Here is a 57545-nt window from a genome sequence, read left to right on the forward strand (position 1 = left end):
GCATGGCATCGGTGCGCTTTATCTGTGGCACGCAGGATATCCATAAGCAGCTGGAGCAGCGGCTGGCTGAATTTCTTGGTATGGAAGATGCGATTCTCTATTCCTCCTGTTTTGACGCTAATGGCGGGCTGTTTGAAACTCTGCTGGGGCCGGAAGATGCGGTGATTTCCGATGCGCTGAATCATGCTTCGATCATTGATGGCGTGCGCCTGTGCAAGGCGCGGCGCTATCGCTATGCCAACAATGATATGGCAGAGCTGCGGGCGCGTCTTGAAGAGGCGCGCGCAGCAGGCGCGCGACATATTCTTATCGCTACGGATGGCGTCTTCTCTATGGACGGCGTTATCGCCAATCTGCGCGGTATTTGCGATCTGGCCGATGAGTTTGATGCCTTAGTGATGGTGGATGATTCGCACGCGGTAGGTTTTGTGGGCGCGGGTGGCCGCGGTACGCATGAATACTGCGAGGTGATGGGGCGCGTCGATATTATTACCGGCACGCTGGGCAAAGCGCTTGGAGGCGCTTCCGGCGGCTATACGGCGGCTAAAAAAGAGGTGGTGGAGTGGTTGCGCCAGCGCTCACGGCCCTATCTGTTTTCTAATTCGCTGGCGCCGGCGATCGTCAGCGCCTCGCTGCGGGTACTGGATATGCTGAGCGACGGCGATGGCCTGCGGCAACGTCTGTGGGATAACGCCCGCTACTTCCGTCAGGCGTTAACCGACGCAGGCTTTACCCTGGCCGGTGCCGATCACGCCATCATTCCGGTGATGCTGGGGGAAGCAAAGGTGGCGCAGGAGTTTGCACGTTTGCTGCAGAACGAAGGCATCTACGTCACCGGATTTTTTTATCCGGTGGTGCCGCAGGGGCAGGCGCGTATTCGTACGCAAATTTCCGCCGGGCATACGCGCCAGCAGCTTGAGCGTGCGGTTGATGCCTTTACGCGCATTGGTAAACAGCTTGGCGTTATCGTCTGAGGAAAGTCGCTATGAAAGCACTGGCAAAACTAAAGGCAGCAGAAGGGATCTGGATGGTAACCGATGCGCCGATCCCGGAGCCCGGCCACAACGACCTGCTGATTAAAATCCGTAAAACCGCTATCTGCGGCACCGATACTCATATTTATAACTGGGATGAATGGTCGCAAAAAACCATTCCGGTACCGATGATTGTCGGCCATGAGTATGTAGGCGAAGTGGTTGCGATTGGGCAGGAGGTTAAAGGCTTCGCCGTTGGCGATCGCGTCTCAGGAGAAGGGCATATCACCTGCGGCCATTGCCGTAACTGCCGCGCTGGGCGCACGCATCTCTGCCGTAATACCGTTGGTGTCGGGGTTAATCGTCAGGGCTGTTTTGCGGAATATCTGGTCATTCCAGCGTTTAACGCTTTTAAGATCCCCGGTAACATCTCCGATGAGCTGGCAGCGATTTTCGATCCCTTTGGCAACGCGGTGCATACTGCGCTTTCCTTTGATTTGGTCGGTGAGGATGTGTTGATTACCGGCGCCGGGCCGATTGGGATTATGGCGGCGGCGGTATGCAGGCACGTTGGCGCGCGTCACGTAGTAATTACCGATGTGAATGAGTATCGTCTGGGGCTGGCGCGTCAGATGGGCGTCACGCGTGCGGTTAACGTAAGCAGTGAATCACTAAAGCAGGTAATGAGCGAGCTGGGCATGACCGAGGGCTTTGATGTCGGGCTGGAGATGTCGGGCGCGCCGCCTGCGTTCCGCACCATGCTGGAGGCAATGAATCACGGCGGGCGCATTGCGCTGCTGGGCATTCCTCCATCGGATATGGCGATCGACTGGAATCAGGTGATATTTAAAGGGCTGTTTATTAAAGGGATCTATGGCCGTGAGATGTTTGAAACCTGGTATAAAATGGCCGCGCTGATCCAGTCTGGACTTGACCTGACACCGATAATTACCCATCGCTATAGCATTGATGAGTTCCAGCAGGGATTTGACGAAATGCGCTCGGGGCGCTCAGGCAAAGTGGTGCTGAGCTGGGATTAATGATGATCGGCTGCCCGCATCAGTACACTACGGGCAGCCGCACGCTTACTGTTTCTTTTCTGCATCGGTCAGGTAACGCACTTTACGCGTATAGTCCTGACCTTTAAACAGCAGCGGCGCATCCGCAGACTGAAGATATTTCTGCCATTCGCTCAGTGGAAAGCCGCCATGCGCGCCAATCACTTCTTTCGGAATAGTGGCTTCCTGACCGCCGATACGCTTGGAGACCGGCCAGTTTACCCAATCTCCTAAATTAACTGTTTTAAAATCAAGTAAATCAAGCAAAAGAGCTAAAGGTAACTGATCTGTAGGTGGCTGCGTATCATCCATTAAATGCCATGTATCTTCAAAAAGTGCTTTCCATAGTGGGCAAAGCCTTTTCCAGGTTTTTCGCGTTGCTACAAGAAAAGCACTATTAACATGATCAACCAGATAAGGACGAATACTATTTTTGTAATAGGTGGGTTTATTACTTACGGAACCGGCCTCTAGTTTAGCTGCCATTTTTCCCTGTCGGAAACTGGAATAAATATGATCATCTTTTGGGCAAATGTTCGGCATTTTTAATAGATTTAAATCCGAATCGATCATCAAAATATTCTCAGAGGCCGCATATAAGGGTGCCTGAATCTTAATTAACCGACTGCGATAGATTTGCTTATAGCGATAACTCTCTTCACGGTCCGGCACCGTCAGCGTGACCACGCGCGTCTTTGGCGGCAAATTGCGGAAAAGCGCGGCGGGCTGATCGCTGACAATGACAATCTCTTCTGCCCGTTCGGCATAGCGTGAAGCAAACAGCGCGCTTAGCTCGGCTTCCTCAATAAAATCTGCGCCGGTACAGGGGATCACAATGGAAGTAACAGGCACCTCGCCCTGCACCTCCGCCTGCGTATAGGGGATATTGTGCCGCGACTGGATATGACGGTATTGAGGATTTAAAAATTCAAACATGAGAAGAAGATTCCTTTGCCACGCTTCGCAACAGGGCTTCGACGCCCGCCACATAATTTTCAATAGCGTAGTGAGATTTAACGTTGGCATTAGCCTGTGAAATCAGCTGCTGGCGCAGGGCGTGATCCTGGCTGAGCGTCTGCATATGCGCACAAAGGCGTGCGGTATCGCCATATTCAAACAGTAGCCCGGTTTGCCCATTATCAACCAGCTCGGCGGTGCCCACCACATTCGAGCCGATTACCGCCGTATTGACCAGCATCGCTTCCAGCACCACGCGCGGCAGGCCTTCACTTTTAGAGGCCAGCACAAAGACATCCATGGCCGCCAGATAATCGAGCGCGTTATTGCGAAAACCGGTAAACGTCACGCGATCGGCAATGCCTTCGCGCGCAGCCAGCTGTTGCAGGCTGTTCAGCTCCGGACCCGTGCCGACTACCACCATATGCCAGTTAACCTGCGGGCAAGCTTGCTGAAAGGTACCCAGCGCCTGCAGAGTATGATGTGTCGCCTTACGGGCAATAAGCGAACCAATACTGCCGAATAAAAAACACTCTTCCGGCAGGCCAAGCCGGGCGCGAACCGTATGACGATCGGGCAGAGGCTGATGGATATCGATGGCGTTGGAGACCGTGAAGCAGCGTGAAGGATCAACGCCGCTGGAGCGCAGGGTTTGGCAGACGCCATGAGAAACGGCAATCACCGCATTGACCCGCTGATTAATCATGCGGACCAGTCGCGGAGTCAGTAGCGGCTCAATACGGCAATGTTGCACCAGAGCAACGGGAATCCCGGCTACCGCCAGGTAACCTTCAACGTTAGTGCTGGGCTGGTTGTTCATATAGAGCGTATCGTACCCGCCCTGCAGCAGCAGCTCACGCAGCCTGAGTGCGTTAGGCTCAACGCGCCAGCGACGATCGATCGTCTCAGCCATGCGCTTTTTCAGCGAACGGCTGAAAAACAGTAGCGCGCGCAGCAGCTCTTTTTGCAGCTTGGCTGAGAGAGGTTGTTTACGCTGCGGAATAAAGATGACCGGAATGCCGATGGCGTTCAGCACCGACTCGATGGTCTCACCCTCGCCGCGCTGATAATTGTAATAAAAACAGCAGGTAATATCGAAACGGTCGCGATCGATACGCTTCAGTAGCTCCAGCATACTGTTGGTGCCGCCGCCCCATTCTCTGCCGTTATCCAGCAACAGGATTTTTTGTCGAGCTTGCGTCATCGCGCCATATCCTTACGCTCACGAAGGAAGAAATGATCAGGGCGGCATTATAAAGATTTCCTGCCGCGCTGACGATGGACAATCTGTCAAAACAGGCTAACGATCTTTTTCACCAGCGGGCTTTGCGCAACGCTCTCGGTAATCACCTCCAGCGCGCGCGTTGCCGGCACCGGCGTTAGCGGCTGCGGCAGGCGGCAGACCGCGACGCCACGGAACGGATTACGCGGCTTCGGCGCGGTTTTCGGCGGCACCGGTACGGGCACAGGATTCGCAGGGGATGACTGCGGCTCATTCAATAGCTGGCTGGGTCGTACCAGCGTCACGTCTGCAGGCAGATTGGGCAGCATCTGTTGTAGAACGCGTACGGTAGAAGGATGGGGATGACCAATCGCGATCGCTGAACCATTGCGCTGCGCCAGATGCACCGCGCGATTAAATTGCTTGCGAATCTCTGCTTCGTTCTGGTTATCATCAAGAAATACGCGGCGCTTAATGACTTTTACACGCGTGCCGGCGGCGGCACGCGTAGCCTGGCTGTTGCCAATGGTCATGCTGTCGAGAAAGTAAAAACTGTAGTGATCCAATACCTGCATGACTTTTTGCATTCCTGACAGGCTGGAGGTCATTTTACTGCCCATATGATTATTCATGCCCACCGCATAGGGCACGTTAGCTACCGCGTTATGAATGATACGAGCAATTTCGTCAGCGCTCATTTCCGGCTGAAGCGTATCCCGCTCCAGCGGCTGCTTGCTGAGCGGGGCCATCGGTAGATGAATCAGCACTTCGTGCCCATGCTGGTGGGCTTTGGTTGCCATCTCACGTGCATGCGGAGCGGTAGGCAATACCGCTACCGAAATAGCGTTCGGCATCTGCAGCACCTGATTTTCCTGCTGGGGACGATAACCAAAATCATCAATCACGATAGCCAACTTACCGGCGCTCGCCGAACAGGCGAACAGCAGGCCGCTTAGCGCCACGGCCATTCTTTTAACTGAAAACAACACTTATCTTCCTAACCACGGGAGTGGGTTGACCGCCTGTCCCTGACGACGGATTTCAAAATAGAGTGACGGCGTACCGCGGCCGCCGCTGGTGCCGACCAGTGCGATCGGCTGTCCGGCTTTTACCTGAGCGCCGGTAGTGACCAGCGCGCTCTGGTTATAGCCATACAGGCTCATGTCGCCCTTGCCATGTTCAACCACCACGACCAGCCCATAACCTTGTAACCAGTCGGCCATTAGCACGCGTCCGTCGGCGATAGCTTTGACTTCGGTACCTTCCGGCGCATCGATCACCAGTCCTTTCCAGCGCAATTCGCCCTGGAGCGCTTCACCGAAGCGATGTTCGATACGACCACGTACCGGCCAGTAGGCCTGGCTACCGGGGCGGCCCAGGCCGCCGGTACGCGACATCAGCGAGCGCTCGCTTTCAGTGGGTTTATAGGTAGAGCCCCTGGCTTTCGCCTGCGCCTGGCGCTTACGCACCTGCTCCGCCTCCCGCGCCTCACGTTCAGCGCGTGCTTTTGCTTCGCGCTCGGCACGGGCGATTTTATCCTGCAGGCGGCTTTCGTTCTGGCGCATCTCTACCAGGTCGGCCTGATCTTTTTCCAGCGCGCTTTCCAGCGTCACGAGCGTCTTTTTCCGTGCAACGCGCGCCTGCTCCAGCCGCGCCTGTTGCGTTTGCTGTTCGCTTAGCAATGCCTTCTGCTGGTTCTGTTTGTTGAGCAAATCTGCTTTTTGCGTGGCCAGATCGCGCCGCGTTTTCTGCAGTTCATCAATATTTTTCTGCCGTGCTTCGTTGAGATAACCGAAGTAAGAAAGGATGCGTTCGCTGCGCTGGCTCTCTTCACCGCTAAGCAGGAGCTGCAGGCCGCTATGCTTGCCCTGACGAAAAGCGGCGTCAAGCTGCTGCGCCAGCAAGTTTTCCTGCTGCGTCTGCTGCTTTTGCAGCTGAGCGATAGAGTGGTTTAGCGCATCGATCTCGTTGTTCAGACGGGTCAGCAATTGCTGAGTTTGCCGCAGTTTACGGCTGGCTTCAGCAATGATTTTTTCCTGGCTTTGCAGCTGATCCAGCAGCTTGCTGCGCTGTTCTTTTTGTAAGCGAACGCTCTTTTCTTTTTCAGCAATGTTTTGCTGAATAGATTTAAGCTGGGATTGATTGTCATCCGCAGCGCTGGCATGCAGCGGCAACAGCAGTACGCCAGCACATAACAGGCTGACGGAGAGCGCGGACAAACGGCTGTGTAACGGCGCGTAACCGGCCATAAAGTTACCTGAAGTCCATGAATGTAAAACTGATGCTTTTTCCCTCATAAGGAGTCGATTATTCCATGATGAATAGCCGCTTGCCAGCGATGGGCCAGGCTTTTGCGTTTCTGTTCGTTTCAAACGCCTTTCTTTTACCGCACGGCAGGCAGCAAAGAATGCAATTCGCTTTATTAAAAGGACATTAGCGGATAATCGCCGCCTCTGCCGCGCCTTTTTACCGTCGGGTTTCAGTATTGTTTGCGCCACGGCAAATTTTTTCCGCTTTATACAACAGAAAACGTCACTCTCACCGCTTCGCGACTGTACATGCGAGGTGGCGTAGGTATACTCAGAAACCTATTTTTCGCTTATTAACCCTGTCGGGAGTTGTTACCCCTCATGCAAGAAATTATGCAATTCGCAAGCAATCACCCCATTCTTTGTCTGGCATGGGTCGTATTGCTGGTTTTAGTGATCGTGACCACGTTTAAGGGCATGTTTTCCAAAGTTAAAACCATCAGCCGCGGCGAAGCGACTCGCCTGATTAACAAGGAAGATGCGGTGGTTGTGGATACCCGCTCCCGCGACGAATTTCGTAAAGGTCATATTTCCGGCGCGCATAATATTCTGGCGGCGGATATTAAAAAGGGCACGTTCAGCGAATTGGAAAAGCATAAAGCTCAGCCCATAATTGTAGTTTGCGCGACGGGAACTTCTGCATTTGAAGCGGCTTCTCAACTGAGCGCTGCAGGTTTCGAGCAGGTAAGCGTACTGAAAGATGGTATTGCTGGCTGGAGCAGTGAAAATCTGCCGCTGGTACGCGGTAAATAACCTTACAAGGTGCTGAATATGGCTAACGTAGAAATTTATACCAAAGCAACCTGTCCTTACTGCCATCGGGCAAAAGCGCTGCTGACGCAGAAAGGCGTCGTTTTCCAGGAAATCCCGATTGACGGTGATGCGGATAAGCGCGAAGAGATGATCAAACGCAGCGGCCGAACCACCGTACCGCAGATTTTTATCGATGCGCAACACATTGGCGGTTGTGACGATCTTTATGCGCTGGACAGCCGCGAAGGTCTTGATCCTTTGCTGAAATAATGGCTTAACTGGCACCACGATGGATTTTTTTAACTAACAGGACTCAACACAATGTCAGAACAAAACACCAGCGAAATGTCATTCCAGATCCAGCGTATTTATACGAAAGATATTTCCTTTGAAGCGCCTAACGCGCCACAGGTTTTCCAGAAAGAGTGGGAGCCGGAAGTTAAACTGGATCTGGATACTGCATCCAGCCAGCTGGCTGAAGGTATTTACGAAGTGGTGCTGCGCGTAACGGTTACGGCATCTGTAGGGACGGAAACGGCGTTCCTGTGCGAAGTGCAGCAGGCGGGTATCTTCACTATTTCTGGTATTGAAGGCACCCAGATGGCACATTGCCTTGGCGCTTACTGTCCGAATATTCTGTTCCCGTACGCCCGTGAGTGCATCACCAGTCTGGTTTCACGCGGCACCTTCCCGCAACTTAACCTCGCGCCGGTTAACTTCGATGCGCTGTTTATGAACTATCTGCAGCAGCAAGAAGAAGGCGGCGAACCTCGTCAGGATGCCTGATGAACAAGCGTAACGCAGCAGTTACCGTGCTTGGTGCCGGATCTTACGGCACCGCACTCGCCATTACCTTAGCCCGCAACGGCCATCAGGTGCTGTTGTGGGGCCATAATCCTCAACATCTCTCCCAGCTGGAAGCCGATCGCTGCAATGTGGCTTTTCTGCCGGACGTGCCTTTTCCCGCCACGCTATCTACCGAGCCTGACCTTGCCCAGGCCGTTGCCGCCAGTCGTGATTTGCTGATTGTGGTGCCGAGTCATGTTTTTGGCGAAGTGCTACAGCAGATCAAACCGTATTTGCGTGCTGACTCGCGTATTGTCTGGGCCACCAAAGGGCTGGAGCGTGAAACCGGACGTTTACTGCAGGATGTGGCGCGCGATATTGTTGGCGATACGCTGCCGCTGGCGGTGATCTCCGGCCCAACTTTCGCGAAAGAGCTGGCGGCGGGTTTACCTACCGCGATTGCGCTGGCCGCGACCGAACCGCAGTTTGCTGACGATCTTCAGTTGCTGCTGCACTGCGGTAAAAGTTTTCGCGTCTACAACAACCCTGACTTTATCGGGGTGCAGCTGGGCGGCGCGGTGAAAAACGTGATCGCTATTGGCGCAGGTATTTCTGACGGTATCGGCTTTGGGGCGAATGCGCGTACCGCTTTGATTACCCGTGGCCTGGCGGAGATGAGTCGTCTTGGCGAAGCGCTGGGCGCCGATCCTACTACTTTTATGGGCATGGCAGGGCTGGGCGATCTGGTGCTGACCTGTACCGATAATCAGTCACGCAATCGCCGGTTCGGCATCATGCTGGGCCAGGGCGTGGATGTCGAGAGTGCGCAGACACAGATTGGACAGGTTGTGGAAGGCTATCGCAACACCAAAGAAGTGCGCGCGCTGGCGGCACGCTATGGTGTCGAAATGCCAATAACCGAGCAAATTTATCAGGTATTGTATTGCGAAAAATCGGCGCGCGAGGCAGCATTGAATCTGCTGGGACGTACCCGCAAGGATGAAAACAGTAGTCGCTGAGGCGGGAGGCCCGGCTGGATACCTGTGGCGTCTCGGGCGAACCGGACGCTATTTTTTTATCGGGAGAGAGCAATGTCGGATGAAGAGTTACAGCTGGTCTGGAATAACATCAAAGCGGAAGGGCGTGCCCTGGCGGATTGTGAACCCATGCTGGCCAGTTTTTTCCATGCGACATTGCTTAAGCATGAGAACCTTGGCGGCGCGCTAAGTTATATGCTGGCTAACAAGCTGGCTAATGCAATTATGCCCGCTATCGCCATTCGTGAGATTGTCGAAGAGGCGTATCGCCATGACCCCTCAATGATCGCTGCGGCGGCACGCGATATTCTGGCAGTACGCCAGCGCGATCCGGCGATAGATAAATATTCGACGCCGCTGCTCTATCTGAAAGGCTTCCATGCGCTGCAGGCTTACCGTATCGGTCACTGGCTGTGGAACGAAGGCCGCCGGGCGCTGGCGGTCTATCTGCAAAATGAAATCTCTGTCTCTTTTGCCGTAGATATCCATCCGGCCGCGCGTATCGGCTGCGGCATTATGCTTGACCATGCGACCGGCATCGTGATTGGCGAAACGGCGGTGGTTGAGAACGATGTCTCTATCCTGCAGTCAGTTACGCTTGGCGGCACGGGTAAAACCAGCGGCGACCGTCATCCTAAAATTCGTGAAGGCGTGATGATTGGCGCCGGTGCGAAAATCCTCGGCAATATCGAAGTCGGACGCGGTGCGAAAATTGGCGCCGGTTCGGTGGTGCTGCAGCCGGTGCCGCCACATACCACCGCCGCCGGCGTGCCGGCGCGCATCGTTGGCAAACCGGCCAGCGATAAGCCATCCATGGATATGGATCAGCATTTTAACGGCACGATCCCCGGCTTTGAGTTTGGCGACGGTATCTGACGTCGCCCTTCGTCGGCGTCAGCTTTTAAGCAGGGCGCCCTGATATTCCAGTTGCCGCCAGGCTTCATATACCACCACTGAAACCGCATTCGACAGGTTCATACTGCGGCTTTGCGCCAGCATGGGAATACGGATTTTTTGCTGTGGGGGGAGTGCATCCAGAATCGTGGCGGGTAAGCCGCGGCTTTCAGGGCCAAACAGCAGGTAATCACCTGATTGATAGCTAACCGCGCTGTGCGCAGGCGTGCCCTTGGTTGTCAGCGCAAACAGGCGCTCTGGCTGTTCGCTGGTGCAGAACGCCTCAAAGCTGGCGTGACGTTTAATCGCGGTAAATTCATGGTAATCAAGCCCGGCGCGGCGCAGGCGCTTGTCATCCCAGGTAAAGCCAAGCGGCTCAATCAGATGCAGCTGGAAGCCGGTATTTGCGCACAGGCGAATGATATTGCCGGTATTAGGTGGAATTTCAGGTTCAAATAAGACGATGTTCAGCATAAGGCCCCCGATAACGAGGGCCGAAGCATAACAAATTAGCGCACAGAGTACAGCGGTAGCCAGATAGTCAAACGCAAGCCGCCGAGCGGGCTGTCATCCGCTTTTACCCAGCCGCGATGCTGCTGGATAGCCGTTTCGACAATCGCCAGGCCCAGCCCGGTGCCGCCGGACTCCCTGTCGCGCGCCTCATCGGTGCGATAGAACGGACGGAATATCTGTTCACGATCTTCCGGGCTGACGCCAGGACCGTCATCATCGACATGCACCGTGATCCCCTGATTATCCACAGAGAAGCTCACTGAAATATGTGAATTTGAGTAGCGCAGCGCATTACGGACAATATTTTCCAGCGCGCTTTCCAGCGCATGGGGGTTGCCATACAGCGGCCATGGGCCTGGCGGGTAGGGCACCTCCAGCTTTTTACCCATCTGCTCCGCTTCAAATTTGGCATCTTCCAGTACGCCATTCCAGAGATGGTTTGCTTTCATCGCTTCGCTGACTAACGCATTTTTATGCTGCGTACGCGACAGCACCAGCAAATCGTTAATCATGCCGTCAAGGCGCTGCGCCTCCAGCTCAATGCGTCCTAACTCTTTGCCTTCGCCATAACGACGACGCATCAGGGCAGTGGCCAGCTGCAGGCGTGTTAAGGGCGTTCGCAGCTCGTGTGAAATATCGGAGAGCAGACGCTGTTGCGCGGTCATCATGCGCTCCAGAGCGCTGACCATCTGATTAAAGCTGGAGCCAGCAGCAAGAAATTCCTGCGGCCCCGCTTCCAGTTCCGGATGCTGACGCAGATTCCCACTTGCTACCTCATCCGCCGCGTGTTTTAACTTACGCGCCGGTTTCGCCAGGCTCCAGGCCAGCCATAGCAGCAAAGGGGAGCTGATCAGCATGGTGACGATCAAGAGCAACAGCGGACGGTCAAACAGCAGATTGATGAAATCCAGCTGGGAGCTGCTGGCCGGGCGCATCAGATAGAGTTGATAATTATCTTCGCCATCGCGTACGGCAAAAGGCCCAACCAGCTCAACGCGGCCATATTTCTTTTTCTGAGGATGATCGGCATTGTCAGATTGGCCGATAAAATTGCGGATAATCTGCATTTCATTATGCTGAGCGCCAATAACGCGGCCTTCGCTGGTAACCAGCAGCAGACGTTGGCCGGGCGGTGCCCATTTATCGATAGCGCGAAACAGCCGACGCCACCACATTAAATCATTAGGCGGATCCTGCATAAGCTCCGCCTCAATGTGCTGCTCAATCATGATGCCCTGTCGCTGCTCGCTTTCCAGCAGCGACGTAAGCTGGCGTGAATCCAGCTTAGGGAGCATTAGCACCAGCATCAGAACCAACGCCAGGGTTAACCAGAAGATGGCAAAGATGCGAGTGGTCAGGCTGCTTATCATGACGCGGAGACCATCAAATATCCACGGCCACGCAGCGTTTTAAACCAGGGGTGACCATCGCGGCGTTCAGGCAGCTTACGACGCAGGTTGGAAATATGCATATCAATGGCGCGATCAAAGGGTGTCAGGCGCTTACCCAGCACTTCCTGACTGAGATGCTCGCGTGAGACTACCTGGCCAAGATGCTGGGCTAACAAATAGAGTAGGGTAAATTCGGTACCGGTCAGATCCAGCGTAACGTTATCAAAGCTGGCTTCCTGACGGCCAGGATTGAGTCGCAGACAGTCGACTTCCAGCGTCGGTGAGCTGTTGTCATGCTGCTGTTGCTGTTCGCTCCAGCTGGAACGACGCAAAATAGCGCGGATACGGGCGACCAGTTCGCGATCGTTAAACGGCTTCGGTAAATAGTCATCGGCACCCAGTTCGAGGCCTAAAACGCGATCCAGTTCGCTGCCGCGCGCGGTCAACATAATCACCGGTGTTTGGTATTGCTGGCGAAGTTCTTTCAACGTATCGATGCCGTTCTTTTTAGGCATCATCACATCAAGTAATAACAGATCAATAGTGTCATCGAGCAGGCTGAGCGCCTGTTCCCCATCTGAGGCGACAACGATATTAAACCCTTCCATTTCAAGCAGTTCTTTAAGCAGCGAAGTTAATTCGCGGTCATCATCAACCAACAGGATTTTATTCATTTTCTTAAGCCCTCCGCAGGCAAAATAGCGTGATCGCCTACCCCATTCCATCGCTTTACGTAGTTTTACACCCCCTGACGCTAGTTTGCAGCTATCTCTGTAGTCTGAACTGCGTTGAATCAAATGATGCAAATGAATGTGGGAGTAAACGATGCGCAAAGTAACCGCCGTCGTCATTGCTTCAGCCTCGGTGGTTTTTAGTTACTCCAGCGCATGGGCAGCAGACGTTACGACGATTGACGGGATGCATCCGCCAGGCGAATCGATGACTGGCAGCATAGCGCAAAATCCGCAAAGCCATATGTTTGATGGCATTAAGCTTTCGGAACAACAGCGTCAGCAGATGCGGGATCTGATGCAGCAGACGCAACATGAGCGCCCTCCCGTAAACGTGAAAGATTTAGAAACTCTGCATAATCTGGTGATTGCAGAAAAGTTTAATGAAACAGCCGTAAAGGCTCAGGCAGAAAAGTTAGCACAGGAACAGGTTGCGCGGCAGGTCGAGATGGCCCGTATCCGCAACCAGATGTATCACCTGCTAACGCCACAGCAACAGGCTGTTTTGCAACAAAAGCATGAGCAACGAATGAGTGAGTTGCGCAGGCTGACGAATCTGCAGCAGGTTCAACCTCTGCATGAAGCGAGTAGTGCCGACAGTAACCAGTAACATAGTATCCCTGTTTTCCTTGCCATAGACACCATCCCTGTCTTCCCCGCCATGATGGCGGGGTTTTTTTTGCCTATAATATCTCCCTTTTCTGCACATCCTTTGCGCGTACCCTGCTGCTTTTTGCGATACTGCTCTTATACTTAGCTTTTACTTTCAGAGGGGTGCGGATGTTAGCTTCCTATGCGCGGCTGGTTAACCGGGCGGCAATGGCTGCAACGGTGCTGGCAGTGCTGCTGTTATTTATCAAGATATTCGCCTGGTGGTATACCGGATCGGTCAGCGTACTGGCGGCTCTGGTGGATTCGCTGGTTGATACCGCCGCCTCTTTGACCAATCTTCTGGTGGTGCGCTATTCATTGCAGCCTGCGGATGCGGAGCATACGTTTGGTCATGGTAAAGCGGAATCGCTGGCGGCACTGGCGCAAAGTATGTTCATTTCCGGCTCTGCCCTGTTTTTGTTCCTGACCGGTATTCAGCATTTGGCTTCTCCGGGCGTGCTACACGCACCGCTGGTAGGCATGGTTGTTACCCTTGTGGCATTGGTTTCAACGCTGCTGCTGGTAGCTTTTCAACGCTGGGTAGTGCGTAAAACGCAAAGCCAGGCGATTCGTGCCGATATGTTGCACTATCAGTCTGACGTATTGATGAACGGAGCCATTTTGCTGGCGCTGGCGCTTAGCTGGTATGGCTTCACCCGTGCTGATGCACTGTTTGCGTTAGGCATCGGCGCATGGATTCTGTTTAGTGCGCTACGTATGGGCTATGATGCCGTACAGTCTTTACTTGATCGCGCATTGCCCGATGCGGAGCGGCAACAGATAGTGCAAATCATCACCAGCTGGCCTGGCGTACAGGGCGCGCACGATTTGCGTACCCGACAATCAGGTCCGACACGCTTTATTCAGGTCCATCTTGAAATAGAGGATAACTTGCCGTTAATTCAGGCACATCGCGTGGCGGAGCAGGTAGAGCAGGCGCTTTTAAAACAGTTTCCTGGTTCGGATATTATCATCCATCAGGATCCCTGTTCTGTTGCCCGCACCGAGCCGCAGGGTTTTTTATAGACAGAAGTGTGGAATAATATCAGCCTGGCTTTTGAACGAGGCGCAAAGCCACATTGTGGAAAAGATTTTACCCGAAACTAGCCTGACCTGAATCAATTCAGCAGCAGGGGTTTGATATACTATTTGCCATTATGAGTCGGTAAGATCGGACACTGAGCGGGCGTCGAACCTTTCCGGCGTAACGAATTCATCATTAAGTATTAAGTCCAGAGGTAGCCATGATCAAGAAAATCGGTGTACTGACAAGCGGCGGCGACGCCCCAGGGATGAACGCAGCTATTCGCGGTGTCGTTCGCTCCGCCCTGAGTGAAGGACTGGAAGTTTGTGGCATTTATGATGGCTATCTCGGCTTGTATGAAGACCGCATGATCAACCTCGACCGCTACAGCGTTTCTGACATGATTAACCGCGGCGGCACCTTTCTGGGCTCTGCGCGTTTTCCTGAGTTCCGTAATGAGGAAACGCGTCAGGTAGCCATTGAGAATATGAAAAAACGCAATATCGATGCGCTGGTGGTGATTGGCGGCGACGGCTCTTACATGGGTGCGAAACGCCTGACTGAAATGGGCTTCCCATGTATTGGTTTACCGGGCACCATCGATAACGACGTGGCCGGTACCGACTACACCATTGGTTATTTCACAGCGCTGGAAACGGTGGTTGAAGCGATTGACCGCCTGCGTGATACCTCTTCTTCACACCAACGTATTTCTATCGTTGAAGTGATGGGCCGTTACTGTGGTGATCTGACGCTGGCAGCGGCGATTGCGGGCGGATGTGAGTTTATCGTACTGCCGGAAATTCCTTATACTCGCGAAGAGCTGGTGCAGGAGATCAAAGCGGGTATCGAGAAAGGTAAAAAGCACGCTATCGTGGCGATTACCGAGCATATCTGCGATATCGATGAGCTGGCGAAATATATCGAAGCGGAAACCAAACGCGAAACGCGCGCGACGGTTCTGGGTCATATCCAGCGCGGCGGTGCGCCGGTCGCCTATGACCGTATTCTGGCTTCACGTATGGGCGCTTATGCGATTGAACTGTTGCTACAGGGCTACGGCGGCCGCTGCGTGGGCATCCAGAATGAAAAGATGGTGCATCACGACATCATCGATGCCATTGAAAACATGAAGCGCCCTTTCAAACGCGACTGGCTGGAAACCGCGAAAAAACTTTATTAATTGTTTTCAGGGTGCTGCGCGCGCAGTGCCCTGTTTTCCCCCTGTTTATATTCCATAAAGTAATAACCTCCTATTTTTAATTCTTTAAAACGCCGTAAGCTTTATGTCACGCTTCCGTTAATAACTTCCGGGGGGGCGTACGATGAATAAGTGGAGTGTAGGGCTGGCCGTTTTACTGGCATCAGCCAGCGTACTGGCAAAAAATATTGAGCTGCTGAACGTATCTTACGATCCGACGCGTGAGCTGTATGAGCAATATAACAAAGCGTTCAGCGCGCACTACAAGCAGCAAACCGGCGATAATATTGTGATCCGCCAGTCGCATGGCGGCTCCGGTAAGCAGGCAACGTCAGTAATCAACGGCATTCGCGCCGATGTGGTAACGCTGGCGCTGGCTTCCGATATTGATGCCATTGCCGGGCGCGGCCGAATTAATAAAGAGTGGATAAAACGGCTACCGGATAATTCTGCGCCTTACACCTCCACCATCGTTTTTCTGGTGCGTAAAGGCAATCCCAAGCAGATCCACGACTGGCCGGATTTGCTGAAACCTGGCGTTGCGGTTATTACCCCTAATCCTAAAACCTCTGGCGGCGCACGCTGGAACTATCTTGCCGCCTGGGGCTACGCGCTGGATCAGAGCAATGACAACCAGGATAAGGCGCTGGAGTTTGTTAAAGCACTGTATAAAAACGTCGAGGTGCAGGATTCCGGTGCTCGCGGGGCAACGAATACTTTTGTTGAACGCGGCATTGGCGATGTGCTGATTGCCTGGGAAAACGAAGCTTATCTGGCGGTGAATAAGCTGGGTAAAGACCAGTTTGACATTGTTACGCCCAGTGAGTCTATCCTTGCCGAGCCGACGGTATCCGTTGTTGATCGCGTGGTTGACGATCGTGATACGCGCAAAGTAGCCAATGACTATCTGAATTATCTCTACTCACCGGAAGGGCAGGCCATTGCCGCGCAAAACTTCTACCGTCCTCGTGATGCCGGGGTGGCAAAGAAATATGCCAGCACCTTTACGCCGCTGAAGCTGTTCACCATTGATGACAAATTCGGCGGCTGGACGCAGGCACAGAAAACGCACTTTGCGGAAGGCGGCACCTACGACCAGGTAATGAAACGCTAGCGCGTTTTCCTCTGATGATTTAGCGTGACAATTCTCGTTAAGCCAACGAGGATTGCCAGCGGTCATCAGGAGAAGTCGCCATGTCAGTCCCTGCAAGCGTTCTGAAAATCGTTACGATTGTTATCGCCTTTCTTGTTATCGCGCTGGCCTTCGCGGCATGGCGTTTTCATCATAACGGCAACGCGCTGTGGCAAATTATTAGCCAGCAGTGCGTGCCGGGCCAGCTACAAAAAAACGATCCCAGCCCCTGCCAGCGTGTTGATATCAAGGCGGGTTACGTCACACTGAAAGATCGTAACGGCTCTCTGCAATATTTATTAATGCCTGTGGCCCGCATCAGCGGTATCGAAAGCCCGGCGCTGCGGGATCCCGCTACGCCTGACTTCTTTGCGCTGGCCTGGCAACAGCGTCATCTGCTGACGATGCGTCACGGCTCTGCCGTTCCCGATAGCGCCATCTCATTAGCCATTAATTCTGAGTATGGCCGTACGCAGAACCAGCTGCATATTCATATCTCCTGCCTGGATCCTGAGGTACGTCAGCAGCTGGACAGGCTAACGCCGCAGCTGAATTCACAGTGGCAGCCGGAAACGTTGCATCAGCATCGCTGGCTGGTTCGCACATTGACGCCAGCCGAGCTGGCGCAGCAGAGCAGTTTTATTCGTCTAATGCAGGAAGTGCCGCAGGCGCAGCAGGAGATGGGGAAATATGGCCTGGCGCTGGCTAGCTTATCCGATGGCAGGCTGGCATTAATGGCAATAAAGCGTGACTGGCTAAAGATGAATCGGGCTTCAGCGGAGGAGTTGCAGGAACATCGCTGTACGATCCTGCATTAAGGTGTAACAGAGAACGGGCGGCAATGCCGCCCGTTAAACATCAGGCTTTTGCGGCGGCAGCAGCCTTGACGATGACGGCAAAGGCGTCAGCTTTCAGTGAAGCACCGCCAACCAGCGCGCCATCGATATCCGGCTGAGCAAACAGCTCTGCGGCATTTTTATCGTTAACGGAACCGCCGTACTGGATAATAACCTGCTCGGCTACTTTCGCATCTTTCTTCGCGATATGTTCACGAATGAACTTATGCACCGCCTGCGCCTGTGCCGGAGTGGCTGATTTGCCGGTGCCAATCGCCCAGATCGGCTCATAGGCAATCACTGCGCCGTTAAAGGCGGCAGCACCCTGGCTTTCCAGCACCGCATCAATTTGACGCGCGCATACTTCTTCGGTTTTACCCGCTTCGTTTTCTGCTTCGGTCTCACCGATGCAGAGTACCGGAGTCAGACCTGCTTCTTTCAGCACGGCGAATTTTTTCGCAATGAACTCATCGCTTTCTTTGTGATAAGTACGGCGTTCTGAATGGCCGATAATGATATAGCGAGCGCCAATATCCTTCAGCATTTCGGCAGAGACTTCACCGGTAAAGGCACCAGACAGGTTAACATCAACGTTCTGGGCACCCAGTACGATCTGGCTGTCGGCCAGCGCCTGCTGCGCCTGATCCAGATACATCACTGGCGGGGCGATGGCAACGCCACAGCCCTGAACGGCGTTCAGTTCTTTACGCAGGCCGTCGATCAGATCGCTGACCATTTTTTTGTTGCCGTTCAGTTTCCAGTTACCCATAACTAATGGATGTCGCATCATATCCTCCACGTGTAACGCAATACCAGTAAAGTACACTGCCCGACGGGCAGCGATGTCTGCCAGACAGTATAGAGATGTTAACCCTGAATGGCTTTGCTTTTCGTCATTTTTGGCACAACCCTTAGGGCACCGTGAGCGAGAGCTTGATTGGCTCTACGGCAAAGGTGAGCCCCTTTTCGCCGTTGTCTGCGACAACAAAGCGTAGCGCGCCTTCGGTCTGCGAATAATAGCGTGCGCCTTTCCCCTTGCTCAGCAGTTCATTCAGCCGTTTGCGGCTATCTTCTGGCGAACGTGTTGGCAAGAAAAAGCGCATCAGCGCCGTCATATACGCCTGCGCTTTTTCCTGCGCTGCTTTTTCATCAGAGCCGGGAATCGGCAGCCAGGTGATCTGGAGCGTTTTTATTTTTCCGGTGCCCGGCTCCAGCGCCGTAGAGGCGTAGAGCGTTTCGCTGATCTTACTGGCCGCACGCGTTAATGGACTTTTGTCCAGTCGACTGTCGATCGCCCGATATTCGCTGAGCGGTAAATCAGGATTTGCCGTATTATACTTTTCCCGAAACTGCGCAATACTCATATCAAATGTTGGCGCACCTGGCAGCAGGTAAGGCGCAGTGGGCAAGTCATTACTACGCGACGATACATCATCGGCATGCGCGGCGGTGACCGTCAATAGTGCCAACAGTATTGGGATGGGCGTCAGCAAAGAGCCTGGCGCTTTCTTCATTTTTTTTGCCCTGTCCAGTAAACTCAGCCCAGATTAGAACGGTTTTTACCCGCCAAAGTCAAAAACTGCGGCAACCCTTTTTAGTTTTCCTCGGGACGAAAGCATGACGCTACAGCAATGGTGTTTTTCTTATCGTGGTCGCCTGGGACGGCGTGACTTCTGGATTTGGCAGATAGTCTGGCTGTTGACCATGACCGCGCTTTTCACGCTGGCGGGAAACGATTTGCTGGATACCCAGATGGCAGCATTCTGCGTGGTCTGCTTGCTATGGCCTGCCAGCGCGGTGCTGGTGAAACGCCTGCACGATCGTAACAAACGCGGCTACTGGGCGCTGTTACTGGTGGTCGCCTGGATCCTGCTGGCGGGTAACTGGGGCGTTTTAGGCGCTGGCTGGCACAGCGGTCTGGGACGTTTTGTGCCTGCGCTAATTCTTGTCGGCATGTTATGCGAATTAGGTCTGCTGAGCGGTTCGGCAGGCGAAAACCGTTATGGTCGGGCCGCGCAGCCGGTTAACTATTTTCGCTGGCGCGGCGTGGAAAAAAGCCCTCACCAGTAATGCTCGCTGGTGATATGGCCGGGTTTACGCCGCAGATGTTTATTCATTGCGCGCGTCTCTTTTAACAGTTGCTGGGTATCGCGCACCATTTGCGGATTACCGCACAGCATAACGTGGCTGCTGTCAGCCTCCATTGGCAGCCCCACCGCACGCTCCAGCTCACCGCTGGCAATCAGCGCCGGGACGCGCCCCGTTAATGAGCCAGGGCTCTCTTCGCGGCTGACGACCGTCTGGATCCGCAGTGTGCCGTTATAGCGCTGCTCCAGCTGCTGCATGAGCGGCAGATAACTTAAATCGGCGGCGTAGCGCGCGGCATGAACCAGTACCAGATTCTGGAAACGCTCCAGGCCTTCACCCTGTTGCAAAATCGAAAGGTAAGGGCCGATAGCGGTGCCGGTTGCCAGCATCCACAGGGTTTGGCATTCGGGGATCTCTTCCAGCACAAAAAAACCGGCGGCTTCTTTCGTCACCATTACCCCATCGCCCGGCTGTAAGGCGTGTAGCCTTGGGCTTAATTTCCCTTCCGGCACATTGACCAGGTAAAATTCTAAAGCGGGATCGGCAGGGGCATTAACATACGAGTAGGCGCGCTGCACCCGCTCGCCTTCAATCTCCAGCGCCAGCTTGGCAAACTGGCCAGCGGTAAAGGGCGTGACGGGAGCATTAACCTTGATGCTGAACAAACTATCCGTCCAGTGTGTAACTTCCGTAACGCTGCCGTTAACCCATTCAGCCATGACTTTTCCTCTCTCCAGTTAGCTCTTTGCCTATCTTCGTCACTCAACGCCGTTTTTTCCAGCCTGCCTGCGCCAGAAAAGCTCTGCGCGACAAAAGGAGGTATCAGTTTGTGCGGCCGTATAGTTAGTTTTACAAAGAAGGGCAATTTCTGCTGACAGAATGGCAAAAAAACTTATCGCTGCGTGATTCCCTTCTGTGAGCAAACTGCTATTTTTGCCGCCATCAAACCTGAAATCCCCATTGATTTGCTACATAACAGTCAAACAGTGGGCTTTTATTCTGTAACTTTCTTCTAAGTAACTATGAAAAAGATAGAAAACGGACATCTGTTACTGATGCTGATTATATTGGTGGCGGTAGGACAAATGGCACAAACCATCTATGTCCCTGCAATGGCCGACATTGCTGCATCTTTTAACATACGCGATGGCGTAATGCAGCGCGTTATGGCCGCCTACCTGATGACCTACGGTAGTTCACAGCTGATTTACGGGCCTCTCTCCGATAGCGTGGGACGTAAACCGGTAATACTGGCGGGCATGGCTATTTTTATGCTGGGCGCGCTGGGCGCATTGCTTGCGCCTTCTATCGACTGGCTGATAGCGGCCAGCGCCCTGCAGGGATTAGGCACCGGCGTCGCAGGCGTGATGGCGCGGACCATGCCGCGTGATTTATATGCCGGCAGCGCGCTACGTCAGGCAAACAGCCTGTTAAATATGGGTATTCTTGTCAGCCCACTGGCAGCGCCAATGCTCGGCGCGATGCTAACGCATCTGTTTGGCTGGCACGCCTGCTTTGCTTTCCTGCTGCTGCTGTGTTTGCTGGTCACCGGCGCAATGGCGCGCTGGCTACCGGAAACCCGTCCTCCAGCGAGCGAAACCCGTCCACTGTTTTCACGTTATCGGCCATTACTGAGCGATCGCATTTTTGTTCGCTATCTGATTATGCTTATTGGCGCGCTGGCAGGAATTGCCGTCTATGAGGCAAGCTGCGGCATTTTGATGGGCGGCGTGCTGGGGCTGGATGCAATGACCATCAGCATTCTGTTTATTCTGCCGATCCCGGCAGCTTTTTTTGGTGCCTGGTTTGCCGGACGTGACGAAAAAAGTTTTCATACACTGATGTGGTATGCGGTAAACAGCTGCCTGCTGGCTGGCGTTCTGATGTGGCTGCCCGCCTGGTTTGGCATCATGAATATCTGGACGCTGCTGGTACCGGCATCTCTGTTTTTCTTTGGCGCCGGGATGATGTTTCCGCTGGCAACATCTGGCGCGATGGAGCCTTACGCCTGGCTGGCGGGGACGGCTGGCGCACTGATTGGCGGGCTGCAGAACCTGGGTTCCGGACTGGTTGCCTGGCTGTCGGCGATGCTGCCGCAGAACAGCCAGTTTAGTTTGGGCATGTTGATGTGCGCGACTGCAGTGTTAATGCTGCTATGCTGGTGGCCGCTATCAAAAGGCCCCGAACCGCAGGTCATTTGATGCTTACAGGATCCACGGATGCAGCGCCGTATCCTTGCGATCGAGATAGTGAATCGACTGAATACGGCGGATAGTCCTTGATTTACCCCGGATCAGCAGCGTTTCACTGGTTGCGATATTTCCCTGGCGCGTAATGCCTTTCAGCAGGTCGCCGCTGGTAATGCCGGTGGCGGAGAAAATCACATTGTCGTTACGCGCCATCATATCTAATGTCAGCACCTGATAAGCGTTGATCCCCATTTCATGGCAACGCGCCAGTTCCTGCTCGCCCAGACGACGGTTTTCTTCGCTTTCCCCTTTCACCTCATGACGAGGCAGCAGACGCCCCTGCATGTCGCCATCCAGCGCGCGGATCACCGCTGCTGATACCACGCCTTCCGGCGCGCCGCCGATACCGTACAGCACATCGACTTCACTATCGGGCATACAGGTCAGGATAGAGGCAGCGACATCACCGTCGGGAATCGCGAATATGCGCACGCCCAGCTGCTGCATCTGCCTGATCACGTCATCATGGCGCGGCTTCGCCAGAATGGTTACCGTCAGTTCATCAAGCGTTTTGCCTGATGCCACCGCGATATTTTTCAGATTAGTTTCCAGCGGCAGGTTCAGATCGATATGGCCTTTGGCGGCTGGGCCGACAATCAGCTTTTCCATATACATATCGGGCGCATTCAGGAACGTGCCTCGATCACCCACCGCCAGCACGGCCAGCGCATTCGCCTGACCCATGGCGGTCATGCGGGTGCCTTCAATCGGATCGACGGCGATATCAACGGCATCGCCGTTGCCGGTGCCGACTTTCTCACCGATATAGAGCATCGGCGCTTCATCGATTTCACCTTCGCCGATAACAATCTGACCGTCGATATCAACTTTGTTGAGCATAATGCGCATGGCATTCACTGCTGCGCCATCAGCCTGATTTTTGTCGCCGCGACCCAACCATTTATAGCCTGCCAGGGCGGCAGCTTCGGTAACGCGGGAGAATTCAATGGCGAGTTCTCGTTTCATGACCAGCCTCTGAAAAAACAAATGAGGCGAAAGTGTATCACAGCGGGGAAAGGGGAGAGAAAAGCCCGCGCCGGCTGGCGACGCGGGCCTGAAGCATTACTCGTCGTGCTCTTCCCATGCCTGGGCACGGGCCACGGCTTTACGCCAGCCAGCGTAGCGATAGTTTCGCTCGGTGGTTTCAATGCTCGGGCGGAATTCGCGCTCAATAACCGCCTTCGCGCGCACTTCATCCAGATCTTTCCAGAAGCCCACTGCCAGACCGGCAAGATAGGCCGCACCCAGCGCGGTGACTTCCCGCACTTCCGGCCGCTCTACGCGAGTGCCGAGAATATCGGACTGGAACTGCATCAGGAAGTTATTCGCGACCGCGCCGCCGTCAACGCGCAGGGATTGCAAACGCGTATTGGCGTCATTCTGCATCGCTTCCAGCACGTCGCGCGTCTGATAGGCGATAGATTCCAGCGTTGCACGAATAATATGATTGGCATTTGCGCCGCGCGTCAGGCCAAACAGCGCACCACGCGCATAGGGATCCCAGTAAGGCGCGCCCAGACCGGTAAAGGCAGGAACCATATAGACGCCGTTTGAGTCTTTTACTTTCATGGCGAAATATTCTGAGTCGGCAGAATCGCTGATCAGTTTCATCTCATCGCGCAGCCACTGAATTGCGGCACCACCGATAAACACGGCACCTTCCAGCGCATAGTTAACTTCACCGCGCGGGCCGCAAGCGATAGTGGTTAACAGGCCATGCGTAGAGGTGACCGCCTCGGTACCGGTGTTCATCAGCATAAAGCAGCCGGTGCCGTAAGTATTTTTCGCCATACCCGGCAATACACAGAGCTGGCCATACAGTGCCGCCTGCTGATCGCCAGCAATACCGGCGATAGGAATACGCGTTCCGCCTTTACCGCCGATATTGGTTTGCCCATACACCTCAGATGAAGATTTCACTTCCGGCAGCATTTCACGCGGAATGTCGAGGATGTCCAGCATCCGCTGATCCCATTCCAGCTTATGAATGTTGTACATCATGGTACGCGATGCGTTGGTGTGGTCGGTAATATGTACCCGGCCCTGGGTCATTTTCCAGATAAGCCAGGTATCCACGGTTCCGAACAGCAGCTCGCCACGTTTGGCGCGCTCGCGTGCGCCTTCCACATGATCGAGGATCCATTTCACTTTGGTGCCAGAGAAATAAGGGTTAATCACCAGACCTGTGGTGTGCTGAATGTACTCTTCCAGCCCCTCTTTTTTCAGCTTTTCGCAGTAGTCAGCCGTGCGCGGATCCTGCCAGACAATCGCGTTATAAATCGGTTTGCCAGATTCTTTATCCCAGACAATCGCCGTTTCGCGCTGGTTAGTGATACCGATAGCAGCAATCTGGTCAGAGCGAATATCCGCATGCGCCAGCACTTCAACCAGCGTAGAGCTTTGGGAAGCCCAGATATCCATTGGATCGTGTTCAACCCAGCCCGCTTTCGGATAGATTTGGGTGAATTCCCGTTGGGAAACCGCCACGATGTTGGCGTCATGGTCAAGAACCACAGCACGAGAGCTGGTAGTACCCTGATCGAGCGCGACAATATATTTTTTATCTGTAGACATAATCAATTCCTGATGTGCAAAGATTGAACACTGTTACGCTTTATGCTGCTCAGCGCGCGCGACCGGCTTTCCCGCTTTAGTATCCTGCGTAATGTTAAGGTTGCAGGGCAGGTGACGGCAGATCAGTGAGCGATAACCCCAGGCTCCAAGACAGGCGCCAACCAGCGGGCCAAAAATCGGCACGAGGAAATAGGGAATATCACGACCACCGGTAAAGGCGACGTTACCCCAGCCAGCCAGCCAGGCGAAAATTTTTGGACCAAAATCACGTGCCGGGTTCAGTGCAAATCCGGTCAGCGGCCCCATTGCACCACCGATAATCGCAACCAGCAAACCAATAAGCAGCGGTGCCAAAGGCCCACGAGGTACGCCATTGCCATCATCGGTAAGCGCCATAATCACGGCCATCAATACTGCCGTAATCACCATCTCCACCAAAAACGCCTGTCCTACGCTAATATGCGGATTAGGGTAGGTTGAAAATATGCCGGCCAGATCGAGGCTTTCTGTGCTGCCGCGTAGCATCTGATGGCTGCTTTCATAGTCAATAAATAAGCTGTAATAAAGTCCATAAACCAGTGCGGCGGCGCAGAATGCTCCGGCGACCTGAGCCACAATATAAGGGGCAACCTTACGTGCTTCAAAATTGGCGAACAGGCAAAGTGCGACGGTAATGGCTGGGTTCAGGTGTGCGCCTGAAACGCCTGCCGTCATATAGGCGGCCATGGCCACGGCCAGGCCCCAGACAATGCAAATTTCCCATTGACCGAAAGCGGCGCCAGTCAGCTTCATTGCGGCGACACAGCCAGCGCCGAAGAAGATGATCATGCCGGTTCCAATAAATTCGGCAATGCACTGACCTTTGAGTGTGCTAGTTGCTGTCTGACTCATAATGAAATTCCTGAAGGCGAGGTTAAATTTTATCAATCGTTGTTTTCATTCCATTGAGCTACCCAAACAAATGTAGGGCTGTTGTGAATTTATCGTTAACGCGCATAAACGAGAAATAGCGAACGCTAAAACTGTGTAGTCCATCAAAAAAATGCTCGCTTTCGCGTCTTTTGCTGTTCTTTAAACATCATTTTTGTCACCTCTCGCTGCACGTTGCGTTCGTTTTGTTAACAAACGGACCATTATCAGGGATTAGGCTGCCGTACCGCTTTCGGTATATGCTGAAAAGTGTTACATACTGCGCTTCACAACGGTTCGCCGCTGGACTTGGGCTGTGCGGCTACTTACAATCGGTGTGTTAGGGTTTTTTACGAATTTTTGTGATGTCTCGTCGTCTGCGGCTGGCATCATCAACGCCTTGCGATTAGGAGAAGTCATAGAATGTCATTTGAAGTATTCGAGAAACTGGAAGCGAAAGTACAGCAGGCGATTGATACCATCACGCTGCTGCAGATGGAAATCGAAGAGCTGAAAGAGCAGAACAACAGCCTGAAACATGAAGTTCAACAGGCCTCGGGAAACAGCGAAGCGCTGGTGCGTGAAAACCAGCACCTGAAAGAAGAACAGGTTCAGTGGCAGGAGCGCCTGCGGGCTTTGTTAGGTAAGATGGAAGAAGTCTAATCCGCACGGATGCTGCTTTCATCGAACATAAAAAACGGGTGCCCAGGCACCCGTTTTTGCTGTCCGCGATCTGCCTGGCGACACGCTCAGGCGCAGTAGCCGAATCCGCTATTCAATATCCAGCGGGTCTTCCGACAGAATAATACCGGTATTGTCCGCGTACAGATGGTCGCCGGAAAAGAAGGTAACACCGCCAAAGTTAACGCGAATATCGCTTTCGCCAATGCCTTCGCCCGCCGCGCCAACCGGAATAGCGGCGATAGCCTGGATACCAATATCCAGCTCTTCCAGATCGTCAACCTGGCGGACCGAGCCGTAGACCACAATGCCTTCCCATTCGTTCTGCACCGCCAGCTGAGCCAGCGCCGCATCAACCAGCGCGCGCCGCACTGAGCCGCCGCCATCTACCAGCAGCACACGACCCCGGCCATTTTCTTCCAGCAGGTCGTATAACAGGCCGTTGTCCTCGAAACATTTCACCGTCGTGATTTGGCCGCCAAACGAGGTGCGACCTCCAAAATTGGAGAAAAGGGGCTCTACCACGTTTACGTCTTCGTGATAGATGTCGCAGAGTTCGGAAGTATCGTATTTCATAGGATTTTCGTCTGTTTGCCACAGGAGCGGTAAGTATATCGCTTTATTTAAGTTGTTGGCAAAATCATCAATGGTGCAAAGGTTGCGATATATCAATCAAAGCAGCATCCCTATAGAAAACAGCACGTTCGCCAGCAGCGCCGCTTTAACCGTTTTTTCCAGCATGGGACGCATAGCAAGGGGCGATTTTTCACGCAGAATATAGAGGCCTTGTTGCCAGAACAGCGGTGCAGAGAGCAGGAAAAGCCAGCTTCCCCAGCCTGGGCGGGCGAAACAGGCAAAGGCGGCAAAACAGAGCAACGCGCTGCTCAGCAGCAGCAGGTGATAGCGGCGAGCGTTAGCAGCGCCCAGCCGTACTGCCAGCGTCATCTTGCCGCATTGACGATCGGTTTCCATATCGCGCAGATTATTGATATTAAGCACCGCCGCTGCCAGCAGGCCGCTGGCCGTTGCGGGCAACAGCACCAGCGGTTCGATAAGGTGGCTCTGCAGGTAAAAGCTGCCGCTGACGGCCAGCCAGCCGAAAAATATCAACACCGATAAATCGCCCAGACCCAGGTAGCCATAGGGCTTCTTTCCTACGGTGTAGGCAATGGCCGCGATAATCGCCAGCGCCCCCAGCAGCAGAAAACTCAACATATCGCTCAGGCTGTGACAGGCATAGCTAATCAGTAAAATGCCGCAAACCAGCGCCATCCCGGTAGCAATAACTATCGATGTCCGCAGCTGCGCTAAGGTAATCGCGCCTTTCTGAATGCCGCGCAAAGGGCCCAGACGCTCGCTACCGTCGCTGCCTTTTACCGCATCACCATAATCGTTAGCCAGATTAGATAGCACCTGCAGCAGACCACTGGTCAGGAAGCAGAGCAGGGCGATGGTCAGGCTGAAAGCTCCCTGCCACCAGGCCAGAGCAGAACCCGTCAGAATAGAGGCGAATGCCAGCGGCAAAGTGCGCAAGCGCAGGCTTTCCAGCCAGGCGCGGAAGTGAAAGAACGTTGCCGGTTGAATATGTTCCATAAGTGAGACCGCCGCCGTTTTTAATCCAAAAGAGGTAGATCGAGTCTACGGCGGTATACATGCGGCCACCTTAACCTCCGTCAAACTGACGTGGTTCAGGCGCAGAAGGAAGCAATAAAAAAGGAGGCCGTAGCCTCCTTCCTGATAATAAATACCGCTTACAGAATGAAGCGGCTGAGGTCTTCGTCAGCAACCAGCTGATCCAGATGCTGCGAAACATACGCGGCATCAATGGTAATGCTGTCACCGCTGCGATCGCTGGCATCATAGGAAATATCTTCCATCAGACGCTCCAGCACCGTATGCAGACGACGCGCACCGATGTTTTCAGTGGTTTCGTTAACCTGCCATGCCGCTTCAGCGATACGGCGAATGCCATCTTCGGTAAAGCTGATATTAACGCCTTCGGTTCCCATCAGCGCTTTATACTGCACGGTAACGGAAGCGCTTGGCTCGGTCAGGATACGTTCGAAATCGTTTACGGTCAGCGGCTGCAGCTCAACGCGAATCGGCAGACGACCCTGCAGTTCCGGAATCAGATCTGACGGGCTGGCGACCTGGAATGCGCCGGAAGCGATAAACAGGATATGGTCGGTTTTAACCATGCCGTGCTTGGTAGAGACGGTGCAGCCTTCTACCAGAGGCAGCAGGTCACGCTGCACGCCTTCGCGAGAAACATCCGGGCCTGAGGTTTCGCCACGCTTACAGATTTTATCGATCTCGTCGATAAACACGATACCGTGTTGCTCAACCGCTTCGATCGCTTCTTCTTTCAGCTCTTCCGGATTGACCAGCTTGGCCGCTTCCTCTTCCACCAGCAGCTTCATTGCATCTTTGATCTTCAGCTTGCGCGGCTTCTGCTTTTGTCCGCCCAGATTCTGGAACATTGACTGCAGCTGGCTGGTCATCTCCTCCATGCCCGGAGGCGCCATAATTTCTACGCCCATCGGCGCGGCGGCCAGGTTGATCTCAATTTCTTTGTCGTCCAGCTGGCCTTCGCGCAGTTTTTTACGGAAAGACTGGCGTGCAGCAGACGGCTCAGCATTTTGCTCTGGCTGGCCCCAGTTATTTTTAGCCGGAGGGATCAGCGCATCGAGAATGCGTTCTTCAGCCATCTCTTCTGCGCGGTAGCGATTGCGTTCAATCGCCTGCATGCGCACCATTTTCATCGCCGCATCGGTCAAATCACGGATAATAGAATCCACTTCTTTACCGACGTAGCCGACTTCGGTGAATTTGGTAGCTTCAACCTTGATAAAAGGCGCGTTAGCCAGCTTAGCCAGACGACGGGCGATTTCCGTTTTACCTACGCCGGTCGGGCCAATCATCAGAATATTTTTCGGCGTAACTTCATGGCGTAGATCTTCATCCAGCTGCATACGACGCCAGCGGTTGCGCAGGGCGATCGCCACAGCACGTTTGGCGCCATCCTGGCCGATGATAAATCTGTTCAGTTCGCTGACAATCTCGCGCGGAGTCATTTCAGACATAGTTTCGATCCTTACGCTTTGGACGCTAATTCTTCAATAGTCAGATTGTGGTTGGTGTAGATGCAGATATCACCTGCAATACCCAACGCTTTTTCGGTAATGTCGCGAGCGCTCAGCTCGGTATTTTCCAGCATGGCGCGTGCTGCCGCCTGGGCGTACGGGCCGCCGGAGCCAATCGCGATCAGATCGTTTTCAGGTTGGATGACATCACCATTGCCGGTAATAATCAGCGAGGCGTTTTCATCCGCCACCGCCAGCAGCGCTTCAAGTTTGCGCAGCATACGGTCGGTTCGCCAGTCTTTAGCAAGTTCCACCGCGGCTTTAACCAAATGGCCCTGATGCATTTCCAGCTTACGCTCGAAAAGCTCGAACAGTGTAAAGGCATCGGCTGTACCGCCAGCAAAACCCGCAATCACCTTATCATTGTAGAGACGGCGCACTTTTTTGACGTTGCCTTTCATTACGGTATTACCGAGCGTAGCCTGGCCATCACCGCCAATTACTACGTGGCCGTTGCGTCGTACACTTACTATCGTTGTCACGGGCAGACCCCTTGTTACAGTGGAAAAAGAGCTTCGCGCTGTGCGGCGCGAAGCATAATGCAACAAGATATGGGGCAGGATTGAAGGGTTTCAACCCCCAACCGCGAGAGGAATACAGCCTGAATGGCCGGAACTACGCAGGCGTTTCAGGGTGCTGTCGGCGCTGGCGCGGCTGTTATAGGGCCCGATAACCACTCGGTTCCAGCCGCCGCCGTTAGTGATACGGCTTTCAAAACCTTCAAAGGCCAGCTGGGCGCGGATCGATTCCGCCTGCTCACTGCCTTTAAACGAGCCGCACTGCACCATCCAGCGCTGCGACTTCTCTTTTTCCACCGCTTTGGCTTTGGCAGTTTCCTGCGGTTTAACGCGGCTGTTTTCCTGGGGTTTCGGCGCATTTACCGGCTGCTGAGCGCCATTTTGCGGCAGCATATGCGTTTGCTGCGTGGTTTGCTGTTGAGCACGCTGCTGCTGCTGCAAACGTTGCTGCTGTTCAAGACGCTGTTGCTGCTGAATTTGCTGCTGTTGAACGCGTTGCTGTTGCTCAAGGCGCTGCTGCTGTATCTGCTGTTGTTGCAGCTGCTGTTGCTGGCGCTGTAGCGTCTGCTGACGTTGTATCGGCGTTTGTTCATTCCACGGGACTTCATTTAGCTGAGTCGGTGCCTGGCGCATATCGGCCTGCATTTGCTCCAGCAACTGACGCTGTTCATCGGTCAGTTGAGTCTGCGACTGCACTTCGCCGCCGGCGGAAGGCTCTTTTGGCGTGGGCACGCTAAGCTGACGGTTTTCCAGCTCTTTAATATATTTCCAGCGCTCTTCCGGCTTGGGCGGCAACCCGTTTCCGCTGACTTTGTGATCCGGAATAACCGGCGTCTCTTCTTTTTTATGATGAGCGATAAACCACAGCCCGCCCGCGAATGTCACCAGCACCGCTACCGCCAGCCCTATCATAATTTTTGAAACACCAGAGCTGCCGTTGCGTTTCTTGCTGCGGCTATTACTTTTCTTGCGACGCGTCCCTGTCGAACGCCCGCGGCCTACATAATCTTTTTGTGCCACTAATCGTTCCGCTAATTCAAAGAAGAAAATGCATGCCGGATAAAGCGCGCTAAGTTAGCGCAACGCCTTAGCTATCCGGCTATTAGCCCGCCATGTTACTCAAGGGCTGGAAGTTTGACCAGCAGTGAGTCGTTTAAGAATCTGCTGAAACTGCCGGATCAACGGCATCTGGACGCTTAGCTGGCGTGCATTGTGCTTCCGCGCAGCTTGAGTTCAAACTCCAGCAGGCGTGAGCCGTTGTTCACGGTACGGCCCTGTAATTGCTCCAGCAAAAGCAGCATCGCTTCCCGACCCAGAGCGAAGCGCGGTTGCGCAATGGTAGTCAGCGGAGGATCGCTGTAACGCGAAAGCTCAATATCATCAAAGCCGACCAGAGAGAGGTCCTGCGGAATGCGCAGGCCCATGCTTTTCGCCTGTGACATCGCGCCCAGGGCCATAATATCGTTATGGCAAAAGAGCGCCTGCGGAGGCTGTGGTAAAGCCATCAGCCGCTTAAACGCCGCAGCGCCAGCTTCAAAGGTAAAGTCGCCACGCACAATATAGCGTGATTCGATTGCCTGTCCATGACGGCGTAGCGCCTGAATATAGCCCTGCAAACGATAATGGCTGAGCGGCATCTCTTCCGGGCCGGCAATGCAGGCAATGCGGCGATGGCCCAGCTGCCATAAATGATTAACCGCTTCGAAGGCTGCGGTCAGGTTATCAATATGAACCGTGGGAAGCTCCAGATCGGGCGCAAATTCATTCGCCATTACCATCGGCGGTAAACTGCGCTGTTCTTCCACCCCGGTATCGAAAGGCACCTGGGAACCCAGCAGTACCATGCCGTCGATCTGACGCGTCAGCATCAGGCTCAGAAAGGTCTTTTCCTGCTGATTCTGATGGGCGCAGTCGCCAATCAGCACCAGATAGCCTTCAGCGGCTGCCGTAACTTCAACGCCACGAATGATTTCGCTGAAAAAGGGATCGCAGATATCGGGAACAATAACCAGAATAGTGCGTGATTCGCTGCGTTTGGCATTCCGCGCCAGAGCATGAGGGGAGTAGCCCACTTCGATCACCGCCTGTTCAACCTTTTGGCGGGTTGTCGCTGAGACCTTTTCAGGGTTCATCAGTGCGCGGGACACGGTGGCGGTTGAAACCCCCGCACGCTCAGCCACGTCTTTCATGGTGGCTGCCGTTGACTCCTGGTTCTGCTCCAACGCTTTTCTCCTTACACTGGCCTGAATAGTAAGATGTTATATGTCGTCTGCTGCGCTTGTTGCGGTCAAAGCTGACGACCATCACATTTTTAACAGATTGTATAAGGGTCCGTTACCTTAATTGCATAAAAACTGTGACTTATTCGAGGTTTTTCGATCCAGCTCGCAAACCTTGTCCGGAAGCATCGATCAGCTTTCCGTTGGGTCGATATCCAGTGTCCATTTCACCTTACGTGACAGCGGCAGGGTGGAGATTAACGGCAGGCTGGTTTTGAGCAGCTGCTGTAGCTGAAGGCGGGAAGGGTGCTGTAGCAGCAGTTGCCAGCGATAGCGCCCGCCACGCTTAGCCTGCAGAGCAGGTACCGGGCCCATAATCCACAACGGCTCATCGCGTAGCGGACTGGCTTCCAGCAGGTTGCGCAGCTGATGTAAAAAGGCCGCCGCCTGCTGATTATCATGATCGTCAGCACGAAACAGCGCATGGCTGGTGAATGGCGGAAGCTGCACGCTGCGGCGCTCGCTTAAGGTCTGGCTGGCAAACGCATCGTAGCCCTGATGCAATAAGATCTGCAGTAGCGGATGTTCAGGATGATGGGTTTGCAGCAGCACTTCGCCCTGCTTACCGGCCCGGCCAGCGCGTCCGGCAACCTGAATATAGAGTTGGGCAAAGCGTTCAGCGGCGCGAAAATCTGCCGAAAAGAGCGCGCCATCCACATCCAGCAACGATACCAGCGTTACATCGGGAAAGTGATGCCCTTTCGCCAACATCTGTGTACCAATCAGGATACGGGCGCCGCCGCGAAACACATCGGCCAGATGCTGCTCGAGCGCCCCTTTGCGGCTGGTGGTGTCACGGTCAATACGCGAGAGCGGAATGCCCGGAAATAAACTCTGGAGATTATGCTCCAGCTGCTCGGTGCCGAGGCCCACCGGCACCAGATGCGTCGAGCCGCACTGCGGGCACTGACGCGGCACCGGGCGCTGACTGTCACAATGGTGGCAGCGTAGCTGGCGCTGCTGCTGATGGAGCGTGTAATAGTGATCGCAGCGCTGACATTCAGCAATCCAGCCGCAGTCGTGGCATAACAGTGCCGGCGAGAAGCCACGGCGGTTAAGAAACAGCAACACCTGATTATCCGCCTGTAAATGCAGACGCATACGCTGGATCAGCGCGGGCGACAGGCCGCCCTGCAGCTGGACGCCTTTTAAATCAATCAGCTGCTGCGTCGCCTGGCGCGCATTACCGGCGCGCTTGCTCAGGTTAAGCTGACGGTATTTTCCGCTCTGCACGTTATGCAGCGTTTCCAGAGCTGGCGTCGCCGAGCCCATCACGATCGGGATATTTTCTTCACGCGCCCGGAACACCGCCAGGTCACGGGCATGATAACGCCAGCCTTCCTGCTGTTTATAAGAGCTGTCATGTTCTTCATCAATAATGATGACGCCCGGGCGGGCAAAGGGCGTAAATAGCGCGGAGCGGGTGCCGATCACAATGGCATTATCACCCTGACGCGCGCGCAGCCAGACGGCCATACGTTCGCTGTCGTTCAGATCGGAGTGCAGGACATCAATCGGGGCGTTAAAACGCGCCCGAAAGCGGGCGATGGTTTGCGGCGTCAGGCCGATTTCCGGCACCAGCACCAGCGCCTGACGTCCGCGACTTAGCACGTTTTCCAGGACGCTAAGGTAAACTTCCGTTTTACCTGAGCCAGTAATCCCTGCCAGCAGCCAGGGCGCAAATTGTTCATCTTCGCTGCGGATCGCGCCAACCGCCAGCGCCTGCTCTGTATTTAGCCGCAGTCGTTCGCCGTTAACCGCAAAACTATCACGCCAGTCCTGGCGCGCAGGCAGATGCTCACGCAGGTCGCACAGACCTTTGGCACGTAAAGCCTGTAGCGCCGCGTCTGCCAGTTCATGTTGAGTGATCTCATGGCGATAAAGCGGTTGCTGACGCAATGCGGCCAGCGCCTGCTGCTGCTTTGGCGCGCGCTTCAGGCTTTCCGGCGCGGTTTCTCGTCCCAGTTCGGTAATAAACCACTGCCAGAGCGGCGTCTCCTGCGCCGGTTTACCCTGGCGCAGCAGCACCGGCAGCGCATGGAACAGCACCTCGCCCAGCGGATAGTGATAGTACCCGGCGGCCCAGTGCAAAATACGCCATAGCGAAGCAGGAAACAGCGTTTCGCTGTCGAGCGTTTCCAGTACGCTTTTCAACTGTCCGGTGGGCAGATCGCTTTGCTCACTGAAGCCGACCAGGATACCGATCATCGTGCGGTTACCAAAGGGCACGCGAACGCGCCCGCCAGGCACCGGGTGAAGATGCGCGGGAAGCAGGTAATCAAACTGGCGTGCGAGCGGAACGGGCAGCGCGACCTGAGCAACGGGCATGACGTTATCCGTAAAAAGAGTTGAACGGCGTAGTGTACACTGTGTAGCCATAAATGTGCGGATTCGATTGCATTGGGCGGTTATTTTCTGTATAGTTCGCCGCCTTTGGTGCGGAATAAGGCATCAAAAATCACCAGAATGTTCAATCCGCGTGTGGTGCCGGCGCAGGTTTTTCCTGGCGCGGGAGAGCGACACGGCCTTTACTGAGGTTACCCCATGAAAGAAGGTATTCATCCTAAGTATGTTGAAATTACTGCAACTTGTTCTTGCGGTAATGTGATCAAAACTCGCTCTACAGTGGGTCACGATCTGAACCTGGACGTGTGCGGTAAATGCCACCCGTTCTACACCGGCAAACAGCGTGTTGTTGATACCGGTGGTCGTGTTGAGCGCTTCAACAAACGCTTCAGCATTCCGGGCAGCAAATAAGTTTCCCGGCAGACGCTACGTTATTCGACGGAGCGGATGCAAGAAAAAACCCAGCTTCGGCTGGGTTTTTTTATGCGCAAAAACAGCGTATCAGTATTCCCATGTGTCAGGATCTTTACCCAGTTCACGCATAATCTTTTTCGCCTCTTCCGGGATCTCATCGCTGCGTTCTTTGCGCAGATCAACATCGTCCGGCAGCGGCTGACCGGTAAACGCATGCAGAAATGCTTCGCATAACAGCTCGCTGTTAGTGGCATGACGCAGATTGTTTACCTGACGGCGCGTACGTTCATCTGTCAGGATTTTTAACACTTTCAGCGGAATAGACACGGTAATTTTTTTGACCTGCTCGCTCTTCTTACCATGCTCAGCATAAGGGCTGATATATTCGCCATTCCATTCAGCCATGAGTTACCTTAATTATTAAAAGTTAAATTGTCGAAATTCAGCCAATTATGCCCGATATTTTCATGCCTCACTAATCAAAGTCAGCATTTAATACGTAACTTTGCCGCTTTTACCTGGGTTGCGCTGCAGTAGAAGGCAATTCACTGCAATTTTAGCGGTTATTGCGCATTTGCTCAATCTATACGCAAAGACATTTAGATGTCCAGATGTATTGACGTCCAGTGGCGTGGTGTTATCCTGTTAGCCTTCTTTCAGGGTCTTTCAGGAACAGTAAGCACTATGACGCGTAAACAGGCAACCATCGCAGTGCGCAGCGGTTTGAATGATGATGAGCAGTATGGCTGCGTTGTCCCTCCGATTCACCTTTCCAGCACCTATAACTTCACTGACTTCAATCAGCCACGCGCTCATGATTACTCGCGTCGCGGTAATCCTACGCGTGATGTCGTACAGCGTGCGCTGGCCGAACTGGAGGGGGGAGCCGGGGCTGTTATGACCAATACCGGTATGTCCGCGATTCATCTGGTCTGTACGCTGTTCCTGAAACCTGGCGATTTGTTGATTGCGCCGCATGACTGCTATGGCGGCAGTTATCGTCTGTTTGACAGCCAAAGCAAGCGCGGCGCCTATCGCGTTAAATTTGTCGATCAGGGCGATACCCAGGCTCTGCAGGCGGCGCTGGCTGAACAGCCGAAACTGGTGCTGGTGGAAAGTCCCAGCAATCCGCTGCTGCGCGTGGTGGATATCGCCGCTATTTGTCAGGCAGCGCGCGCCGCTGGCGCGATAAGCGTGGTGGATAACACTTTTTTAAGCCCCGCTCTGCAAAATCCGTTGGCGCTGGGCGCCGATCTGGTGGTGCACTCCTGTACCAAATATCTCAATGGCCACTCTGATGTGGTGGCTGGCGCAGTGATCGCGAAAGATGCGGCGGTGGCAACCGAACTTGCCTGGTGGGCGAATAATATTGGCGTGACCGGCTCTGCCTTTGACAGCTATTTGCTGTTGCGTGGAATGCGTACCCTTGGCCCGCGTATGGCGGCGGCGCAGCGTAACGCACTGGAGATTGTGATGTATTTGCAGCAGCAGCCGCTGGTGAAAAAACTGTATCATCCCTCTTTGCCGCAGAACCCGGGCCATCAGCATGCGGTACGTCAACAGCGCGGCTTTGGCGCAATGTTAAGTTTTGAACTTGATGGGGACGAACAGCGTCTGCGCCGTTTCCTGAAGGCGCTGGAATTATTTACTCTGGCAGAGTCGCTGGGGGGAGTGGAAAGTTTGATTTCCCATACCGCAACCATGACCCACGCGGGTATGTCGGCAGAAGCGCGTGCGGCGGCAGGGATTTCCGATACCTTACTGCGCGTGTCGGTTGGGATAGAAGATCACGAAGATTTAATCGCCGATCTGGATAATGCATTCCGGGTGGCAGCCGAGGATTAAGAAATGAGTATTTCAGCCGCAGCGGGAGCGCCGCAGAGCAGGCAGCTGCATAAATTTGGCGGTAGCAGCCTTGCCGATGTCAGCTGTTATCAGCGCGTCGCGGGTATCATGGCCGATTACAGTCAGCCGGGCGATTTAATGGTGGTCTCAGCCGCTGGCAGCACCACTAACCAGCTGATTAGCTGGCTAAAGCTCAGCCAGACCGATCGCTTATCGGCCCATCAGGTACAGCAGAGCTTGCGTCGTTATCAGTCCGATCTAATCAACGGCCTGCTCGCGCCGGAGTTAGCTCAGCCGCTGCTGAGCCGCTTTATTCAGGATCTGGAGCACCTGGCCGGATTGCTGGATGGAAAAATTACCGACGCCGTTTATGCCGAGGTAGTCGGGCACGGTGAGATCTGGTCGGCGCGGCTGATGGCGGCAGTGCTGCAGCAACGCGATCTGGAAGCGTGCTGGCTGGACGCCCGCGAGTTTTTACGCGCCGAGCGGGCGGCACAGCCGCAGGTTGATGAAGGAAAGTCCTGGCCGCTGTTGCAGCAGCTGATCGCGCAGCATGCGCATCAGCGTCTGGTGGTTACCGGCTTTATCTGTCGCAATGAGGCAGGTGAAACGGTGCTGTTGGGGCGTAACGGCTCTGACTATTCAGCAACGCAAATCGGTGCGCTGGCGGGTGTAAGCCGTGTCACCATCTGGAGCGATGTCGCCGGGGTCTACAGCGCCGATCCGCGTAAAGTAAAAGATGCTTGTCTGCTGCCGCTGCTGCGACTGGATGAAGCCAGCGAGCTGGCGCGTCTGGCAGCGCCGGTACTGCATGCCCGCACGCTGCAGCCGGTTTCCAACAGCGATATCGATTTACAGCTGCGCTGCAGCTATCAGCCTGAGCAGGGATCGACGCGCATTGAGCGTGTGCTGGCTTCCGGCACCGGCGCGCGTATTGTGACCAGTCATGACGATGTTTGCCTGATCGATATTGAAGTGTCGGCGCAGCACGATTTCGATGCGCTGCATAAAGAAGTCGATCATCTGCTGAAACGCGCGCAGATTCGTCCGCTGGCCATGGGCGTGCATAGCGATCGCAACCTGTTACAGCTCTGCTATACCTCCGAAGTGGTGAGCAGCGTGTTTGAACTGCTGCAGGATGCCGGGTTGCCGGGCCATCTGCAGCTACGCGAAGGGCTGGCGCTGGTGGCACTGGTTGGCGCGGGCGTCAGCCGTAACCCGCTGCACAGCCATCGTTTCTGGCAGCAAATTAACGATCAACCGGTAGAGTTTATCTGGCAGTCGGAAGATAAAATCAGCCTGGTGGCGGTGCTGCGTGTTGGCCCGACGGAACATTTGGTTCAGGGGCTGCATCAGTCGCTGTTCCGCGCGGAAAAACGTATTGGCCTGATGCTGTTTGGCAAAGGAAATATCGGTTCGCGCTGGCTGGAGCTGTTTGCCCGGGAGCAGAAAAATCTCTCGGCGCGCACCGGTTTTGAATTTGTGTTGGCGGGTGTGGTGGACAGCCGTCGCAGTCTGCTGAGCTATGAAGGGCTGGATGCCAGCCGCGCGCTGGCTTTCTTTGAAGATGAAGCAATCGCACAGGATGAAGAGTCTCTGTTCCTGTGGATGCGGGCGCATCCTTACGATGACCTGGTGGTGCTGGATGTGACCGCCAGCGAAGCGCTGGCTGAACAATATCTTGATTTCGCCAGTCACGGTTTTCATGTGATTAGCGCCAACAAAGTGGCCGGCGCGTCAGGCAGCTATCAGTGGCGTCAGATCCGTGACGCATTTGCGAAAACCGGGCGTCACTGGCTATATAACGCCACGGTGGGCGCAGGGCTGCCGGTCAACCATACGGTGCGCGATCTGCGGGAAAGCGGCGACAGCATTCTGTCGATCAGCGGCATCTTCTCCGGCACGCTCTCCTGGCTGTTCCTGCAGTTTGACGGTACGGTGCCGTTCAGCGAACTGGTCGATCAGGCGTGGCAGCAGGGTTTAACCGAGCCGGATCCCCGCGTTGATCTCTCTGGTCAGGATGTAATGCGTAAGCTGGTTATCCTGGCGCGTGAGGCGGGCTACGATATTGAACCGGATCAGGTACGCGTTGAGTCGCTGGTGCCAGCGGGCTGCGAAAAAGGTTCTGTCGATCACTTTTTCGAGAACAGCGATGCGCTAAACGAACAGATGCTACAGCGTCTGGAAGCGGCACAGGAGATGGGGCTGGTATTGCGTTACGTCGCGCGTTTTGATGCTAACGGCAAAGCGCGTGTGGGTATCGAGGCGGTGCGTCCGGAACATCCGCTGGCGGCGCTGCTGCCGTGCGATAACGTCTTTGCCATTGAAAGCCGCTGGTATCGCGATAATCCGCTGGTGATCCGCGGGCCGGGTGCGGGACGTGATGTGACGGCGGGTGCGATTCAGTCTGATATTAATCGGCTGGCGCAGCTGGTGTAACAACAAAACGGGTGGCCTGAGCCACCCGTTGTTTTAGGCCAGCACGAACTGGCTTTCATGCACCTGACCGAGCGTCAGGCCCACCAGTGAAATGCTGCTGTCTCCACAGGTGAACAGCAGGCCATCATCACATTCGCTCAGATTACCCAGATAGTTGCCGTTGGCGTTAATTTGTTTATTGCCCGGGATCACCAGCTTATCGTCCTGGTCGAACTGATAGATGACGCTATCGCCAAAGCTGTTGCCAGCAAACATAAAGGTATCATCGCCGCCGTAGGCATACATGATGTCATCACCGCTGCCGCTGACGCCGCCATCGACCCCTCTGTTGTAGATTAAATACGATAAATTACGTTTTATGGAAGTAAATCGATTACATCACGGCAATAGACTGTTTATTAACAGGTTTCTAATAAAGAAAATTCCTGGTTTTCTCGCTTCTGCACCTATCTGAAGGATGTTGCTGTTTATTCATGTGCACCTGAAAGGAATTCAACGCCGTTGCACTGCTTTTTGATTGACAAATAGCCAGGCTGATAGCATCTTATGGAGTTATAGACGTCTAAACGTATAGATGTTTAGCGTGATGCTCACGCATCATCCACTAAGCGATTGATAAGGTAAGCGGATATGAGTTTCTTTCACGCCAACCAGCGCGAAGCGCTGAACCAGAGCCTGGCAGAACTGAACGGGCGGATTAATGTTTCATTTGAATTTTTTCCGCCGCGCACCAGTGAAATGGAAGAGACGCTGTGGAGTTCTATCGATCGGCTCAGTAGCCTGAAGCCAAAGTTCGTCTCCGTTACCTACGGCGCGAATTCAGGGGAACGCGATCGTACCCACTCTATCATCAAGGGCATCAAAGAGCGCACCGGACTGGAAGCGGCGCCGCATCTGACCTGCGTTGACGCCACCCGGGATGAGCTGCGTACTATCGCCCGGGACTACTGGGAAAATGGCATCCGCCATATTGTCGCGCTACGCGGAGATCTGCCGCCAGGCGGAGGCAAGCCAGAACTGTATGCGACCGATCTGGTGGCGCTGCTCAAAGAGGTCGGTGACTTTGATATCTCCGTCGCTGCCTATCCTGAAGTGCATCCGGAAGCGAAAAGCGCTCAGGCAGATCTGATTAACCTGAAACGTAAAATCGATGCGGGTGCTAACCGCGCCATTACGCAGTTTTTCTTTGATGTGGAAAGTTATCTGCGTTTTCGCGACCGCTGCGTAGCGACCGGCATTGATGTAGAGATCGTACCTGGCATTCTGCCGGTTTCTAACTTTAAACAGCTGCAGCGCTTTGCCGCCATGACCAACGTTCGCGTACCGGGCTGGATGAACAGCATGTTTGCCGGACTGGACGACGATCCGGAAACGCGCAAAATGGTGGGCGCCAATGTGGCGATGGACATGGTAAAAATTCTTAGCCGTGAAGGCGTTAAGGATTTCCACTTTTATACGCTGAACCGCGCTGAAATGAGCTACGCCATTTGCCATACGCTGGGCGTGCGCCCGGCAGCGCAGCTGGTTGCCTGATTAACTGATTAATCTAAAAAGAATGCCTGATGAGGCGCATCGCCAGATGGTGATGCGCCTTTTGCCGTGGCAATTAACCGGTGTTACGCATACCCGCTGCCACGCCAGCGATAGTGACCATCAGCGCCTGCTCAACGCGCGGATCCGGCTCTTCTCCTTTGGCGTCCTGCGCACGCGAGCGGTGCAGCAGTTCAGCCTGTAGAACGTTGAGCGGATCGGTATAGACGTTACGCAAAGCGATCGATTCTGCAATCCATGGTTCATCAGCCATCAGATGCGAATCGTTAGCGATAGTCAGCACCGCTTTGATATCCGCAGCGAGGCGATCGCGCAGCTGCTTGCCCAGCGGCCACAGAGAAGGATCTACCAGACGCTGATCGTAGTATTCCGCCAGCCACAGGTCGGCTTTCGAGAAAACCATTTCCAGCATGCCGAGACGGGTAGAGAAAAAAGGCCAGTGGTGGCACATCGCCTCCAGCTGATCCTGATGACCTTCATCCATTGCTTGCTGTAGTGCCGCCCCTGCGCCCAGCCAGGCGGGCAGCATCAGACGGTTTTGCGTCCAGGCGAAAATCCACGGAATGGCGCGCAGTGACTCAACGCCGCCGGTTGGGCGACGTTTGGCCGGACGCGATCCCAGCGGCAGTTTGCCTAATTCCAGTTCCGGCGTGGCAGAGCGGAAATAGGGCACAAAATCAGGGTTTTCACGCACGTAACCACGATAGATGGCGCAGGAAGTCTCAGAGAGCTGATTCATAATGTCGCACCATTCGCTTTTAGGCTCCGGTGGCGGCAGCAGATTAGCCTCAAGGATAGCGCTGGTATAAAGCGACAGGCTGGCCACCGCTACTTCCGGCAGACCATACTTAAAGCGGATCATTTCGCCCTGTTCGGTGACGCGCAGGCCGCCTTTCAGGCTACCCGGCGGCTGGGAGAGCAGAGCCGCCTGCGCCGGTGCGCCGCCGCGACCAATGGTGCCGCCGCGACCATGAAACAGCGTCAGGGCGATACCGGCTTTTTCACAGGTTTTAATCAACGCGTCCTGCGCCTGATATTGCGCCCAGGAGGCGGCCATCACGCCAGCATCTTTGGCTGAATCGGAATAACCGATCATGACCATCTGCTTGCCCTGAATAAAGCCGCGATACCAGTCGATGCTCAGCAGCTGCGACATGACATCGTTAGCATTATTCAGGTCATCCAGCGTTTCAAACAGCGGTGCGACCGGCAGCGCAAAAGGAATACCGGCTTCTTTCAGCAGCAGATGAACCGCAAGCACGTCGGAAGGCGTTTTCGCCATGGAAATAACATAGGCGGCAATCGAACCGCGTGGCGCTTCCGCCGCTACGCGGCAGGTTTCCAGCACTTCACGCGTCTCTTCGCCTGGCTCCCACTGACGCGGCAGCAACGGACGCTTTGAGTTCAGTTCACGGATCAAAAATGCCTGTTTATCCGCTTCAGACCAGCTCTCGTAATCACCAAGGCCGAGGTAACGCGTGACTTCTGCCAGCGCTTCGGTGTGGCGCGTGCTTTCCTGACGTAGATCGATACGTACCAGCGGAACGCCGAAACATTTTATCCGACGCAGCGTATCAAGCAGCTGTCCGTTGGCGATGATGCCCATGCCGCATGCCTGCAATGACTGATAACAGGCATAAAGCGGGTCCCATAGCTGATCGTTGGAAATCAGCAGACCTTCCGGACGCGGCAGGCGCTCGCCTTTCAGACGCCCCTCCAGATAGGCCTGGGTCGTCATCAACTGCGTCCGCAGGCGTTTTAAAACTTCGCGGTAGGGCTCCTGCGCCTGCGGATCGCCGCACAGTTCGCGCAGCTCTTCGGTGCATTCCGACATCGACAGCTCGGAAACCAGCACGCCGATATCCCGCAGGAAAAGATCGGTGGCTTTCCAGCGGCTCAATTGCAGAACATGACGGGTAATACTGGCAGTAACGTTGGGATTGCCATCGCGGTCGCCGCCCATCCATGAAGTAAACTGCACCGGTACAAAGTCTACCGGCAGCTTATAGCCGAAGGCCTCTTCGACCTGTTCGTTCAGCTCACGAAGAAAATTCGGCACGCCTTCCCACAGGCTGTTTTCCACTACCGCAAATCCCCATTTGGCTTCATCAACCGGAGAAGGGCGATATTTACGGATTTCATCGGTATGCCACGCCTGGGCTACCAACTGACGCAGGCGGCGCATAATCTGGTTGCGCTCATAGTCAGAGATATCATTATGATCGAGCTGTTTTAAACAGGTATTTACCTCAACCAGCTTATGAATCAGCGTGCGGCGTGTAATTTCGGTAGGATGGGCGGTGAGAACCAGCTCCAGCGAAAGCGATTCAATCGCCTCACGGATATCCGCTTCGTTCAGATCAGGCTGTTGCTTTAGCCGCTCGAACGCCTTTTTCATCAGTTCAGCATGACTGGCGCCTTCACCGTTGGGTGAAATGGTCTGATATTGTTCAGCCACGTTAGTCAGATTAAGGAACTGGCTGAAAGCGCGTGCTACCGGCAATAGTTCATCATTAGAGAGGTTCTGCAGGGTAGTTAACAGTTCCTGCCGATGAGCGTCATTTCCCGCACGGGATGACTTGGAGAGTTTGCGGATGGTTTCCACCCGATCAAGGATGTTTTCTCCCAGCGCATCCTTAATAGTATCCCCGAGCAGTTTGCCGAGCATACTGACATTACTTCGCATTGCGGAATATTGTTCGTTCATATGACCCCTGACACCCTTCTTGTCTTTTAGTTTTTACCCTTGCGGGCATAACGCCGCCTTTTATCTAGCCATGTAACTTACCGTTCGTCAATTGCGTAAAACGTGCCGCGTAATGCAGGTAAATGCTGGTAATTTAAGAAATTTAACGATGACGGAGTGAGATAAGTTATTCTTATCAGCAAAGTTGAAACTTTTCAGGAGCAATTTACCGTTTTCGCAGTGAATTGCCCCGAATGATGCAAATCAGTGACAAAAATGGTTAACCATTTGCCCGATCAGCTCACGCGTCGGCTTGATAAATGCCATATCAATAAATTCATCTGGCTGATGTGCCTGATTAATCGATCCCGGCCCTAATACCAGCGTAGGACACAACTGCTGAATAAAAGGCGCTTCGGTACAGTAGTTCACGACTTCCGTTGGCGTACCAAGCAGCTTTTCCACTACCTGAACCAGCTGATGCTCACGCGGGCACTCGTAGCCCGGAATCGGCGGATGAAGTTCGGCCACTGTCAAACGGCCCGGCCAGCGCACGCTAACCGGTGCCAGCGCCTCATTTAACAGCTCGTCCAGATCGGTCAGCGTCAGTCCGGGCAGAGGGCGAATATCCATATGTAATTCACAGCAGGCGCAAATACGGTTCGCCGCATCGCCGCCGTGAATATGACCAAAATTCATTGTGGGATAAGGAATGGCGAAGCCATCATGGTGATAGCGCTCTTTGAGCGTATTACGCAATTGCATCAGATGGCCGATTGACTCATGCATCAGCTCAATCGCGTTAACGCCGCGAGCAGGATCGCTGGAATGGCCCGATTGCCCCTCTATGCGAATCACATTGGATAGGTGGCCTTTGTGCGCCCGCACCGGTTTTAACGAGGTCGGTTCGCCGATAATCGCGCAATCGGGGCGTAGCCTGGTGGATTCAGCAAAGTATTTAGCGCCGGCCATTGTGGTTTCTTCATCCGCCGTAGCGAGAATATAGAGCGGCTTCTGAAACGTATTGATATCGGCGTCACGAAGCGTATCAAGAATAAAGGCGAAAAAACCTTTCATATCCGCCGTGCCGAGGCCGTACAGCTTGTTGTCATGCTCTGTCAGCGTAAAAGGATCGCGCGTCCAGCGTCCGTCATCAAAGGGGACCGTATCGGTATGGCCAGCCAGTAACAGGCCGCCTGTGCCTTCACCGCTTCTGGCCAGCATATTGAATTTATGCCGCGTGCCCGGCACCGGCTGGACTTCCACGCTGAAGCCTAAATCACGAAACCAGCCGGCCAGCAGAGTGATTAAACTTTCATTGCTCTGATCAAGCGCGCTATCGGTAGCGCTGATGGACGGTGTGGCTATCAGCTGGCGGTAAAGTTCGATAAAAGGCGGTAATTTTGTCTTCACTGTTGACGGTCCTTGAGTTAGGATGTATCAATATTCATGCATTAATAGTGAATAAAAATACAATAACGTTCGCGGGATGGGAAATGAATTTACCCGCTGACTGACGTTAAACTTCATGGGCGCGCGGCGACACGGCTGCACACCGGATCTGAATGACTGTAAAAGGTATACAGCCTGATGTTGAATACGCTGATTGTAGGTGCCAGTGGCTATGCTGGCGTTGAGCTGGCGACCTTCCTGAATCGTCATCCCCATATGAACATAACCGCTTTAGCGGTTTCAGCGCAAAGTCCGGATGCCGGAAAGCGTCTTTCCGATCTGCACCCGCAGCTAAAAGGGATCCTTGATCTGCCGCTGGAACCGTTGAGCGATGTGTCAGTGTGGGCTGACAAGGTGGATGTCGTGTTCCTCGCCACCGCTCATGAAGTCAGTCACGATCTGGCCCCGCAATTTTTGGCGGCAGGCTGTGTGGTGTTTGACCTCTCCGGTGCTTTCCGCGTAAACGATGGTGACTTTTATACACGCTATTATGGCTTTACTCATCAGCACGCAGCGTGGCTGGAGAAAGCGGTTTATGGCCTGGCTGAATGGCAGCATGACGCGATCAAAGAAGCGCAACTGATTGCCGTGCCTGGCTGCTATCCCACTGCGTCGCAGCTGGCGCTTAAGCCATTAATTGAAGCAGGACTGCTGAATGACGCGCAGTGGCCGGTAATCAATGCCACCAGCGGCGTAAGCGGCGCTGGACGTAAAGCCAGCCTCAATAACAGCTTTTGTGAGGTCAGTCTGCAACCTTACGGCATCTTTAATCATCGGCATCATCCCGAAATCGTCGCGCACCTTGGCGTGCCGGTTATTTTTACGCCGCATCTCGGCAATTTCCCTCGCGGCATTCTTGCCACTATTACCTGTCGCCTGCAGCCGGGCGTCAGTCGCGAGGATATTGCCGAGGCTTTCCATAACGCCTATCAGGATAAGCCGCTGGTGCGTATCTATGAGCAGGGCGTGCCGGCGTTGAAATCTGTAGTGGGCCTGCCGTTCTGTGATATTGGCTTTGCCGTACAGGATGAGCATCTGATTGTGGTGGCGGCGGAAGATAACCTGCTGAAGGGCGCAGCCTCGCAGGCGGTGCAGTGTCTCAATATTCGTTTCGGTTTCCCGGAAACCCAGTCACTTATTTAAGCGGATAAATACTATGACCACTCCATTAATTATCAAACTGGGCGGCGTGCTGCTGGATAGCGAAGAAGCGCTGGCGCGTCTGTTTACGGCGCTGGTGACTTATCGGGAGACGCATCAGCGTCCTCTGCTGATCGTTCACGGCGGCGGATGTCTGGTTGATGAACTGATGAAAAAGCTGGCGCTGCCGGTGCAAAAGAAAAATGGCCTGCGCGTTACGCCCGCCGATCAGATCGACATTATCACCGGCGCGCTGGCGGGAACCGCTAATAAAACCCTGCTGGCCTGGGCAAAGAAGCATCATATTCAGGCGGTTGGACTTTGCCTGGGCGATGGCGGCATGGCGAATGTTGCTCAATTCGATGATGAGCTGGGCCATGTTGGTAACGCCTTGCCAGGCTCGCCGGCGTTGCTGAACACGCTGTTGCAGGCAGGTTATATGCCGGTTATCAGCTCAATTGGCATCACGGAAGAGGGTCAGTTGATGAACGTTAACGCCGATCAGGCGGCAACGGCGTTAGCGGCGACACTTGGCGCGGACCTGGTTTTGCTTTCAGACGTCAGCGGTATTCTGGATGGCAAAGGCCAGCGCATCCCTGAAATGACGGCGATGCAAGCGGAACAGCTGATCGCTCAGGGCATTATTACCGACGGCATGATTGTAAAAGTCCATGCGGCTCTGGATGCGGCACGTACGCTGGGGCGTCCGGTCGATATCGCCAGCTGGCGTCATGCTGAGCAATTGCCCTCTCTGTTTAACGGTGTGTCTATCGGCACCCGGATCCACGCATAAAGTAAAAATATTCAAGGATTAAGACATGCAAAATCAAGGCATCAAGAAAATCGTTTTAGCTTACTCCGGTGGTCTGGATACCTCTGCCATTATTCCGTGGCTGAAAGAGAATTACGGCTGTGAAGTGGTCGCTTTCGTCGCGGACATTGGTCAGGATCGCGAAGATTTAGTCGGCGTAGAGAAGAAAGCACTGCAGTCAGGTGCGTCAGAATGCCATGTTGCCGATCTGCGTGAAGAGTTTATCCGTGATTACGTTTACCCGGTGCTGCAAACCGGCGCGCTGTATGAAGGCAGCTATCTGCTGGGCACCTCTATGGCGCGTCCGATCATTGCCAAAGCGCAGGTTGAGCTGGCGTTAAAAGTAGGTGCTGATGCTTTATGCCATGGCGCAACCGGTAAAGGTAACGATCAGGTGCGTTTTGAAACCACCTACACCGCGCTGGCTCCGCAGCTGAAAGTGGTGGCACCGTGGCGTGAGTGGAACCTGCGCTCGCGTGAAGCGCTGCTGGACTACCTGAAAGAGCGTAATATCCCGACTACCGCCTCGCTGGAAAAAATCTACAGCCGTGATGAAAACGCCTGGCATATTTCTACCGAAGGCGGCGTGCTGGAAAGCCCGTGGAACGCGCCGAATAAAGATTGCTGGGTCTGGACAGTGGATCCCCAGGAAGCGCCGGATCAGCCAGAGCAGGTAACGGTAACGGTAGAAAAAGGCCGCGTTGTGGCAGTTAACGGCGAGCAGCTGAGCCCGTTCCAGTGCCTTGATAAACTCAACGCGCTGGGCGCGAAGCACGGCGTGGGACGTATCGATATTGTGGAAAACCGTCTGGTGGGCATCAAATCCCGCGGCTGCTATGAAACGCCTGGCGGCACCATTATGGTCAATGCGCTGCGTGCCGTAGAGCAGCTGGTACTGGATCGCGATAGCTTTAAATGGCGCGAGCAGTTAGGCCTGGAGATGTCATATGTGGTTTATGACGGGCGCTGGTTCGCTCCGCTGCGTAAATCCTTACAGGCTGCTGCTGAGACACTGGCTGCCGAAGTCAACGGCGAAGTTGTGTTGCAGCTCTATAAAGGTCAGGTAACGGCGATTCAGAAAAAATCGGCAAACAGCCTTTATTCTGAAGAGTTCGCAACCTTTGGCGAAGATGAAGTTTACGATCACAGCCATGCGGGCGGCTTTATCCGTCTGTTCTCTCTCTCTTCACGCATTCGGGCGCTGAACGAGAAGAAATAACCGGGACAGCAACGGGCGGCAGGCGTCGAAGCCGCCCTGATAACAAGCCAGGCTGAGCCTTGCGCGCAACAGATTTCAGGAGCATTCAAGATGGCACTATGGGGTGGACGGTTTACACAGGCGGCGGATGGACGGTTTAAACAGTTCAATGATTCGTTGCGCTTTGATTATCGACTGGCAGAACAGGATATTATCGGTTCTGTCGCCTGGTCAAAAGCCTTGGTAACCGTTAGCGTATTAACTCAGGATGAGCAGCAGCAGCTGGAAGTTGCGCTGAATACGCTGCTGGAAGAGGTACGTGCTAATCCACAGCAGATTCTGCAAAGCGATGCTGAGGATATCCATAGCTGGGTTGAAGGCCGTCTGATTGAAAAAGTGGGCGCGTTGGGCAAAAAACTGCACACCGGGCGTAGCCGTAACGATCAGGTTGCGACCGATTTAAAGCTCTGGTGTAAAGAGCAGGTTTTGCTGCTGCTGAGCGCGGTGCGTGAACTGCAACGGGCATTAGTGGATACCGCAGAAGCCAATCAGGATGCGGTTATGCCAGGCTATACCCACCTGCAGCGCGCACAGCCGGTGACCTTCGCACACTGGTGTCTGGCCTATGTTGAAATGCTGGCGCGAGATGAGAGCCGCCTGAAGGATACGCTGAAACGCCTGGATGTCAGCCCGCTGGGTAGCGGTGCGTTGGCAGGAACTGCATATGAAATCGATCGCGAGCAGCTGGCCGAATGGCTGGGCTTTGCCAGTGCCACACGTAATAGCCTGGACAGCGTTTCCGATCGTGATCATGCGCTGGAGCTGCTTTCCGATGCGGCGATCGGCATGGTGCATCTGTCGCGCTTTGCCGAAGATCTGATCTTTTTTAATACCGGTGAAGCCAACTTTGTTGAGTTATCCGATCGCGTGACTTCCGGCTCTTCGCTGATGCCGCAAAAGAAAAATCCTGATGCGCTGGAGCTGATCCGGGGCAAGTGTGGCCGGGTACAGGGCGCGCTGACCGGCATGATGATGACGCTGAAAGGGTTGCCGCTGGCCTACAACAAAGATATGCAGGAAGACAAAGAAGGGCTGTTTGACGCGCTTGATACCTGGCTTGATTGCCTGCATATGTCGGTGCTGGTGCTGGATGGCATTCAGGTAAAACGTCCACGTTGCCAGGAAGCGGCAGAGCAGGGCTATGCCAATGCGACCGAACTGGCAGACTATCTGGTGGCGAAGGGCATCCCGTTCCGCGAAGCGCATCATATTGTGGGTGAAGCGGTGGTGGCGGCAATCGGCCAGGGCGTGGCGCTGGAGGCGTTAACGCTGGCACAGCTTCAGCAGTTTAGTCCGCAAATCGAACAGGATGTTTATCCAATTCTTTCGCTTCAGTCCTGCCTGGATAAGCGTAATGCCAAAGGTGGCGTGGCACCACAACAGGTTGCCAGCGCGATAGCTGAGGCAAAAGCAAGACTCAGTGATCGCTAATGCACCGGTAACCGAACAATAAACTGATCCGCAATGTTCGGGATAATGAAATCTTCGTCAGGTTACTGATGTATCAAAAAAAGGCGGGCATACTAGCCCGCCAACCTCTGACTTCAGATATTTTTTTATTATAGGCACATCTGAAAACCGACCAGGGTAACGGAGCCGGTTTCCGGATTCTCAGTCTCAGGCAAAGTGGAAAAATTTCTCCAGATCATCGCTGCCGCCGATATGGCGTCCACCGATAAACACCTGTGGTACCGTGGCACGACCGGTCATCGCACGCAGGCTAACGGTAGTGGCATCTTGTCCAAGAACGATTTCTTCATATTGAATGCCGCGATCGAGCAGCATCTGCTTCGCTTTGGTACAGAACGGGCAGCCTGGTTTGGTAAACAACGAGACAGACTCCTGCACTTTAAATTCTGGCGCCAGGTAACGCAGCATGGTATCAGCGTCGGAAACTTCAAACGGGTCACCCGGTTTATTCGGCTCAACAAACATTTTAGCCACTACGCCGTCACGAACCAGCATTGAGTAACGCCATGAGCGCGGACCGAAACCTAAGTCAGCTTTCTCAACCAGCATCTCCATGCCACGCGTAAATTCGCCGTTGCCGTCCGGAATAAAGGTAATGTTTTCGGCATGCTGATCGGCTTTCCAGGCGTTCATAACAAAGGTGTCATTAACTGAAACGCACAAAATGCTGTCGACGCCATGCTGAGCGAAGACGCCTGCCAGTTCATTGTAACGCGGTAAATGGCTGGAAGAGCAGGTTGGCGTAAACGCGCCCGGCAGTGAAAATACGATGACGGTTTTGCCCTTAAACAGCTCGTCAGTTGTAACATCGACCCAGCTATCGCCCTGACGCGTATGAAAAGTTACCTGTGGGACGCGTTTACCTTCCTGACTTGCAAACATAAGAATCAATACCTCTTAATTAGCGTTGCGCTTGATGTGTTTAACTTCTGGTGTGCATTATTCCCATCCACCCTTGATAGGGCTAATCGTTCATTGCTATTCTATTCATTGCCACGGGCTATCGTGGCTCGGAGGATAAAATGAATATTCGTGATCTTGAATACCTTGTCTCTTTGGCTGAACACCGCCATTTTCGTCGCGCTGCCGACGCCTGCCACGTTAGTCAGCCTACCTTAAGCGGTCAGATCCGTAAGCTGGAAGATGAGCTTGGTGTCATGCTGCTGGAGCGCACCAGCCGTAAGGTGCTGTTTACCCAGGCGGGTCTGCTGCTGGTGGATCAGGCGCGCACCGTTTTGCGCGAAGTAAAAGTGCTGAAAGAGATGGCCAGCCAGCAGGGCGAAGCGATGTCCGGTCCGCTGCATATTGGCTTAATCCCAACGGTGGGGCCTTATCTGCTGCCGCATATTATTCCTCAGCTGCATCAAAGTTTTCCCAAGCTGGAAATGTATTTGCACGAAGCGCAAACGCAGCAGCTCTTAAGCCAGCTGGATAGCGGGAAGCTCGACTGCGCAATCATCGCGTTGGTAAAAGAGAGCGAAGCCTTTATCGAAGTGCCGCTGTTTGATGAGCCGATGAAACTGGCGATCTGGCAGGATCATCCATGGAAAGATCGCGATCGCGTGCCGATGTCCGATCTTGCTGGTGAGAAACTGCTTATGCTGGAGGATGGTCACTGCTTGCGCGATCAGGCGATGGGCTTCTGCTTTCAGGCGGGCGCCGATGAGGATACGCACTTCCGCGCCACCAGTCTTGAAACGCTGCGCAATATGGTTGCGGCAGGAAGCGGCATTACTCTGCTGCCTGCGCTGGCGGTTCCTCAGGATCGCACCCGCGACGGCATAACTTATGTTTCCTGCTATAAGCCGGTGCCGCAGCGTACTATCGCTCTGGTTTACCGTCCGGGATCGCCTCTGCGCAGCCGCTATGAGCAACTGGCCGAGGCTATCCGTAGCCAAATGCAGAACTATATGGAAACCACGTTAAAACAGGCGGTTTAAGCCGTTTAGCGCGGCAACGCGGTACGCTTCCGCCATCGTAGGGTAGTTAAAGGTGGTATTCACGAAGTATTCAATCGTGTTGCCACCATTTTTTTGCTCCATGATCGCCTGGCCAATATGAATAATCTCGGCCGCACGTTCGCCAAAGCAATGAATACCCAGAATCTCTTTGGTATCACGGTGGAACAGGATTTTCAGGCTGCCGACGTTCATCCCGACAATCTGTGCGCGCGCCAGGTGCTTAAACTGTGCCCGGCCCACTTCATACGGCACTTTCATCGCCGTCAGCTGCTGTTCGGTTTTCCCTACTGAGCTGATTTCCGGGATGGTATAGATGCCAGTCGGAATATCTTCAATCAGATGCGCCGTCGCTTCACCTTTTATCACGGCCTGAGCGGCAATACGTCCCTGATCGTACGCGGCGGAAGCCAGGCTTGGATAGCCAATGACATCGCCTACCGCATAGATATGCGGCTGTGCCGTCTGGTACATGCTGTTAACTTTTAGCAGACCACGTCCATCCGCTTCCAGCCCAACGTTTTCCAGCGACAAAGAGTCTGTATTGCCTGTGCGTCCGTTCGCGTAGAGCAGGCAGTCTGCTTTGACTTTTTTGCCAGACTTCAGGTGAATTACCACGCCATCGTTAACGCCTTCGATCTTCTCGAATTCCTCGTTATGACGAATAACCACGCCGCTGTTCCAGAAATGGTAAGAAAGCGCATCGGACATCTCCTGATCCAGGAAAGCCAACAGGCGGTCGCGCGTATTGATCAGATCCACTTTCACATTCAGGCCACGGAAAATAGAAGCATATTCGCAGCCAATCACGCCTGCGCCATAGATAATGACATGGCCCGGCTCATGATGAAGGTTAAGGATGGAGTCGGAGTCATAAATGCGCGGGTGGGTAAAATCAACGTCAACCGGATGATAAGGACGTGAACCGCAGGCAATGACGAACTTCTCTGCTGTCAGCCGCTCAACAGAACCATCAGGTCGGGTTAACGCAATGGTATTCATGTCGATGAAACGGGCGTCGCCCTGATGAAGCTCACAGCGGTTACGCTCATAGAAGCCCTGACGCATACGGGTCTGCTGGCTAATGACGTTTTCTGTATGGTTCAGAATATCGGCGAATGAAGAGCGAAGATGACGGGAATGATCGCTGTATAAAGGGTTTTGGTTAAACTCGATGGTACGGCTTACTGCATGTCGTAATGCTTTAGACGGTATCGTCCCCCAATGTGTGCAGCCGCCGCCTATATTGTGATAGCGCTCAATTACCGCGATATGGGCCCCTTGTTTCACCAGGCCCATTGCGGCGCCTTCACCGCCCGGACCGGAGCCAATCACAATAACATCGTAATCGTAAGCATGTTGCATACCGGCACTTCCTTTATTTTATATACATTTTAGCAACGAGATTCTAACATCCCGGCGCGTACATCCCAATTCCCTGAATGATTTTAGCCTCAATTAGCTAAATAAAGAGGTTAACAGTCGGTCACAAACTTTGACGGACTGTACGCTGAGTAATTTGTTATAGTGAGCTTCCGGCAGGCTAACAGGCAGAAAAATGGGCGTTAGAGCACAGCAAAAAGAACGTACACGACGTTCGCTAATTGAAGCGGCATTCAGTCAATTAAGTGCCGAGCGTAGTTTTGCCAGCCTGAGTCTGCGGGAAGTTGCCCGTGAAGCCGGAATTGCCCCAACCTCCTTTTACCGCCATTTTCGCGATGTCGATGAGCTGGGATTGACCATGGTTGATGAAAGCGGACTGATGTTAAGGCAGTTAATGCGTCAGGCGCGCCAGCGTATTGCCAAAGGCGGCAGCGTGATCAAAACCTCTGTCGCCACCTTTATGGAATTTATCGACAGTAATCCCAATGCGTTTCGTCTGCTGCTGCGGGAACGCTCCGGCACTTCTGCCGCCTTTCGTGCCGCCGTTGCACGTGAAATTCAGCATTTTATCGCCGAACTGGCGGATTACCTTGAATTAGAAAATCGTATGCCGCGTAGCTTTACTGAGGCGCAGGCGGAAGCGATGGTCATTATCGTTTTTAACGCGGGCGCCGAGGCGCTGGATATTGATGTTGAACAACGACGTAAGCTGGAAGAGCGGCTGGTTTTACAATTGCGCATGATTTCTAAAGGCGCCTACTACTGGTATCGTCGGGAACAAGAGCGCATGGCCGTTACGCTTGATAATCATAACTAAATGTAAAAAGGAGAGGACATGACAGATAAAAATCCACGCGATAAAGGAACCTTACTGTTGGCGTTTATTACCGGCCTGGCGATCAATGGTTCTTTTTCAGTGCTTTTTAATTCTTTTGTGCCGTTTTCGATTTTTCCGCTTATCGCGCTGGGCCTTGCAGCCTGGTGCCTGCATCAACGCTATCTTAATCGCGCCATGCCGGAAGGGATGCCTTCGCTGGCTGCGGCCTTTTTCCTGCTGGGGATCCTGCTGTATAGCGCGATTGTGCGTGCCGACTATCCGGAAATCGGCTCTAATTTTCTGCCTGTTGTATTAATGGTGGCGCTGATTTTCTGGATTGGCACCCGACTGCGCCGTAGACGTTAAAACCATTTTATGCGCAGTCAGGGAAGGTTGTCTGCAATAAGTCAATCACAGGGAGGTAAACCGCTGCATTTTTAACGTCGCGTGAGCAGTACGCCGCATTCCATATGATGGGTATAGGGGAACTGATCGAACAGTGCCAGACGTGTAATATCGTGCGTCTGCGATAGCGTTTCCAGGTTGGCGCACAGCGTTTGCGGGTTGCAGGAAATATAGAGAATCTGTGGATAGCCCTGCACCAGTTTTACCGTCTCCTCATCCAGGCCGCTGCGCGGCGGATCGACAAAAATGGTTTCGCACTGATAGGCCTGGAGGTCAATGCCCTGCAGACGGTTAAAGGTGCGAACGCCATTCATCGCCTGAGTAAATTCCTCTGCCGACATGCGAATAATCTGCACATTATCGATCTGGTTCGCGGCAATATTATATTGAGCCGCCGCTACGGAAGGTTTGGCGATTTCCGTTGCCAGTACGCGACGGAAATTACGGGCCAGCGCCAGAGAAAAGTTGCCGTTGCCGCAATAGAGTTCCAGCAGATCGCCGGTAGCGCCTTTTGTCACATCCAGCGCCCATTCCAGCATTTGAATATTCATTGCTGCGTTAGGCTGAGTAAAACTGTTCTCAATCTGACGGTAAATCATTTCGCGGCCGGCTACCGGTAAGCGCTCATCGACATAATCGCGGTCAAGAGAGATTTTGGTTTTTGTCGCCCGGCCAATGAGCTGTAAGTCAAAGCCCTGGGCCCGCAGGTCATCACGCAGCGCTTCTGCCGCCTGCTGCCAAATATCATCCAGCTTGCGATGGTAAAGCAGTGATACCACCACCTGACCGCTCATGGTCGAAAGGTAATCGATCTGGAAAAGCTTCCGGCGTAGCGCATCGTTACGGCGGATCGCGGCGATCATCAACGGCATAAGTTGATTAATCAGTTCACTTGCGGCCGGGAATTGATCGACACGAATACGATCGCGCGTCTGCTGATCAAACATGATGTGGTAAAGGTCGTCGCCCTCATGCCAGATACGAAATTCGGCGCGCATACGATAGTGGCTGACCGGCGAGCGGTAGACCTCAACGGCAGGCGCAGAAAACGGTGCCATCATGTTTTGCAGGCGCGTCGTTTTCTCCGCGAGCTGGGTTTCATACTGGTCGACAGGCAGTTTTTCGGGCGTCATGGCTTTTCCTGATTGAATGGCAAACTTGCCGGGCGATTGTAGGGATTCACCAGGCGATGTCCAGTGCTGTGATCGTCTCTCTTATGGCGGGCCAGAAGTCTGGACTTCCATAAGCCTCAATTGTAGACTGCGCGAGCCGGCCTCCTGCTGAGTTAATAGGGAATCCAGTGAAATTCTGGAGCTGACGCGCAGCGGTAAGGAATGTCGTGGCGATTGCTCACGCAGACACTGTCTTTTGATGGGAAGTCTTCGCCATTTAACTGATTCCAAGCCCGAAGACCTGCCGGCAACACGTCGCACTTTACGGCTATCGCGTACTATTGGCCGTATGCATGCGGCATCCTGCTGTGTTTTTTGGATGCTTGAAACAGATGATTATAATGAAAAAAACGCCGTTGGCACTGGCTGTCGCGGCGGTTTCCCTCTGGGCGCAATCCGGCATTGCCGCAAACAGTGATGAGGCTATGACAGTGACGGCAAATCGTTACGCTCAGCCTGTCTCTTCCGTGTTGGCTCCAACAACTGTTGTCACTCGCGAAGATATCGATCGCTGGCAGGCGAAAAGTCTGGTTGATGTTATGCGGCGTCTACCCGGCGTCGATACTGCGGTAAGCGGCGGCATGGGACAACTCAGCTCGCTGTTTATTCGTGGCTCCGAGTCCAGGCACGTACTGATTCTGATTGACGGCGTGCGGCTGAATCAGGCAGGCATCAGCGGCTCTTCCGATTTAAGTCAAATTCCACTTTCGCTGGTGCAAAGGATCGAATATATCCGCGGTGCACGTTCTGCCGTGTATGGTTCTGATGCTATCGGTGGCGTTCTCAATATCATTACCGGACGTGCGCAGCCGGGTACGACCTTAACCGCTGGCGTAGGCTCTAACGGTTATCAGTCCTATGGTGGCACGACGCAACAGATGCTGGGCGAGGCCACTAAATTAACCCTGGCAGGCGATTATACTTATACCAAAGGATATGATGTTAAAGCGGGATACCCAAGCGCCAGCGGTCCGGCGCAGCCAGACCGCGATGGTTTTATGAGTAAAACGCTTTATGGCTCGTTAGAACATCAGTTTGACGAGCGGTTTAGTGGTTTTGTACGTGGTTATGGTTTCGATAATCGTACTGATATTGATGCGTCATATACCTACGACTCCAGCTGGCAGTTTGTTCCCGACGTATTGCTTGACACACGCCAGCTCTATAGCCGCACCTGGGACGGTGGCCTGCGTTTTCAGGACGGCATCTATTCTACTCAACTGATCGCCAGCTACAGCCATAGCAAAGATTATTATTATGACCGACGTCTTGGCCGCTACAGCGCTCACGACACGCTGGATGATCTTGAACAATATAACCTGCAGTGGGGCAATACTTTTCAGGTAGGTAATGGTGCAATAAGCACCGGCATCGACTGGCAAAAAGAGACTACCGAACCCGGCACTAACTCTTTAAATGAGGGATACGAGCAGCGCAACACTGGCATCTATCTTACCGGCCAGCAGCAGGTGGGAAGCGTGACGCTGGAAGGCGCGCTGCGTGGTGATGATAACAACCAGTTTGGCTGGCATAGCACCTGGCAAACTGCCGCTGCCTGGGAATTCGTGGAGGGATATCGCCTTTTCGCTTCTTATGGTACAGCCTTTAAAGCGCCGGGTCTGTCGCAGGTTTACAGCCCTAATTATGGCAATCGTGAGCTTAATCCAGAAGAAAGTAAGCAGTGGGAAGGGGGCGTAGAAGGATTAACCGGGCCGGTAAACTGGCGTCTGTCCGCCTGGCGCAACGATATTGATAATTTGATTAGCAGCGATCCGACGACGTTCCGTTACTACAATATTGGCAAAGCGCGTATTAAAGGCGTCGAAGCTACCGCGCAGTTTGATACCGGGCCATTCAGCCATCAGGTATCGTATGATTATGTTGATCCGCGCGACAGCGCAACCGATCAGATACTGTTACGCCGCGCCAAGCAGCAGGTTAAGTACCAGCTGGACTGGACGCTGTATCAGTTTGACTGGTCTTTAACCTGGCACTATTTAGGCCAACGCTACGATCAGGACTTTAATAGTTATCCCTCTCGGCGGATAAAAATGGGCGGTGTCAGCCTTTGGGATGTTGCTGTCTCTTATCCACTCACCTCTCGCCTGACGGTTCGTGGTAGAATTGCCAACCTGTTCGATAAAGATTATGAGACAGTGTATGGCTATCCAACTGCAGGACGAGAGTACTACCTCAGCGGAATCTACAGCTTCTAATCTGCGGCCTACCGTGCTGGTGTTTGATTCCGGCGTCGGTGGGCTTTCTGTCTATGATGAGGTCCGGCAACTGCTGCCGGATCTACATTACCTTTACGCTTTTGATAATGTCGCTTTTCCGTATGGTGAAAAATCGGAAGAGTTTATCGTCGATCGCGTAGTGGCCATAGTGGAAGCAGTAACGCGACGCTATCCATTATCTATGGTGATTGTGGCCTGCAATACTGCCAGCACCGTTTCACTGCCTGCATTACGTGCGCATTTCGCCTTTC

General features: G+C 53.8%; 55 protein-coding genes and 1 riboswitch (2 of these 56 running past the window's edge). Of the genes, 28 read left to right on the forward strand and 27 right to left on the reverse strand.

Annotated features, from left to right (window positions below):
- Positions 1 to 974, forward strand: the 3' portion of a protein-coding gene (gene kbl / locus B1H58_RS08070; protein ID WP_085069317.1) for a glycine C-acetyltransferase. 223 nt of this gene lie to the left of the window's left edge; the window shows 974 of its 1197 coding nt (coding positions 224-1197); the start codon falls outside the window, past its left edge; its stop codon occupies positions 972 to 974.
- 11 nt (positions 975 to 985) lie between these two features.
- Positions 986 to 2014: an L-threonine 3-dehydrogenase gene (tdh, locus tag B1H58_RS08075; protein WP_085069318.1), complete on the forward strand. Its 1029-nt coding sequence runs from the start codon at positions 986 to 988 to the stop codon at positions 2012 to 2014.
- Positions 2015 to 2059: 45 nt separating this feature from the next.
- Here tdh and B1H58_RS08080 read toward each other — a convergent pair whose 3' ends face one another.
- From B1H58_RS08080 to envC, 4 genes are all read right to left on the reverse strand, one after another.
- Complete coding sequence (locus tag B1H58_RS08080) at positions 2060 to 2968, reverse strand: hypothetical protein (RefSeq protein ID WP_085069319.1); 909 nt, start codon at positions 2966 to 2968, stop codon at positions 2060 to 2062.
- Complete coding sequence (locus tag B1H58_RS08085; protein WP_085069321.1) at positions 2961 to 4193, reverse strand: glycosyltransferase; 1233 nt, start codon at positions 4191 to 4193, stop codon at positions 2961 to 2963. The genes B1H58_RS08080 and B1H58_RS08085 overlap by 8 nt, the downstream gene beginning before the upstream one ends.
- 86 nt (positions 4194 to 4279) lie before the next feature.
- Positions 4280 to 5179 carry a divergent polysaccharide deacetylase family protein gene (locus B1H58_RS08090; protein WP_085072259.1) on the reverse strand — a complete coding sequence of 300 codons (900 nt, stop codon included), beginning with the start codon at positions 5177 to 5179 and terminating at the stop codon, positions 4280 to 4282.
- A gap of 21 nt (positions 5180 to 5200) precedes the next feature.
- Entirely contained in the window at positions 5201 to 6508 is a 1308-nt protein-coding gene (gene envC / locus B1H58_RS08095; RefSeq protein ID WP_085069323.1) for a murein hydrolase activator EnvC, read from the reverse strand.
- A 333-nt stretch (positions 6509 to 6841) separates the two neighbouring features.
- On the opposite strand from envC, the gene B1H58_RS08100 reads away from it, so the two are divergent.
- The 5 genes from B1H58_RS08100 to cysE all read left to right on the forward strand — a co-directional run bounded on the left by B1H58_RS08100 (position 6842) and on the right by cysE (position 9972).
- On the forward strand, positions 6842 to 7273 hold the full coding sequence (locus B1H58_RS08100; RefSeq protein ID WP_085069324.1) for a rhodanese-like domain-containing protein: 432 nt from the start codon (positions 6842 to 6844) through the stop codon (positions 7271 to 7273).
- 18 nt (positions 7274 to 7291) lie between these two features.
- Positions 7292 to 7543, forward strand: coding sequence for a glutaredoxin 3 (gene grxC, locus B1H58_RS08105; RefSeq protein WP_085069326.1), 252 nt, complete (start codon positions 7292 to 7294; stop codon positions 7541 to 7543).
- 51 nt (positions 7544 to 7594) lie between these two features.
- A complete protein-coding gene (gene secB / locus B1H58_RS08110) occupies positions 7595 to 8059 on the forward strand; it encodes a protein-export chaperone SecB (protein WP_085069328.1) in 465 nt (154 codons plus the stop codon).
- Positions 8059 to 9078, forward strand: coding sequence for an NAD(P)H-dependent glycerol-3-phosphate dehydrogenase (gene gpsA / locus B1H58_RS08115; RefSeq protein WP_085069330.1), 1020 nt, complete (start codon positions 8059 to 8061; stop codon positions 9076 to 9078). Before secB ends, gpsA begins: the two co-directional genes overlap by 1 nt.
- Positions 9079 to 9150: 72 nt before the next feature.
- Positions 9151 to 9972 (forward strand): serine O-acetyltransferase, encoded by an 822-nt coding sequence (gene cysE / locus B1H58_RS08120; protein WP_085069332.1) that lies wholly within the window; start codon positions 9151 to 9153, stop codon positions 9970 to 9972.
- 18 nt (positions 9973 to 9990) lie between these two features.
- Here the strand turns inward: cysE and trmL are convergent, their stop codons facing one another.
- From trmL to cpxR, 3 genes are read right to left on the reverse strand one after another with little or no spacing between them, the layout of a single operon-like run.
- Positions 9991 to 10464 carry a tRNA (uridine(34)/cytosine(34)/5-carboxymethylaminomethyluridine(34)-2'-O)-methyltransferase TrmL gene (gene trmL / locus B1H58_RS08125; RefSeq protein ID WP_085069334.1) on the reverse strand — a complete coding sequence of 158 codons (474 nt, stop codon included), beginning with the start codon at positions 10462 to 10464 and terminating at the stop codon, positions 9991 to 9993.
- Positions 10465 to 10499: 35 nt separating this feature from the next.
- Positions 10500 to 11873 (reverse strand): envelope stress sensor histidine kinase CpxA, encoded by a 1374-nt coding sequence (gene cpxA / locus B1H58_RS08130; protein WP_085069336.1) that lies wholly within the window; start codon positions 11871 to 11873, stop codon positions 10500 to 10502.
- A complete protein-coding gene (cpxR, locus tag B1H58_RS08135; RefSeq protein WP_085069337.1) occupies positions 11870 to 12568 on the reverse strand; it encodes an envelope stress response regulator transcription factor CpxR in 699 nt (232 codons plus the stop codon). Before cpxR ends, cpxA begins: the two co-directional genes overlap by 4 nt.
- 151 nt (positions 12569 to 12719) lie before the next feature.
- Between cpxR and cpxP the strand changes: the two genes are divergently transcribed.
- From cpxP to B1H58_RS08160, 5 genes are all read left to right on the forward strand, one after another.
- Positions 12720 to 13235: a cell-envelope stress modulator CpxP gene (cpxP, locus tag B1H58_RS08140; RefSeq protein ID WP_085069339.1), complete on the forward strand. Its 516-nt coding sequence runs from the start codon at positions 12720 to 12722 to the stop codon at positions 13233 to 13235.
- Between the two features lie 170 nt (positions 13236 to 13405).
- On the forward strand, positions 13406 to 14302 hold the full coding sequence (gene fieF / locus B1H58_RS08145; RefSeq protein WP_085069341.1) for a CDF family cation-efflux transporter FieF: 897 nt from the start codon (positions 13406 to 13408) through the stop codon (positions 14300 to 14302).
- Positions 14303 to 14520: 218 nt separating this feature from the next.
- On the forward strand, positions 14521 to 15483 hold the full coding sequence (gene pfkA / locus B1H58_RS08150; RefSeq protein WP_085069343.1) for a 6-phosphofructokinase: 963 nt from the start codon (positions 14521 to 14523) through the stop codon (positions 15481 to 15483).
- Between the two features lie 142 nt (positions 15484 to 15625).
- A complete protein-coding gene (locus B1H58_RS08155) occupies positions 15626 to 16615 on the forward strand; it encodes a sulfate ABC transporter substrate-binding protein (protein WP_085069345.1) in 990 nt (329 codons plus the stop codon).
- An 80-nt stretch (positions 16616 to 16695) separates the two neighbouring features.
- A complete protein-coding gene (locus B1H58_RS08160; protein ID WP_085069347.1) occupies positions 16696 to 17451 on the forward strand; it encodes a CDP-diacylglycerol diphosphatase in 756 nt (251 codons plus the stop codon).
- 40 nt (positions 17452 to 17491) lie between these two features.
- Here the strand turns inward: B1H58_RS08160 and tpiA are convergent, their stop codons facing one another.
- Entirely contained in the window at positions 17492 to 18256 is a 765-nt protein-coding gene (tpiA, locus tag B1H58_RS08165) for a triose-phosphate isomerase (protein WP_085069348.1), read from the reverse strand.
- 124 nt (positions 18257 to 18380) lie between these two features.
- Positions 18381 to 18983, reverse strand: a complete 603-nt coding sequence (locus B1H58_RS08170; protein WP_085069350.1) for a DUF1454 family protein — start codon at positions 18981 to 18983, stop codon at positions 18381 to 18383.
- A 103-nt stretch (positions 18984 to 19086) separates the two neighbouring features.
- Here B1H58_RS08170 and B1H58_RS08175 point away from each other — a divergent pair, with 103 nt between their 5' ends.
- Entirely contained in the window at positions 19087 to 19539 is a 453-nt protein-coding gene (locus B1H58_RS08175) for a DUF805 domain-containing protein (RefSeq protein ID WP_085069352.1), read from the forward strand.
- On the opposite strand, the gene fpr is transcribed toward B1H58_RS08175, so the two are convergent.
- A complete protein-coding gene (gene fpr / locus B1H58_RS08180) occupies positions 19530 to 20276 on the reverse strand; it encodes a ferredoxin--NADP(+) reductase (RefSeq protein WP_085069354.1) in 747 nt (248 codons plus the stop codon). The two genes, B1H58_RS08175 and fpr, sit on opposite strands and share 10 nt — an antisense overlap.
- 303 nt (positions 20277 to 20579) lie before the next feature.
- Between fpr and emrD the strand changes: the two genes are divergently transcribed.
- Positions 20580 to 21758, forward strand: coding sequence for a multidrug efflux MFS transporter EmrD (emrD, locus tag B1H58_RS08185; protein ID WP_085069356.1), 1179 nt, complete (start codon positions 20580 to 20582; stop codon positions 21756 to 21758).
- Between the two features lie 3 nt (positions 21759 to 21761).
- Here emrD and glpX read toward each other — a convergent pair whose 3' ends face one another.
- From glpX to B1H58_RS08200, 3 genes are all read right to left on the reverse strand, one after another.
- On the reverse strand, positions 21762 to 22772 hold the full coding sequence (gene glpX / locus B1H58_RS08190; protein WP_085069358.1) for a class II fructose-bisphosphatase: 1011 nt from the start codon (positions 22770 to 22772) through the stop codon (positions 21762 to 21764).
- A 96-nt stretch (positions 22773 to 22868) separates the two neighbouring features.
- A complete protein-coding gene (gene glpK, locus B1H58_RS08195) occupies positions 22869 to 24383 on the reverse strand; it encodes a glycerol kinase GlpK (RefSeq protein ID WP_085072260.1) in 1515 nt (504 codons plus the stop codon).
- Between the two features lie 30 nt (positions 24384 to 24413).
- Positions 24414 to 25271, reverse strand: coding sequence for an MIP/aquaporin family protein (locus B1H58_RS08200; RefSeq protein ID WP_085069360.1), 858 nt, complete (start codon positions 25269 to 25271; stop codon positions 24414 to 24416).
- 441 nt (positions 25272 to 25712) lie between these two features.
- Between B1H58_RS08200 and zapB the strand changes: the two genes are divergently transcribed.
- Positions 25713 to 25952: a cell division protein ZapB gene (gene zapB, locus B1H58_RS08205; protein ID WP_085069362.1), complete on the forward strand. Its 240-nt coding sequence runs from the start codon at positions 25713 to 25715 to the stop codon at positions 25950 to 25952.
- Between the two features lie 108 nt (positions 25953 to 26060).
- On the opposite strand, the gene rraA is transcribed toward zapB, so the two are convergent.
- From rraA to priA, 7 genes are all read right to left on the reverse strand, one after another.
- Positions 26061 to 26546, reverse strand: a complete 486-nt coding sequence (rraA, locus tag B1H58_RS08210) for a ribonuclease E activity regulator RraA (RefSeq protein ID WP_085072261.1) — start codon at positions 26544 to 26546, stop codon at positions 26061 to 26063.
- Between the two features lie 96 nt (positions 26547 to 26642).
- Positions 26643 to 27563, reverse strand: coding sequence for a 1,4-dihydroxy-2-naphthoate polyprenyltransferase (locus B1H58_RS08215; protein ID WP_085069364.1), 921 nt, complete (start codon positions 27561 to 27563; stop codon positions 26643 to 26645).
- A 158-nt stretch (positions 27564 to 27721) separates the two neighbouring features.
- Positions 27722 to 29053 (reverse strand): HslU--HslV peptidase ATPase subunit, encoded by a 1332-nt coding sequence (gene hslU, locus B1H58_RS08220; RefSeq protein WP_085069366.1) that lies wholly within the window; start codon positions 29051 to 29053, stop codon positions 27722 to 27724.
- A gap of 11 nt (positions 29054 to 29064) precedes the next feature.
- Positions 29065 to 29595: an ATP-dependent protease subunit HslV gene (hslV, locus tag B1H58_RS08225; protein WP_085069368.1), complete on the reverse strand. Its 531-nt coding sequence runs from the start codon at positions 29593 to 29595 to the stop codon at positions 29065 to 29067.
- A 90-nt stretch (positions 29596 to 29685) separates the two neighbouring features.
- Positions 29686 to 30651: a cell division protein FtsN gene (gene ftsN, locus B1H58_RS08230; RefSeq protein ID WP_085069370.1), complete on the reverse strand. Its 966-nt coding sequence runs from the start codon at positions 30649 to 30651 to the stop codon at positions 29686 to 29688.
- 176 nt (positions 30652 to 30827) lie between these two features.
- Positions 30828 to 31853: a DNA-binding transcriptional regulator CytR gene (gene cytR / locus B1H58_RS08235; RefSeq protein ID WP_085069372.1), complete on the reverse strand. Its 1026-nt coding sequence runs from the start codon at positions 31851 to 31853 to the stop codon at positions 30828 to 30830.
- Positions 31854 to 32042: 189 nt separating this feature from the next.
- Entirely contained in the window at positions 32043 to 34238 is a 2196-nt protein-coding gene (priA, locus tag B1H58_RS08240) for a primosomal protein N' (protein WP_085069373.1), read from the reverse strand.
- A 216-nt stretch (positions 34239 to 34454) separates the two neighbouring features.
- On the opposite strand from priA, the gene rpmE reads away from it, so the two are divergent.
- Positions 34455 to 34667 (forward strand): 50S ribosomal protein L31, encoded by a 213-nt coding sequence (rpmE, locus tag B1H58_RS08245; RefSeq protein ID WP_085069375.1) that lies wholly within the window; start codon positions 34455 to 34457, stop codon positions 34665 to 34667.
- A 90-nt stretch (positions 34668 to 34757) separates the two neighbouring features.
- Here rpmE and metJ read toward each other — a convergent pair whose 3' ends face one another.
- Positions 34758 to 35075: a met regulon transcriptional regulator MetJ gene (gene metJ, locus B1H58_RS08250; protein ID WP_038629044.1), complete on the reverse strand. Its 318-nt coding sequence runs from the start codon at positions 35073 to 35075 to the stop codon at positions 34758 to 34760.
- A gap of 279 nt (positions 35076 to 35354) precedes the next feature.
- On the opposite strand from metJ, the gene metB reads away from it, so the two are divergent.
- Together metB and B1H58_RS08260 are read left to right on the forward strand one after the other, a co-directional pair.
- Positions 35355 to 36515, forward strand: a complete 1161-nt coding sequence (gene metB / locus B1H58_RS08255) for a cystathionine gamma-synthase (RefSeq protein WP_085069377.1) — start codon at positions 35355 to 35357, stop codon at positions 36513 to 36515.
- Between the two features lie 3 nt (positions 36516 to 36518).
- Positions 36519 to 38954: a bifunctional aspartate kinase/homoserine dehydrogenase II gene (locus B1H58_RS08260; RefSeq protein ID WP_085069379.1), complete on the forward strand. Its 2436-nt coding sequence runs from the start codon at positions 36519 to 36521 to the stop codon at positions 38952 to 38954.
- A gap of 33 nt (positions 38955 to 38987) precedes the next feature.
- Here B1H58_RS08260 and B1H58_RS08265 read toward each other — a convergent pair whose 3' ends face one another.
- On the reverse strand, positions 38988 to 39239 hold the full coding sequence (locus B1H58_RS08265; RefSeq protein WP_085069381.1) for a hypothetical protein: 252 nt from the start codon (positions 39237 to 39239) through the stop codon (positions 38988 to 38990).
- A 345-nt stretch (positions 39240 to 39584) separates the two neighbouring features.
- On the opposite strand from B1H58_RS08265, the gene metF reads away from it, so the two are divergent.
- Positions 39585 to 40487: a methylenetetrahydrofolate reductase gene (gene metF, locus B1H58_RS08270; RefSeq protein ID WP_085069383.1), complete on the forward strand. Its 903-nt coding sequence runs from the start codon at positions 39585 to 39587 to the stop codon at positions 40485 to 40487.
- A gap of 73 nt (positions 40488 to 40560) precedes the next feature.
- Here the strand turns inward: metF and ppc are convergent, their stop codons facing one another.
- Both ppc and argE read right to left on the reverse strand, forming a co-directional pair.
- A complete protein-coding gene (gene ppc, locus B1H58_RS08275) occupies positions 40561 to 43212 on the reverse strand; it encodes a phosphoenolpyruvate carboxylase (protein WP_085069384.1) in 2652 nt (883 codons plus the stop codon).
- Positions 43213 to 43455: 243 nt separating this feature from the next.
- On the reverse strand, positions 43456 to 44604 hold the full coding sequence (gene argE / locus B1H58_RS08280; protein ID WP_085069386.1) for an acetylornithine deacetylase: 1149 nt from the start codon (positions 44602 to 44604) through the stop codon (positions 43456 to 43458).
- Between the two features lie 177 nt (positions 44605 to 44781).
- Here argE and argC point away from each other — a divergent pair, with 177 nt between their 5' ends.
- From argC to argH, 4 genes are all read left to right on the forward strand, one after another.
- On the forward strand, positions 44782 to 45786 hold the full coding sequence (argC, locus tag B1H58_RS08285) for an N-acetyl-gamma-glutamyl-phosphate reductase (RefSeq protein ID WP_085069388.1): 1005 nt from the start codon (positions 44782 to 44784) through the stop codon (positions 45784 to 45786).
- Positions 45787 to 45799: 13 nt separating this feature from the next.
- The gene (argB, locus tag B1H58_RS08290) at positions 45800 to 46576 is read left to right on the forward strand and encodes an acetylglutamate kinase (protein ID WP_085069390.1); all 777 of its coding nucleotides are present in this window, start codon (positions 45800 to 45802) and stop codon (positions 46574 to 46576) included.
- Positions 46577 to 46601: 25 nt separating this feature from the next.
- Positions 46602 to 47813 (forward strand): argininosuccinate synthase, encoded by a 1212-nt coding sequence (locus tag B1H58_RS08295; RefSeq protein ID WP_085069393.1) that lies wholly within the window; start codon positions 46602 to 46604, stop codon positions 47811 to 47813.
- A 90-nt stretch (positions 47814 to 47903) separates the two neighbouring features.
- On the forward strand, positions 47904 to 49283 hold the full coding sequence (gene argH, locus B1H58_RS08300; protein ID WP_085069395.1) for an argininosuccinate lyase: 1380 nt from the start codon (positions 47904 to 47906) through the stop codon (positions 49281 to 49283).
- Between the two features lie 186 nt (positions 49284 to 49469).
- Here argH and B1H58_RS08305 read toward each other — a convergent pair whose 3' ends face one another.
- A complete protein-coding gene (locus B1H58_RS08305; protein ID WP_085069397.1) occupies positions 49470 to 50204 on the reverse strand; it encodes a redoxin family protein in 735 nt (244 codons plus the stop codon).
- A gap of 140 nt (positions 50205 to 50344) precedes the next feature.
- Here B1H58_RS08305 and oxyR point away from each other — a divergent pair, with 140 nt between their 5' ends.
- Complete coding sequence (gene oxyR / locus B1H58_RS08310; protein WP_085069399.1) at positions 50345 to 51262, forward strand: DNA-binding transcriptional regulator OxyR; 918 nt, start codon at positions 50345 to 50347, stop codon at positions 51260 to 51262.
- Here the strand turns inward: oxyR and sthA are convergent.
- A complete protein-coding gene (gene sthA, locus B1H58_RS08315) occupies positions 51245 to 52645 on the reverse strand; it encodes a Si-specific NAD(P)(+) transhydrogenase (protein ID WP_085069401.1) in 1401 nt (466 codons plus the stop codon). The genes oxyR and sthA overlap by 18 nt on opposite strands.
- A 193-nt stretch (positions 52646 to 52838) precedes the next feature.
- On the opposite strand from sthA, the gene fabR reads away from it, so the two are divergent.
- Positions 52839 to 53480, forward strand: a complete 642-nt coding sequence (fabR, locus tag B1H58_RS08320) for an HTH-type transcriptional repressor FabR (protein WP_085069403.1) — start codon at positions 52839 to 52841, stop codon at positions 53478 to 53480.
- Positions 53481 to 53498: 18 nt separating this feature from the next.
- Positions 53499 to 53846: a YijD family membrane protein gene (locus B1H58_RS08325; protein WP_085069405.1), complete on the forward strand. Its 348-nt coding sequence runs from the start codon at positions 53499 to 53501 to the stop codon at positions 53844 to 53846.
- A 71-nt stretch (positions 53847 to 53917) separates the two neighbouring features.
- Here B1H58_RS08325 and trmA read toward each other — a convergent pair whose 3' ends face one another.
- A complete protein-coding gene (gene trmA, locus B1H58_RS08330) occupies positions 53918 to 55018 on the reverse strand; it encodes a tRNA (uridine(54)-C5)-methyltransferase TrmA (RefSeq protein WP_085069407.1) in 1101 nt (366 codons plus the stop codon).
- A 121-nt stretch (positions 55019 to 55139) separates the two neighbouring features.
- A riboswitch (cobalamin riboswitch) is annotated at positions 55140 to 55320 on the forward strand.
- A 69-nt stretch (positions 55321 to 55389) separates the two neighbouring features.
- On the opposite strand from trmA, the gene btuB reads away from it, so the two are divergent.
- Positions 55390 to 57273, forward strand: a complete 1884-nt coding sequence (gene btuB / locus B1H58_RS08335) for a TonB-dependent vitamin B12 receptor BtuB (RefSeq protein WP_085069409.1) — start codon at positions 55390 to 55392, stop codon at positions 57271 to 57273.
- Positions 57218 to 57545, forward strand: partial view of a glutamate racemase gene (murI, locus tag B1H58_RS08340; protein WP_085069411.1) — the start only. 524 nt of this gene lie beyond the right edge of the window; the window shows 328 of its 852 coding nt (coding positions 1-328); it begins with the start codon at positions 57218 to 57220; its stop codon lies beyond the right edge, outside the window. Before btuB ends, murI begins: the two co-directional genes overlap by 56 nt.

This window comes from Pantoea alhagi, assembly GCF_002101395.1.
Classification (GTDB): Bacteria; Pseudomonadota; Gammaproteobacteria; order Enterobacterales; family Enterobacteriaceae; genus Mixta; species Mixta alhagi.

Coding starts and splice junctions, on each gene's coding strand:
- metF (WP_085069383.1), top strand. CDS start 39,585: ATGAGTTTCTTTCACGCCAACCAGCGCGAAGCGCTGAACCAGAGCCTG.
- fieF (WP_085069341.1), top strand. CDS start 13,406: ATGTTAGCTTCCTATGCGCGGCTGGTTAACCGGGCGGCAATGGCTGCA.
- btuB (WP_085069409.1), top strand. CDS start 55,390: ATGATTATAATGAAAAAAACGCCGTTGGCACTGGCTGTCGCGGCGGTT.
- rpmE (WP_085069375.1), top strand. CDS start 34,455: ATGAAAGAAGGTATTCATCCTAAGTATGTTGAAATTACTGCAACTTGT.
- cysE (WP_085069332.1), top strand. CDS start 9,151: ATGTCGGATGAAGAGTTACAGCTGGTCTGGAATAACATCAAAGCGGAA.
- argC (WP_085069388.1), top strand. CDS start 44,782: ATGTTGAATACGCTGATTGTAGGTGCCAGTGGCTATGCTGGCGTTGAG.
- B1H58_RS08200 (WP_085069360.1), bottom strand. CDS start 25,271: ATGAGTCAGACAGCAACTAGCACACTCAAAGGTCAGTGCATTGCCGAA.
- metJ (WP_038629044.1), bottom strand. CDS start 35,075: ATGGCTGAATGGAATGGCGAATATATCAGCCCTTATGCTGAGCATGGT.
- pfkA (WP_085069343.1), top strand. CDS start 14,521: ATGATCAAGAAAATCGGTGTACTGACAAGCGGCGGCGACGCCCCAGGG.
- fabR (WP_085069403.1), top strand. CDS start 52,839: ATGGGCGTTAGAGCACAGCAAAAAGAACGTACACGACGTTCGCTAATT.
- B1H58_RS08160 (WP_085069347.1), top strand. CDS start 16,696: ATGTCAGTCCCTGCAAGCGTTCTGAAAATCGTTACGATTGTTATCGCC.
- B1H58_RS08260 (WP_085069379.1), top strand. CDS start 36,519: ATGAGTATTTCAGCCGCAGCGGGAGCGCCGCAGAGCAGGCAGCTGCAT.
- B1H58_RS08155 (WP_085069345.1), top strand. CDS start 15,626: ATGAATAAGTGGAGTGTAGGGCTGGCCGTTTTACTGGCATCAGCCAGC.
- hslU (WP_085069366.1), bottom strand. CDS start 29,053: ATGTCTGAAATGACTCCGCGCGAGATTGTCAGCGAACTGAACAGATTT.
- glpX (WP_085069358.1), bottom strand. CDS start 22,772: ATGAAACGAGAACTCGCCATTGAATTCTCCCGCGTTACCGAAGCTGCC.
- B1H58_RS08085 (WP_085069321.1), bottom strand. CDS start 4,193: ATGACGCAAGCTCGACAAAAAATCCTGTTGCTGGATAACGGCAGAGAA.
- trmL (WP_085069334.1), bottom strand. CDS start 10,464: ATGCTGAACATCGTCTTATTTGAACCTGAAATTCCACCTAATACCGGC.
- cpxP (WP_085069339.1), top strand. CDS start 12,720: ATGCGCAAAGTAACCGCCGTCGTCATTGCTTCAGCCTCGGTGGTTTTT.
- grxC (WP_085069326.1), top strand. CDS start 7,292: ATGGCTAACGTAGAAATTTATACCAAAGCAACCTGTCCTTACTGCCAT.
- rraA (WP_085072261.1), bottom strand. CDS start 26,546: ATGAAATACGATACTTCCGAACTCTGCGACATCTATCACGAAGACGTA.
- B1H58_RS08090 (WP_085072259.1), bottom strand. CDS start 5,179: ATGGCCGTGGCGCTAAGCGGCCTGCTGTTCGCCTGTTCGGCGAGCGCC.
- argH (WP_085069395.1), top strand. CDS start 47,904: ATGGCACTATGGGGTGGACGGTTTACACAGGCGGCGGATGGACGGTTT.
- metB (WP_085069377.1), top strand. CDS start 35,355: ATGACGCGTAAACAGGCAACCATCGCAGTGCGCAGCGGTTTGAATGAT.
- ppc (WP_085069384.1), bottom strand. CDS start 43,212: ATGAACGAACAATATTCCGCAATGCGAAGTAATGTCAGTATGCTCGGC.
- emrD (WP_085069356.1), top strand. CDS start 20,580: ATGAAAAAGATAGAAAACGGACATCTGTTACTGATGCTGATTATATTG.
- secB (WP_085069328.1), top strand. CDS start 7,595: ATGTCAGAACAAAACACCAGCGAAATGTCATTCCAGATCCAGCGTATT.
- envC (WP_085069323.1), bottom strand. CDS start 6,508: ATGAGGGAAAAAGCATCAGTTTTACATTCATGGACTTCAGGTAACTTT.
- B1H58_RS08295 (WP_085069393.1), top strand. CDS start 46,602: ATGCAAAATCAAGGCATCAAGAAAATCGTTTTAGCTTACTCCGGTGGT.
- cpxA (WP_085069336.1), bottom strand. CDS start 11,873: ATGATAAGCAGCCTGACCACTCGCATCTTTGCCATCTTCTGGTTAACC.
- sthA (WP_085069401.1), bottom strand. CDS start 52,645: ATGCAACATGCTTACGATTACGATGTTATTGTGATTGGCTCCGGTCCG.
- B1H58_RS08305 (WP_085069397.1), bottom strand. CDS start 50,204: ATGTTTGCAAGTCAGGAAGGTAAACGCGTCCCACAGGTAACTTTTCAT.
- B1H58_RS08325 (WP_085069405.1), top strand. CDS start 53,499: ATGACAGATAAAAATCCACGCGATAAAGGAACCTTACTGTTGGCGTTT.
- tdh (WP_085069318.1), top strand. CDS start 986: ATGAAAGCACTGGCAAAACTAAAGGCAGCAGAAGGGATCTGGATGGTA.
- cpxR (WP_085069337.1), bottom strand. CDS start 12,568: ATGAATAAAATCCTGTTGGTTGATGATGACCGCGAATTAACTTCGCTG.
- tpiA (WP_085069348.1), bottom strand. CDS start 18,256: ATGCGACATCCATTAGTTATGGGTAACTGGAAACTGAACGGCAACAAA.
- gpsA (WP_085069330.1), top strand. CDS start 8,059: ATGAACAAGCGTAACGCAGCAGTTACCGTGCTTGGTGCCGGATCTTAC.
- fpr (WP_085069354.1), bottom strand. CDS start 20,276: ATGGCTGAATGGGTTAACGGCAGCGTTACGGAAGTTACACACTGGACG.
- B1H58_RS08100 (WP_085069324.1), top strand. CDS start 6,842: ATGCAAGAAATTATGCAATTCGCAAGCAATCACCCCATTCTTTGTCTG.
- B1H58_RS08175 (WP_085069352.1), top strand. CDS start 19,087: ATGACGCTACAGCAATGGTGTTTTTCTTATCGTGGTCGCCTGGGACGG.
- B1H58_RS08265 (WP_085069381.1), bottom strand. CDS start 39,239: ATGTATGCCTACGGCGGCGATGATACCTTTATGTTTGCTGGCAACAGC.
- B1H58_RS08170 (WP_085069350.1), bottom strand. CDS start 18,983: ATGAAGAAAGCGCCAGGCTCTTTGCTGACGCCCATCCCAATACTGTTG.
- priA (WP_085069373.1), bottom strand. CDS start 34,238: ATGCCCGTTGCTCAGGTCGCGCTGCCCGTTCCGCTCGCACGCCAGTTT.
- zapB (WP_085069362.1), top strand. CDS start 25,713: ATGTCATTTGAAGTATTCGAGAAACTGGAAGCGAAAGTACAGCAGGCG.
- B1H58_RS08215 (WP_085069364.1), bottom strand. CDS start 27,563: ATGGAACATATTCAACCGGCAACGTTCTTTCACTTCCGCGCCTGGCTG.
- oxyR (WP_085069399.1), top strand. CDS start 50,345: ATGAATATTCGTGATCTTGAATACCTTGTCTCTTTGGCTGAACACCGC.
- trmA (WP_085069407.1), bottom strand. CDS start 55,018: ATGACGCCCGAAAAACTGCCTGTCGACCAGTATGAAACCCAGCTCGCG.
- argB (WP_085069390.1), top strand. CDS start 45,800: ATGACCACTCCATTAATTATCAAACTGGGCGGCGTGCTGCTGGATAGC.
- B1H58_RS08080 (WP_085069319.1), bottom strand. CDS start 2,968: ATGTTTGAATTTTTAAATCCTCAATACCGTCATATCCAGTCGCGGCAC.